The organism is Aphanothece microscopica RSMan92, from assembly GCF_046613545.2.
Taxonomy (GTDB): domain Bacteria; phylum Cyanobacteriota; class Cyanobacteriia; order PCC-6307; family Cyanobiaceae; genus NIES-981.
Genome location: NZ_JBKKKY020000023.1, coordinates 1 through 40,604 on the forward strand (window position 1 = coordinate 1; position 40,604 = coordinate 40,604).

Consider the following 40,604-nt stretch of genomic DNA (forward strand, 5'->3'; position numbering starts at 1 on the left):
GACAGGGTTAGATCGCAACACAGGTCGGATGGGGGAAGAATGATTCTGAATGGGGACACCCCACTGCGAAGGGATTCATCACAGATAAGCCGGATATTTGCTATGTTTTCAGCATGGAGCTCACGAAGCGCATGATCAGAAGCAAGAACATTCCTAAGCGGCTCGATAAACATATCTTCCTTCCCAAGGATCGGGAGAGGAGCACCAATGAAGACAATCTTGTCACCACAGGCAGTTACCAGTGATCTGATAATTGCCGAAATACGAAACATCCACGGACTAATGCCGTCGAAACGGGCGTGATCGATGAAGCACGAAAAAATAATAGAGTGAAGAACTTCGGCAGAAAGAAGTGTTGGGAACGGCCTGGGATAATAGATGGGAGCAAAGAGCTTGCATGGAGATGCGACAATGAATATCAAGTCATAGTCATGGATGAGGGGAGTCTTGTGCTCACTAAGCTCCCATATTCTCCAGTCCTTGGATAGGTTTACCTTGGTCGGGTTGTTCTTGGGGGGAACAATATCAGGAGCCTCGATCCGCCCATCTTTGCTTAGTTCCAGATAGCCAAAGCCAGTCTCCCACATACCGGCGAAATCAATACTATCAGAATGCGTGCTAGAGCCTGATAGGGAGTCGACTCCTCTCTTAAAGCCAACGAGCTGGCTCGATCCAATAGCAAGGATCCTACTCATTGCGCAAACAGCTCAATAAATTCTTCTTGGCACTGGACTGCTTCTAAGTCAATCGAACCAACAGCATTCGAGGGCTCATGAGGAGCAAGACCCAGGGTATCGACCGGCAAATGTTCTCTGAAGAAATGCTGCATGGCATTTTCTGCTGCATGGGGTCTCACTGACCTGAGGTTGTCGGAAAATGATGTGGAATGGAGCCTAGGATTAGTTACAATCTCATAGGAAGGAAAATAGTCAATGTGTGATTGCTTGTTAGACAACTGACTGGCGACTGATAACAGCACCGCCTTTGAATGCATTGTGGCAACCAGAACATGATGACCACTTGCAGTTGCTGTGAGCGGAACAGGGGAGACCGTGAGGAGTATCTTAAAAGGTCGATTATTTCTAAGCTTTCTCAAGGTATCCTGAAACTTGTTGAAGTCAGACAGGATGCTCTTGAAGCTTGCATTTTCGAAGCGGTAGATGGCTCCATCGTACTCGCCGCAAAAGACTCCCGGTGCAGTTGGGAAGACAGTCCCAGATCTTCTATGTACCCACATCTCGGTTAGGCCAAGAGTAAAAATAAAGACGTCAAGACTCATAAGGAGCTCTTGAACTTTCTCGATGTGACACTTGCGCAGCTTCTTGACCACTTCTGGTGCATCACAGCCGGATGGTTCAACCGCAGGTCGTAGGGCGTCATAGTACCTTCCATTCTTTGTCCAGATATAGTTCTTGGGCGACCACTCGTGGGCGCACTCCTGAGTGAGCTGTAACAGCTGGCGAACGGTATATATATTCCCATATCTCGCGCTATACATCGAGAATCCGTAGTTCTGATGCAGGCTCAAGGGAAGCCCAGGGGGCGGCGGCTCAACATCCATAATATTGTACCCATTTTGCTTAAGTTGGCGCGTAATATGCTGAGCGAAGCAGGAGCCCGCGGTTGCTATCTTGTCGGCCGGCAGAATGTCAAACTTCTTCTTGTAAATCCCATCAATTAGGCAAGGGTTTTCCTGAGTAACGCCAGTCTTCCAAAAAGCGCTTGCAGGAAGGGCTTCATAGGGATTTGTGCTCATGGCTCTTCAACACTGGCTTGGCATCCTACTGAGGTGGTCTGGTATTTCTGGACCGGCCCCATCGCGAATCTCTGAGGCGGGATACCGCCCCTGAAAGGGCCTCCCACCGTAGGCACCGCCTTCTCCGAGGGAGTTGAGCAAGCGCCGAGCCACAGCCCAGAGTTCAAGGCCAGGGTCGCCATGGAGGCGATCAGTGGCCGCAAGGCGATCCAGGAGAGCCAGTGGAAGAAGCAGCTGCTGGAGGGAAGCAGCGAGCTGTTCACCAGGGGTAAGAAGACAAGGACAAGGGCGAGTGTCAGGCCAAGGAGGCGGAGCTGCTTCATCAGATCGGGCGACTGCAGATGGAGCAGGAGTGGCTCAAGGAAAGTCTCAGCTCCTCTGATGCCCGTGACCAGCGCAATCTGGACGAACACGACCATCTTGAGCTCAGCGTCAGCCGCCCATATGCCCCGCTGGGCCTGCCGCGATCCACGGTCTGTTACCAACAGAAACCAGTGCGCGAATCGACCCTGCAGAGCATGGCCAGGATCAATGTCCATGACCTGGAAGCCCCCTGCAGCCGCCGCCGCCGGATGGAGGGCTAAGGGTCAGAGATGGGATCCCGATCAACCGTGACAGGGTGCGAAGCCTCGCCCCGCGGTTCCTGGTGCCCCATCCGAGCGCGTTCCCTGGCTGGTGGCTGTCAGCACGATCACAACGGTGGATCCGGTGTGGCCACCGATATCACCTACATCCAACTGCAGAAAGGTGTGCTGCATCTGGTGGCGATCATGAAGCGCTTCACCAGCCACGATCTCAACTGAAAGCTCTCCAACAGCCGTGACACGGAGTTCTGTCTGAACGCTATGGAGACGGCTCAGGAGGGTGGCCGCAAGCCACAGATCCTCCATTCTGACCAGGGATCGAGTTCACCTCTGGGGACGTCGTGTCCAGGCTGCAGGCAGAGAAGATCAAGATCAGCTGGTCTGGAAGAAGGCGCTGCTACGGCCACATCCCCCTGGGGAGGCTGGGGCGTAACGCCAAGTACGTAGCCGCAGGCTTCCCGGCGACGCCGAGTAGAGGTGTACCTGCAGGCCTACAGCGATGGCTGGGACGCTGAGATCAACCTGGTCCACCGTCTGTGGAGATAGTGCCATGCAAGAGCGCACAGTGCACTAGGAGGCAGAACTCCCCATGAGGTCTACATGGAGACCGAACCGTGAGCCTCCCGCCCAGGGTTAACGATGTCCGGGGCCAAAGATTGTCGAATCGAAGGGACCCACATCAAGGGGGGCCGCCTGGGCCCTGCACTGATGCAGGTGTGGGATCATCTCGATGAACTGGCTGCGCAGGAACAGATCCAGCCGGTCGAGCCGCAGAGTGAGCAGCTGACCAATCAGCAGAGAGGTAACGCTGGATGTGACCTGGCGAACCTCGATCGTGCCTTTACGCCGCACCCGCACCACCGGGGGGGGCCTGGGCAAAGAAGTGGATCCTCCCGGCCACCTCGTCGAGACAGTTGACTGTGGCAATGGCCTGGGGCAGCAGCTGCCGGTAGTCAGTCCTTGTCTGGGAAGCCCTGCTGGCGCTCTAGCAGCATGCGGAAAAGCGTGTGGTCGCATGTGGGGTTGGTTTGATGCTGACGTGCCTGGTCCTGTACGGGATGCTGACAACTCCCATTCTGGCGAGGCCGTTTCAGAAGACAATCCCAGGCGCAGGGTTAACTCGCCAGCCTGCGAATGCCTAGAGCCTTTCATGAGTATTAGCATGTCTTTAGCAACTCGGAGAGCGCCAGTCATTGGGCTCAACCCCTGGGGCCCCTTGGCCTAGCAGAGCCAGTGTAGAATGGCAGAGCTGTTACCAGAACAATGAAGAAAGCGCGGAGGAGCCTAGAAGAAGACGTGATTGAGAATATTGCGTCAATCATTAGTCACTGCCGCGAGACATCTATTCCCAATGGTGTAGGCAAGCCAATAGACAAGCAGGATTCCAAAGCCTCGGCACGCATGCCGACACAGCAAGAACTTATCGAAGGCCTCTACAGCTCATGCATCGCACTGGAAAAGGACAACCAGTATCTTTTTGTTCTACTGTCACGCACTGAGCACAAACTCAGATGGTACAGAGACAGAGAGAACATGCGCCAGATAGAGAGCAAGCTTACAGCGCAGACATTGCGGATGGCGGCGTCGTCAATATCACGACTTTTGAGGATCATGGCTCGCTTGGTACAGACATGAAGCCCGGGATCGAAATAATGATCACCCAAAAGGACTAATAGCAATCCGGCCATGATTCAACATCTGGACAGCCACTCATCAGTTCAAGCAAAAGAAGCATTTGACGAGGACTTCTTTCTTGAGATCAACAGCATAAGCCGCGCATCATTGAATGGGGTAAGTGGTTTCGCATATTTTCAAGTCCACTATCAACTCTGCGATCTAAAGGCACGCTATGACTATGGAGTTTACCAGAGAAGACTTCAGCGACTTATAGCCCTGGGCAAGTGTCCTTCAAAGTTTCTGACACACTGGGCAAGACTGGAATCTGCACCACATGGGAAAAAACAGTATTACTACCCGCCTGCCCAGTCTGACCTAAAGGCTCTAGGCTTGAAGGCGAAAGAAGTCGACATGTTTGCAACACCGGAGGTTTTCACTTCCATACTTATAGAGTTTCTGACGAATGCTGATGGTGTACTAGCAAAGCCGCAGCTTATTCAGATGATTCCTCGCCTGCTGCGAGTGCCTGAGATTCGGGAAGCGACTCTTTGGAATGACCAGTTAGTCAACAAACTGCTTGAGCTTCTACAGGAAAGGAGCCAAGCAAGTCTTCTATCCAATAGGTACTCATTTAGCCATGGACGGCCAAAGGATATAGATGCCGTTCAGATTGAAACGATAAGAAGCTGCTTTGACAGTGACTATTACGCTCTTAATTACAACGTTCAGAATGACGACGAAGAAGAAATAAATTCATTCGATTTCTTTGTGTCGGAAGGCAGGCATGATGGCCACTCACCATGCGAGTTTTTTGACTATCAGTACTACATTGGACGGTACTGGAGGTCGATCCCAGGCACTGAAGATGCGTACTACTACTACCTTACAAGAGGCTGGAAACTTGGACATGACCCTTCACGAAGATTTCCGCATAAGCTGCTATCAGATCTAGCCGCATCATTAGATCTCGATTCCAATGGTCCTGTCGGCAAGATCTTAAAAAATAATTATCCTTGCAGCGTATTATTGAAGAATATGGAAGGTGGCCTCAGCCCTTCCAACAGTAGATACAACAAACCGTGCGACATTGATCCAAGTGGCGCCAAGAGGGTCCAAAGTCTAATCAGCTCGACGCCAAGTGTCCATGCATATTATCTTACCCAATACCACCCAATCTCCGAGAATGATGAAAACTGGGGGAAGGGGTTTACTGAATGGACAAATGTTACCAAAGCCCTGCCATATTTCCTGGGCCACAATCAACCCAAGCTTCCTCTGGAGGGATTTTACGACCTAAGAGTTGATGAGAACCTTTCCAATCAGTCAATTTTAGCCAAAGAATATGGAGTCGACTCTTTCTGCTTTTACTTCTATTGGTTCCAAGGCAAGAGAGTCCTGGAAAAGCCTCTAGATTCACTTATCTCCAGGATCAGTAGTGATCAGAGTTTTACATTGCTGTGGGCCAATGAGAACTGGACTCGGAACTGGGATGGCCAAAATGATGATGTAATTATTTCTCAATCCTACGGCGATGAGGACTGTGAGCGCTTTTGCCGAGATATTGCACAATATCTTACTCATCCGAGCTATTATCGCATCGACAACAAGGCAGTCTTTTATATCTATAGACCCAGCAGCATCCCTGACTTTCACGAGTGGGTCAGCCGCCTGAGAGAATACTTCAGCGCCCACCATAACCTTGAGCTTCTGATCGGAATCGTTCAATATCTACCCTATGATAAGTCACCAAAGCTATATTCCGCAGATTTGATACTACAGTTTCCCCCGAATGGTTATTCGAAGATGACTATATCAAAGCCCCCACCCAAGATTCTGCGTCCAACCAGCAATGACTACATTATTCTTGACTACATGTCTATGGTAGACGAGAATCATTCAATGGACTACCCGAGTGAAGTTGTGAGAACTTCTTTCGCTGCCTGGGACAGCTCTCCAAGAAAGAAGCAAGGCTGGGCTGCATTTGTAGGGGGAACGCCAGACGAATTTCAATACTGGCTCACCAGCAATATCAGGTCAACAAGCTTAGATAATAGTTTAGGTCTTACTATGGTAAACGCCTGGAATGAATGGGCTGAAGGTGCATGCCTTGAGCCAGATAGGCATTACGGATATGAATACTTGCATGCAGTACGAGATGCTCGTCTGCACTTTGCCTTAGAAGAAGAGTCTTTTGAATGGAAGGCAACACTACCTCGGGCCATAGTTGCGCATATATATTACGATGAATCCATTGATCGGGTAGCAAAACGACTTGAGCCTTATATTGGCATATGTGACATATATGTTACGACTCATCCTAAAGGTCTTTGTGTAAGAGCAGCAAAGATTTTCGCAGTGCTTCCTGACGCTCGTCTCTTTGTCACGGAAAATCGAGGACGAGACGTTGGGCCCTTTATAAAGTTATTGAACATTTTTCATGATCTTGGCATAGAATACGATTATATCTGCAAGATTCATGGTAAAGCCTCACATCATAGATCCGATGGGATAGATTGGTTTAATGATATTACCGAAAAGCTCCTGCCGAGCAGTCTAAATGGACAAGAAGAACTTCTGCGATTCTTAGAAAGCCACAACTGTGATCACTTCGGACTTCTAGCTCCATCAGGTCATATCGTCAACCTTAAGGAGTATATTGGTGGCAATCAATATTGGGTTGATAGGTTATTAGATTTCTATTCTGGCAGCAAGTCTGGGGAGCCAACATCATTCGTTGCCGGCACAATGTTTTGGATTGGCAGGTCAGTATGTAGAAAGCTTGTAAACCATTTCACTCCCATTTTCTTCCAGGAGGAATATGGACAACTTGATGAGACTCTCGCCCATGGTTACGAGAGAATGTTCTTGTGGTTGGCAGGCCATATGAATCTGGCGTCCTATACCTCAGATTACGAAGTTCTAGACTATACCGATACAGGCGAAGTTCGATACCTGTTCTGCTAATTTTGCGCGAAAGCTATTAGCAGCCTGTTCTCTCTCAGGCCGCATATCTCCAGACTCAGACATTACCTCATTATCAAAGATGAAATGTAGCCACTCAGATTCCGTTCTACCCACTTTGTCAGATCCCTATGGAGCTCAAGGGGTAGAAATCGTCAAGTGTGCAGGGGTAAATTCGTTCTATGGCCATTCTTCCGTCATCCGTCGATATTCGGGTTATCCGGTTAATCAGCCACTCCCATACATAATCCAACATGGTACCATTGGATTATCACAAGACTTCTACGAATTAAGAGAGTGGTACGACAGAGAAGTTATACATTCGTACTGGGCATGGAACCAGAAAGCATTAGATGCTGCGAATGAACATAGCTCTAGGTTTACTGTTGATGTTCTTGGGTCTCCGTTCCTATATTTTCTCCGGCTAATCAGCAAGGTTGACAGCACTCGTGGTACGGATCCTGTCTTGCCTTCTCGCTTAAGGCTTAGTGACATAGAGCAGAGAGTTATTGACACGTTAGATTGCATTAAGGAAAGGCGTAATAACTTGACCCCGGTTATTTTCGCTCCTCACTCGCTGCCAAATCGACTAATTCCGTTAGCAGAGCACCGCGCTTTTGCTACCTACTTGATTGTACAAGAACAGCTTGAAGCTGGAATCGTATGCTTGCATCCCTATGACATATTTCTTGGCAATCATATTGCTTATCAAGACTCTGGCTTTGAGATATCATGCTGCATGCATAATGCAATCGCCCGTCATCCCTGGAATGAGAAGGAATTTTGGCGTGCATATCACAAACTTGGAATTGAGTTCATGATTAACCTATACTCATTGCTCAGGATCTCATCCTCTTGCTATTTCTGTGGTCTCTCTACCCCTCTTTTTTATGCTGGATATCTTGGCATAAGATGCAAGCTTGTGACGTTTGAAGATCACATGGAAGTGGCTGATATGAAGCAGATAGTTTCGATCGCACAAAAGAGGCCTGTCACTGCCGCAGACAATGGAGTATGTTCAAGGCTGAACCAACTTCTACATCATAATGAATGGACTAGTTCTGATCTTCTTACCTTCAAGTCTTATTGTGAAGTCGTGCTCGGCAAGCATGCACTTGTATCGCCCAAGGCTATGCTAGCCAAGCTTGAGTATGCCTATCTTCTGTTATCGCGAAGCAACTCGTGAATCCTGTCGATTTGCTTAGAGATGGTGGACATAATGTACGTCTGGCAGACCATATCGCCGAGCCGAGTGGAGGCAAAAGCCATCCGGGTATTGAGCATGGGTATTATATTCGCTAGATACAATCAAGAAGGATTCTATACAAGACAAGTACAACTACCTAGGTCTGGGCCTGCCATCAGGGTGTTCATGCCAGTAGCTAAGCCAGACGCTGCTTGGGGGTTGAGGCAACCCAGGTCCATGTGGCATCGAAGTCCCTTGTAGATCTGCAGATATCTAGGGAACACATCGTTCATGGAGGCCTCGTAGGCGAAGGGTAATGACGTGAAGCCCGAATACCGGTCCAGGCTGAATGTCAGTCCTCAGCAGTTCAGGCTGGTCCAAAGACTCCACGATGAAACGTACTGAGCACACAGCCAAGCAGATCATCTGCAAGCTCAAAACGTCTGAGCAGCTGATTGCTCAGAGCAAGACCATCGTCGATGGTTGCGACGTGATCGAGCTGATGCAGCCGCTGTACCACTGCTGGAGCAGCAATACGGCGGCATGCAGGCCGATGGAGCCCGGCGGCAGACTCAGCTGGGAAAGAAGAAAGCCAGGCTCTAAATGCTGCTGGCGGTGGCGGAGCTGAAGAAGGCCATGCTCTGGCTCCAAGCGGCTGCGAAGCAGGAGGACCCTGACGATGGAGACTGCGGATCCCGGAACGTCGGCGCTAGGCCGTCGTGATCCTTCAGAAGCATTGGCAGGGCGCAGAACGTCAGGTCTGCCGGGTGGTGGGCCAGTAGTACCGAAGCACGCAGCGCCAGGGCCGCAAGGCCGTCTCGATCAAGGAGGGCACGCTGCGGCAGTGCCTGTGTGTGGTGGCAGCTGCACACAACCATTGGAGCCGCCCCATGTCCTGGCACCAGCTGCGGCGAGAGAGCTGGATTATGCACCACAAACAGCTGTAACGGCTCTGGTGGCATGAGGATCTGCAACGGACTACTACCAGGAAGCACTAGCGGCACGACTCACAGATGGCTCAGTGCGTCATCACCAAGCCCGCTGAGCTGGTCTGCATTGCGAGGAAAGGTCCCATGGTGAACCTCTGAGGCGGGGCACTGCCGCTGAAAGGGGGACCCACCCTAGGCGCCAACTTCTCCGAAGGAGTTGAGCAAGCGCCGTACCCACACCCCTGAGTTCACGGACAGGGTCGGCATGGAGGCGATCAGTGGCCACAAGACGCAAGACGATCCAGGTGAGCCCAGGGAAGAAGCTGCTGCTGGGGGGTGCCAGCGAGCGGTTCCCCCGATGGAAATGATCCAGGCCAAGGACGAGAGTCAGGCCAAGGAGACGGTGTTGATCCAGCAGGTCGGCTGGTTGCGGATGAAGCTGAAGCGGCTCAGACAACATCTCAGCGGCTTTGATGCCCATGAACTCCGAAAGCTGGTCGAGCACGGCCACCCCGGGCTCCGTGTCAACCGTCAGTGTGCCCTGCTGGGCTTGCGTCGATCCACGGTCTGGTGACGGCGCACACCGGTGCATGAATCAACGCTGCGGATGATGGCGCGGATCGAGGCTCTCTGTCTGGAGGATCCGAAGCAGATCACGGCAGTTGATCCGATATGGGCAACCGGCATCACTTCCAGACCGCTGCAACAAGGATTTCTGGACCTGGGGGCGATCATGGATCTCCACTCCAGGCACGTGCATTACTGGAAGAGCTCCATGAGCCTTGACACGGAGTTCCGTCTGGATGCCCTGAAGATGGCCCTGGGCGTGGTCGCAAACCCGAGATCGTCCACTCCGACCCCAGGGATGATTCAAAGTTTCAGCACGGGTTCAGCAGAGGCTGGTGCTGCGCCATCGCCAACAGCGCCGTGATGTCATGCATCACCGCCTGCATTCCAGCGCGGATTGACTGAAAACCTGCGAGGCGCAAGAGGTTCATCGCTGCAATACGCAGCGCCGCCATCACTCCGGCGCCATTGCCCCGGTAGCGGTGGCCATCTTCATGGAGCTGGGTGTCCCGGACCCAGTGCCAGCCTTCAATGCTCCAGCGGTCTCACACAAGTTGCAGCAAGGCTTTTGGGGTCGTTCGCAGGCTGGTGAGAAACAGGTGGGTGGCCTGAAATGGCTTGCCGTCACGGGTGCCGGTAGCCGTCACCTCGACGACCCAACTGGTGCCGATCCAGGCCTCGAAGATGTGCTCCGGCGCCTGTTTGGCCCGCAGCGTCCAGGTGATGTCGCGACCATGGCTGATCTCCTGATTCGTTGCCACGAAAGGGATCTGGCGTTTCCCCTGAAACTGGCTACGGATCTGGCGGTGCAGCGTCTTCTGGTTGGCTTTAACGGTCAGGAGGAAGTCGGCCCCCTGCTCTGTGAGCTGCCGAAAAACGGTTTCTGGGTGTGGAGAGCGTCCGCCTGGATCAGCACACCCTCGAGATCCAGCTCACCGAGCAGTTTTTTGAGTACCGCCCGCTCGTGGTTCTGGCCGGTGGCGTAGCAGGCCTGGCTGATCGCCACGCCCAGGGCAGCCGAATACAGGGTCACCTGGGCAATGAACGCCGACCCGCCACCGGCGGTGGGCTCGATCGATCCTCTCAAGGTCTTGCCGTCGCAGATCAGCTGGTCGAGATCAGCTGCACCACCGTGGATCTGGGCGATCGTCCAGTCACGGATGGCCGCGCACAGTGCCGCCACGTCCACTTGTAGGAAGAAGTAGCGGAACGAGGAATCCGATGGCGGTCGCCTCAGCTCCAGGCCCAGTGCCTCGGTCAACACGCCGTGGTGGCGGATGGCAAAGCGCTCCAGATCCCGCAAGCTCTAGCAGCGGCTCAGGATCCCCAGCACGGCCACCAGCAGCAGATACCAGGCCGGAATCCGCACCCCACGCCGCATCCGGGCGTCCGGGATCGCCTTGAGGTAGCTGATCAGATCGAGATCGGTTGCAGCAGAGGCGCTTTCGAGCACAGGGAGGAGGCCATTCCGCCGACCTCAACCCATGGTCGCAGCCGCGACAAGAGAGCCTGTGACTGACTTTGAATCAGCCCTGACTCCGACCCAGACTGGCAGTTCACCTCCGCCGACTTTGTGGCCGTGCAAGAGGAGCAGGAGGTCAGGATCATCTGCTCAGGAAGAACGGGCTATGACGACAACATTCTGGTGGAGAGGCTTGAGCGGGGGGTTCACGCATGGAGCCGCAGGGTTTCTCGGCGAATCCGAGTAGAGGCGGCCCTGCGCGCCTACAGCGTCGGCTTGGAGGCTGAAATGTGCACAGCTCCCATCCTCTGGAGGGAACTACCCGGCAAGACCTCAAGGTGTTGGGGAGGAAGAACTCCCGACCGATCTATAGTGGAGCTTAACCCTGATCCACCCTTCCGGGTTAACGAAGCCTGGGGGCCAGGTTGTCCAGAGAAAGGCACCATTCTCAGATAGAGGGTGTACGGTCAGCCCCCCCAACAAGCTTTAAGTGAATCTCTCAATAATCAACCCGACAAGGCCACACAGCTGAAGAATGGTGATTGCTGTGAGTACACCAGCATCCGGGCACAGAATGGAAGCGACTCTGCCGAGCTTCAATGTTGGCAGTAGCAGCTGGGGACTCATGGCATAACCTGATCCGCCCGACCGTGAGCTAAGATGCATGATAAATGCCAAGCGATGATTGATCTAGGACAGTCATTGTCAAATACATTAAGGGCGGCTTTTCAGGGACACCGCAGACGGGCATATATTCGAGAAGAGGCTGTCAGCTTCTACTTGGTCATGAGCAGTACCCGCGGTCTGATAGCTTCCGATTTCACTTGCACCTTAAAACATCTACAAGGCACTAGCTTGAAAGCCTTGACTAGGCATAGAGCAGCTCCGGCACTTATTGTTATTGCAAGTTCTGAGCTAAAGAAAGTCAGAAATGGCTCAGCACACCTCAACGCCTTGATGCTTTATGGAAGCAACGGCGGGGACTGGCAGAGGAAAATACTTGTCTCTAACACAGAGGTCTGCGAGAGAATAGTTCTAGAACCTAAGGAGCAGTTGTTTAGAGACAGAAGAAGCATGGTTGCTACGATCTCCAGAGAGGAAGACATGCTGAAGCTCTCAGCGCCTGCCTTGAAGGTCTCTAGGGAATCACAAAAGGACTCACCTGCCAGAAAACTCATAACAAATATCTTTTTTCACGCCAAAGACAGCAGCTCATCTGAACTCTTCTATCTTGTATCTGTTGGACCTCAGCACATCGCTGACATCGTAATTGCGCAGTGCAGAGAAGCCCTCAATCGGCTTCATGCCAATCCGAGCTGCAATCATAATATGGACAATGCATCACCTTGTGGTCTTCATCTAAGAGAAGAGTATGAGACACATGACCCAGCCTTCCTATCAGTAGTCTACAACCGGAATAGGTGGAGACTTGGCGAAACAGCTACAGCCGTCAAACCCAATCTAGCTAACAAAGAGGAACTACTGAAAGCAGGGCCTGAATACGATTATTTATCAGCAGATGGCTGGACCAAGTCCTCTAGCCCTCAAGGCCTTACAAATACCATTGCTTATCTAAGTAGAGTTCAGGCAAAGCCATCAAAGGGCGCTGCAATTTTAGCTACAGCGCGCAATGAGGCTGTTTATCTTCCGAGTTGGTGCGCATATCATATTGCACTTGGCTTTGAAAAGATTTTCTTATACACAAACTCCAATGACGACAAGACGCTGGAGGTAGCCAAGAGACTAAATAATCTTGGCGTCAATATTAGTGTTATCGAAAATCAGATTGAAGCCCCCGGATCCCCACCCCAGATCAAAGCATACCGACATGCCCTATCAATATCGCAAGAGATTCTGGACTACAAGTGGTGTGCCGCGATCGATATTGACGAGTACATTGCAATCAGGCCAACCAAGAGGATTGCGTGCATAAATTCATGGCTCAGAAAAGTCAGCCGAAACTCAATGCTTGAGTGCGATATAATAGCCATGAACTGGATATTTGCTGGCATTGACAAGGATTTTGATGCCCATCATAGATGTCTGGTCCCCATTACTGAAAGGATCCAAAGCGTAACCGCCAAGAACTCAAGCATTAAATGCATATTCAAGCCCAGATACTTCCTGTGCTCACTGCCCCACCATCCATTGGCCACAATGCAGTACACTCCATTTGCCGTCAACTCTGAAGGTGGATTATACGGTGAATATCAAACCGCAAGAGTGCCTTCTGTCTCTGAGTTCCCTGCCTTCAACGACGCAGCCGTGATGCACTATTATCACAAGTCAGGGCCTGAATATATTTGGAAGAAATCAAGAACTGGAGGGGCCAGAAAGATTAGCAGTCCCAATCCCAACGGCGAAGCACTAAAGTCTCTTGTTGCCGCAGCGGACAGTCGGCATGACAAGTCCATTGATTGGATCAACAGTATTCAGTCATCAGAAGCCTATTGCAACTTATTGTCAGCTTTTGCTGAGGACAAGCCTCTTCAGCAGCTACTAGTCGACTCGATGAACGTAATGGCCTCAAAGTACGAAGACTGGATTGACAGCCAAGACGAGTAGCACTCAATGCCAGGGTGCAGTGCAGCAGGCCACTTTATCATGAGAGGCATATTAGTTCGATTAGAATACTGACCGGATCCCGAAAGTTGGCCATGGTGTGTACGAGTCATCAGCCGAGCAGATCATCCGCAAGCTGAAACCCGCCGAGCAACTGCTCGCCCAGGGAAAGACCATTGCCACGTCTGCCGTGTGAGCAAGGTGACACAGCCCACCTACCACCGTTGGAGACAGCAATACGGAGATGCAGGCCGAGGAAGCCAGGCGGGGGACGCAGCTGGAGAAGAAGAACGCCCGTCTCTAGTGTGCCGTCCCGGAGATTTGCAAGCAAAGTCGCTGGAGTTTCTCCAGGATTGAGTCCGCTGTGGCCGTCCAGTTGAACGGTGCCTTGGTCTTGTTGTAGGCCGCCACGAACTGCTCAATCCTGGCGATCAGCTCCTTGACGCTGGAGAAGCTGCCGCGCCGGATGGCGCGCTGGGTGATGATCCCAAACCAGCGCTCCACCTGGTTGAGCCAGGAGGCGTAGGTGGGGGTGTAGTGGACATGGAAGCGGGGCCGCTGCGCCAACCAGGACCGCACCTTGGCGTGCTTGTGGGTGCAGTAGTTGTCCACGATCAGATGGACGTCCAGATCCTCGGGCACGGACGTCTCGATCTGGCGCAGGAACCCCAGGAACTCCTGGTGCCGGTGGCGCGGTCTGCACTGGGTGATCACCTCCCCAGTGGCGACGTCCAGGGCGGCAAACAGGGTGGTGGTGCCGTGACGGATGTAGTCATGCGTCACCCCCTCCACATAGCCCAGCCCCATGGGCAGCAGCGGCTGGGTGCGGTCCAGGGCCTGGATCTGGGTCTTCTCGTCGACGCAGAGCACCATCGCCTTGTCCGGCGGGTTCAAGTACTGCCCGGTGTCAACTACGTAGGCGGGTCGCGTCAATTACGTAGGCGGGTTCCCCCGGACCTCCTCCCCCCCTGCCATGGCAGGGGGGGAGGACAGCGAAAATTGAGCCGGCGACACGAAAACTGGTCCACCCCGGCCGCTTTACCCCACGGTGCCCCAGGGTTTTTGATCGGCCCCAGGCCTCAAGCCCATTGGCCGTTGCTCCTGCCGACCCGCCTGCGCCCTGCAGCGGAGCGCACGAGCCGGCGGACCCCACGGTCCGACGGCAGCGCGGAGCCCATCACCGGCAGCTGGCGCCAGGGGGCTCGGGGCGGTTGGCGGGTAATTGACGCCTGGCCAGGGCGATGAATCAGCCTGTGCCGGAGCGGCCCAGGCGACGGGCCCGCCTGCGGCGATAGCTCTCGCCACTTATTTGAACAATGGTGCTGTGGTCCACCAGCCGGTCCACCGCCGCCACCGTCATGGCACTGGTGGAGAACACGTTCTCCCACTCGCTGAACGGCTGGTTGCTGGTCACCAGCAGGGACCTGCGCTCGTAGCGGTGCATCACCAGCTCGAACAGAACCGAGGTTTCGGCCTCGTCCTTGCGCACGTAGCCGATGTCGTCGATGACGAGCAGGGCAAAGCGATCCAGCCGGTTGAGTGCCTTGGCCAGGGCGTAGTCAGCCTTGGCCCGCTGCAGCTCCTGCACCAGCATGGTGGCGGAGTAGAAGCGCGCCGAGCGGTCCAGGGCGATCAGGCTGCGGCAGATGCCGGCCGCCAGGTGGGTCTTGCCCACCCCGCTGGGGCCAAACAGCAGCAGGTTCTCGGCCCGATCCAACCAGCCGGTGTCATGGGCCAGCTGCTCGATCTGAGCCCGGTCCAGATCGGGGATGGCCCCCCAGTCGAGATCGGCCAGGGTTTTGGGCAGCGGCAGCTGGGCCTCATGCAACAGCCGCCGCAGCCGCGCCTGGTGGCGCTGCTGGTGCTCCTGCTCCACCAGCACATACAGGTAGCTGGCGGGATCCCAGCCCTCGGCTGTGGCCTGCTGTTCGGCCGCCTGCCACTGGCTGCGGAACTGGGCCAGTTTCAACTGTTTCAACAGAGATGGCAGAGCCGTTTCCAGCGCCGGCCGGCTGGGGGGCTCCACCCAGGAGTTCGTCATAGCTGCTCAGTCGGTGTTCAGGGATGTCGAGCTGGGGCATGGCCGCCAGGCCCCTCGGGGGCCGCAGGCCGTAGTGATCGCGCAGGGAACTGAGGCTGAGTTCACCGCTGCGCAGCTGACGGCGCAGATACCGCTCCACACCGGCGAGGTCGCCTGTGCGGGCGGCGACATGGAGGGCGTCGACCATGACCTTGGCGACCTCATCCGGCGGCAGGGCTGCCAGGAGCGCTCGCCACAGTTGCCGCCAGCTCTCGCCGGGGAGGATGTCGGTCTGCAGCTGGGCGCGCAGCAGGGCTCTGGGTTTGCGGCGCAGGCTTTCGATCACATGGCGGAAATCGATCCGCCGCAGCGCCTTCTGCCCTTTCTGGCCATGGAGCCGCGGCAGGGTTTCCACGTACTGGCTGCGCAGGAACAGATCCAGCCGGTCGTGGCGCAGGTGCACCGTCAGCTGCTGACCGATCAGCCGTGACGGGACGCTGTAGGTGACCGAGCGCACCTCGATCGTGCTGGTGCTCCGCACCCGCACCACCACCGGTTCGTAGTCGGCAAAGCGCTCCACCGGCAGCGGCTGCAGGTGGAGTTGCTCGATCGCCAGGTTGCCGGCCACCTCGTGGCGATTGTTGAGCGTGGCGGTGACCTGGGCCACCAGCTGCCGGTACTCCGCTTCCGTCTCGAAATCCCTGCTGCCGCGCTGGATCAACTGCTGCTCCAGCCGGTGTTTCCAGTGCCGGTGCGGGCCCTCGATGGCGCCGTTCTCGTGGGCGATGCCGCGGTTGTTGCGGGTGGCGATCACGCCCAGGTGGGCGCAGAGTTCGCGGTAACGGCTGGTGTAATCGCCGGCGTAGCTGCCGTTCCGGTTGCGAAAGCAGGCGCTGAGGCTGTCGGTGCGGTGCTCCGCCGGCACCCCACCGCAGGCCGCCAGGGCGTTCTGCAGTGCCTCGGCGAGGGCGACAAAGCTCTCACCGCCGTGGATCACCTCCACATGACACCAGCCCGAATGGGGCAGGCGGAAGTGGAACAGCCGGTGCTCGAGCACCGCACCGGCCACGGTGATGGGCGCGCCCTTGAGCAGAGTGAAGTCGGAGATGCCCATCACGCCGGGCTGGTGGTGCTGCAGAAACATCACCTCCTGGGCCGGACCGTGCAGGGCCTTCCACTGCTCAACGCGGCGCTGCAGGGTGCGCTTGCGGCGAAACCACTCCTGGCCTGGAAACGTCTGCTCCAGATGGAGCAGCAGCGTCTGGGGTTCGAGTTGCGGTGCCTTCTCCAGCATGGGCACCAGCACGCTCTCCCAGACGTCCGCCAGCGGATCGGCACGGGTACGCCAGTGGCGGCCCCGCTGTTGTTGTTGCCCCTGGGGCTGCAGCTCACCCCTGTCGATCCGCTGGGCGCTGCGCAGCGAGATCCCCACCGCATCGGCCGCCACCTGCTGGCTGAGCCCCTCGGCCCGTCTGGCCATGTACCGCTCCTTGATCCGCAACGACAGAGGGGCGGGCATCGCTGGGACTCCAGACCGTGATCGGAGCCCTGTTGTCGCGATCTGAGACCCGCCTATGTAGTTGCGCGGTCCCGCCTATCTAATCGTCGCCGGACAAAGTACAGACCGACGATGTCGCGGACTTTCTCCACGAAGAAGGGATCGGTCGAGAGTTTGAAATGCTTCTGCCGGTGGGGCTGGACCGAGAACGTCTGCAGCCAGCGGTGCACGGTGGTTTTGGAGATTCCGGTGGCAGCGGCGAGGGAGCGGGCACTCCACTGGGTGCTTCCATCAGCTGGCTTGGTTTGGAGTGCCCGGTTGATCACCTCGGCCACCGTGTCGTCCTCATAGGTGCGCGGACGGCCAGGCCTGAGCTCATCGTGCAGTCCCTCCAGGCCCAGCTCCCGGTAGCGCTTGCGCCACTTGCCGACGGTCATGCCCGTCAGCCCCATCCGTTTGGCGATGGCTGTGTTGGTCTCCCCAGCCCCGCAGGCCAGCACGATCTGGGCGCGCTGGACGATGGAGTGCGGCAGTGAACGGGAGCTGGCGAGAGCCTGGAGTTGCTGAACCTCGTCGTCGCTGAGAACCAGCGGCGGCATCGGACGACCAAGAGCCAAGGAGCGCCCCGGGAAACACTCCGTATTCTAGATGTTATTTCCGGGACGGCACACTAGCCGAAGGCTTCTCTGAAGGAGTAGAAGCTTCTGGCGGAAGCAGAGATGGAGATGGCAGTGTTCTAGCCGCAGGCGTCTGTGAATCATTAGGATCTTGCCAAGGGACACTGCTGAGCCTGGAACCTCGCTGCGCTGCACAGCGCACCTCGGTGACTTTCAGGGAAGGTGTCACTCCTTGGCTGCCACTCAGGCGGCCGCGCTTAAGGGTATCGCGAGGATCGGATCGGGCTCTTCTGTTGGCTTGTTGATCCACACTTCTTCGGGTTGGCGCCAGCAGCGAGTGGATCGGCTCCAGCGTCTTGGATGGACCTGACGGGCCTTCTCGTAGACATGGGTTCGCTCCCGGCAGATTGCGGTGGCGGTACCGCTGTGACGCTGGTGAGGCGTGACGAATTTGATGCTGCTGTGGCGGTGTTGGTGGTTGTACCAGTCCACAAAAGCCGCCACCCATTCGCAGGCCTCCGCCTTGCTGGAGAATGGTCGGCTGGGGTAATCCGGCCGATACTTGAGCGTGCGGAACAGGGACTCCGAGTAGGGATTGTCGTTGGAGACCCTTGGCCTGGAGAAGGATCTGAGCACACCCAGCTCCTCCAGCCGTGATTCCAGTGTCGCCCCACGCATGGCATTGCCGTTGTCGGCGTGGAGGATCAGGGGCGTCTGCGGACACTGGTGGCTGCCAAAGCCGCTGGGCCGGCGGTAGCGCTCCCTTAGACAGGCCCGCTGCACCAGATCCGCCGCGATCTCAGCCGACTCCACCTCGGCCACATCCCAGGCCATCACCTTGCGGCTCCAGACGTCGACCACCAGATAGAGGTACAGCCACACACCCCGCACCGTGGTCGGCAGAAAGCTGATGTCCCACGACCAGAGCGCATTGGGGCGATCCGCTCTCAACCGCGGTACGGAGCGCGGTTCCTGCGGCAGCCGGGCACGCCCGCGGCGGTGGCACTGCCCTGCCTGGTGCAACACCCGATAAAAGCTGCCCTCTGAGCCGATGAACAACCCCTGGTCAGCCAGGGCCGGCACGATCTGTCCAGGCGGCAGCGAGGCGTACTCCGGCTGGTTGCAGGTGAGCAGGATCCGCTGGCGCTCCTCCTCACTCAGGCGGTGAACGACATGGCGGGGGCTGCCTTTACGGCGGTCCTCACCGTCCCCATCACCCAGGAAGGCACGCCGCCAGCGCTTGAGAGTGCGCAGGGAAATGCCGATCTCCCCGCAGGCAGCCCTGAGGGTGGCGCCGCTGGCATTGGCCTCACCGATCAGCTCGATCGCCTTCCGCCGGTGCGCGGCGCTGGTCAGCCTTCCGCGTCCTCCGAACAGAAGGCCTCCCACTTTTTTCGCAGCACCAGCAAGGCCGCTGCCTCCGCCAGGGCCTTCTCCTTGCGCTGCAGCTCCTTCTTGAGGGCCTTGATCTGCCGCTGGTCCTAGGCGCGGAGCTTCTCGAGCTCCTTCTGCTCGGCCATCGTCAGCACCGGCTTGGCGTTGGCATCCTGGGCCGCCTGCCGCCAGCGGCTCACCTGCTCAGGAAAGAGCCCCCGCTCGCGGCAGTAGGCGCCCAGCTCGGTGGCGTTCAACTCGGCCGTCTCCAGCACCACCGTGAACTTGTCGGCAGCGCTCCAGCCCTCTGGTTCCTTCTCGGATGCCTGCACCACCTCTCCCTGCAACCGCCACGTCTTCCTCCATTTGTAGAGGGTGATCACGTGGATGCCCAGCTCCTCTGAAATCCGGGCCACGCTCTGCCTCTGCGGCGGGCTCATCCGCCTCCTCACATCAGCCTTGACAGCCTCGCTGTAGCGACGCATTGGTCATCTCCTCAAGCCCCCGGGTGTACGGATGAGAGGGGTGACATCTTTCCTGAACCCGGGGGCCTCGGCACACTCGGTGCGACAGGGTCGTCGTGGCTCTGCGGAAGCACTACCGGGCTTCTGAACGCCATGCCCAGGCAGCAAGGTCGCCTTGATCGAGAAAGCCAAGCTCAGGCATCGCTGCGGGCAGCTCCACAGTCCCAGAGGCGCAGATCCTGGCCGATCGTTGGCCAACGCCAGGAAGAAGTACTTCCCGGCCGCCTTCAGCCCTCCAGGTGTGTATGCCCCTGGAGGCAGGTCAACAGGGAGCTGCCGCATGACCATGACCAACCGCTCACAAAGCCTGGAGCGATAAAGGGGTTAACGTCACGGCAGCGGATTCAATCCTGAAGAAGCGGCAGCGACGTTGGTCGTAAATCCCCTGAAAGGGACACTAGGTTGGCTTGGCATTCCAAAAGTTGCTTGTCGAGACTGACTAGGCTTACAAGGACTTGGATGCATTGCTCGAGGAATCCACAAACAAGCGGCCATCCAAATGCTTGATCGCTGGTGGACTCTCAAAGGAATCATAGATATATGTACCAAACAGGCCATGGGTTGCCTTGCATGCAAACTTGTTCACCAAGTGCTCAGGAGCTGTCTTGCGCCCATCAAGAAGCGGCAGAATCACCTCTTCGTAATACGTAGTTCTGCACAGATGGTTAATGTCGCTCCAGCCGAGTGTCTGCATCACATTAAAATGTGAAGCATTTGGGAGCAGGAACTGTAGTTGACTAAAAAATTCGGGGCGCTCTTGCTTTGCATCCCCTCTAGGGCCAGATGCGTCATAACCAGCCGGAATATTACGGCGCCAGTTAAAGCGCAAGTGTCGTATCCGAGGATGGGCCTCCATAGCGTCAATACATGTTCCTAGAGGAATGGCGCGGATGAACGGCAGATCATGCTGCATGATTAGAACGTATTTGCTCTTTACAAATGTCAAGGCATATTTGATTGTCCCAGAAAGGTGCCCCCACGAGGGTGCTCTCAATATCTTTGCACGGGCACGCCGAACACTTTTTGACTTTGATAGGTTGGCAAAGTAATCATCATATCGTTCTCCCACGTTGACAATATGACCCCACTTCTCTGGGTCTTCACACTCCATATCCAATGGAGGCATGGCGTCATGCGCGAGCAGAATACTGGTTCCCCGATCCAGTCCCAGATGTGACAACGAATCGATAACAGTTTCAATCAACGTAGTACTGGGATGGGATGGTATTGGACTACCCACGATGACAACTGTGACGGATCGTTTGTTCATTGTTTATATGGCAAAGATTCAGGAGGAGTGCGAGGGTTGCAGCAAGGCTGATACTAGATATGGCAGCTTGTGAGTTTTAATGTGCGGTGGCTAACCTGATTTGCAAGCCATTGGCTGTCGGGAGATCGATCTCTTCCCGTCTGTTTATCAGTGGCTTGGCTGCCCAGCCTTCTTACTTCGAGCAGACTATAAGACGCACGAAGGAGTTGTCTGAGTGTTCTTCTCGCAGCGCTTACAGATCCGAGATCTGCTGTGGCGATTAAATCGAGTCCAGCTCTGTCGGTGCCGCTTTCGATTGTCAATTCAAGTAAGACCTGGGGATGGTGGTCGATTCAAGAATTAGTTGCTGAAGGTCGAACTTGTCACCTCTGCGCGGGAACAGATATCCACCTCAGATTTAAGATGCACCCAATCCGCTTCTGCCAAATAACTGGCTGTCAATCATGTCTCCATGCAAAAGAGGGTTTCATACCGTTTACGGAGTCAGTGGCTCATGAGGCGGCTGCAGATTACCGGATAGACTCCTGTGAAAAATTGTTGAAACCGCTCCTGAGCCAAAGCCCCAATAGCAAAAACTATTCCTCCAGAGGGAAATATGACTTGCTTGGCTTGACTCCATATTTTGAGTATAAATGGTTCTTGGCAGCTTGCTCTCCTAGGACATATTGGGTATTGGCATCCTGCTGACCTCTCACTGTCTTGGTCGTGAAGCCTGCCCTATTGGCGACATATCCGTGTTTCCATTCGGGATGACTATGATGCTTAAACTTGTAGCCGTTCAGCACCATTTCCCTAAACCACCGATCTCCAGTATCCACAAAGAAGCTACTGCCAATGGGGGGGATCGTTCCATGTGGGATAACCTCTTTCCTATAAATATCTGCATCCACAAGACAGCAAAATTCATTGAGCCTGCATTCAGGCATTGGCAGAGGCTGATCTCGAGGCCAAAGGCCATTCTTGATGAGCTTAAACGATCGACCGGCCCCAAGCTTTGGGTGCCTAAGAATCATCCGCTTAACCTCAGAGTAGGCAGGCTTGCTATCAATGAACTCCTGAAAACTCAAGGGGGCGCAACGCTCCTCTTGAAAGGCCGGGCAATTCCAGCATTGTCCGATCTCTCCTATGCCAGCATAGTCTTTTAAGTGATGAAGGATTGGCAGAATTGGGCATGAGAAAAATTCTACATCGTTATGCAGTATAAGCATGGCAGCCTTGTCCGTAGACTCAAGGCCATATTGATACCGGACTGAGAGCCTGTAATCCGCATCCACGAGACAACGATCGTAATCCGTGCGATGTGCTGCAAGGAAATACTTCGGCTGATAAAATACAAGCTTTCTTCGAAGCGCGTCAGGGAGCAGAGACTCAAGCGCTGAGATAGAGAAGCCTTGGGGCTGCTGGGATTCGACTACGATGTAGATGCGATCAATAAGTTCACTGCTATGTGAAAAGAGGCTTAGCAGAGTTGCCGCAGTCTGGAAGGGCTTACCCCAAACAGTCATGCATGCATCGACCATAGTGGCTGGAGAAGCAGATGCAGTCATGGCGGGTTTTATACTGTAATGCTCATCCCGATATTAGTTGCGTTCAATCTTTGCGTCAAGCTCGGATTAGGCAGTGACTTCCTTGATTGCCTAGCCCTTAATCGATGACCTCGAACTAGGCACCTCCTTCGTCCATCCTGCAGCTGACTGGCTCTTATGGTCACAGAGATGCAACCATGATGGACTGGCTGCCTTCTCGCCAAGCAGGCGCAAAGGGGAGAAGACATATTATTATTGGTTATTGGCCTAAGGATTCTGGCGCCTCTGATGTTGCTCCAGCGGCTCGTCGCCTTGCCAACTGGTGGCCGAGTAGCAGCATTCCTCAGGATTGTTCTTGCCCTTCTTGCACAGCAATCCAGCATCGCACAGCCTGACGGCCAAGCCAGCGTCGCTGACACATTGATTCTATCCGCTTGGGCATAGGGGCTGGATTCATTGATAAATCTGCAGCAGGTCGCTTCTTCCGGTCAGTTGCACGATGTCATGAAAGAAGTCAACAACTCCATCAGACTTGTGATGAACCTCTCGCTCTTGCCGTTGGCCGTGGGGGGGGGGGGGGTGAGGACCTTTTATTCATTGCCTTCATTCGGAGTCTTCATTCGAATGGCTTTAGCATCCTACGCCTCTTGTCAGACTTGTTGAGTGAACCCTCTTGCTTTGCATCCCTCGGCGCTGAAATCCCTCGCCGTCGAGCCATGCCACTCCGCGGCTTAGGTGCTCAACTACGCCAAACAGCCTTCGCCGCGAAGATGATCTGGGAACATGGCTGACGGGTGGCCTCATCCACCGCCAGATTCAACGTCATCTGGCCCTCACCCGGTGAGCTTCCCTCCGTGGGTCATGGATCACCCGGGACAGCAGTCAAGTCTGCTCGCAGGATGCCGGCGATGGGATGGTGTACGTCGCTATCGACAACACCACATGCCCTGCATCGGTCAAGTGTTCGACAACGAGCAGATGGCCACGCCGGCTTGGTTCCTGGCCCATGCCGTCGGGTGGTCTTCAGACCTGGGCATCAACTTTCGCCTGATGCTTTCCGACATGCATCGTGGGCGTGCCCCTTCAGCCAACGGGCGCAGGACCTGACACGCATTGGGTTTCAAACCCATCAGCATCAAGGCATTGCAGCTCCGGACCACCATCAGGGACGAGCTTCCCCTCAGGACTCTCTTGGCTGGATGGGCCCACGTCATCGGCTAGCATCCACAGATGGCATGAAGGCAAGAGCTTATCTTTCCCGGATTGCAGGGTATCTATAAATGCCAGAGACGTAACAAGGCTCTCGCTTGTCCCAATTCCAGCCATGTCTTGCAGCGGTTGATTTCGCTCAATCAAATGGTGAGCAAACAGAGTCGGTTCGACGCAATCAACTCCATCTCCTGGCTGGCGGCACTTCGAGAACAGCTCGAGTCGATGAAGAGCAGTCGTCGTCGACGGCTTCGCTCTTTGGCACCCGCCGGTCTGGCCGCCTTCGCCCCATCTCTCGCTGAGCGACCACACACCCTCCTCGACCTGGCCAGCAACGACTACCTGGGGTTGAGTCGCCATCCCCAGGTCATCCTCGCCGCCCAGGCAGCTGCCGCCAGCGAGGGTGTGGGGGCAGGGGCCTCACGCCTGGTCACCGGCACCAGGCCGGTGCACAGCGCGCTGGAGAGCGCACTGGCCAGCTGGCTGGGACGGGAGCGGGCGCTGCTGTTCCCCAGCGGCTTCCAGGCCAATCTGGCCGCCGTTGCTGCCCTCGCCGATCGCCACAGCCTCGTGCTGGCCGACCGGCTGATCCACAACTCGCTCCTCACCGGCATTCGGGCCTGCGGTGCTGACCTCCGGCGCTTTCGCCACAACGATCTGGCCGACCTGGCCCGGAGGCTGGAGGCCGCCCGGCGCCGCCGCTCCGACCAGCGGTTGGTGGTGCTGAGCGAAAGCCTCTTCTCCATGGAGGGCACCAGCCCGGACGTGGCCGCCCTGGCAGAACTCTGCCACCGCCACGATGCGGCCCTTGTGCTCGATGAAGCCCATGCCCTCGGCATCCTGGGGCCGGAGGGTCGTGGGCTGGGCCACGGCCTCGACTCCATCGCGCTGATCAGCGGCACCTTCGGCAAGGCCTTCGGCAGTGGCGGGGCCTTTCTGGCCGGAGACGCCACGGTGATGGAGTGGCTGCTGCAGACCAGCGGCGCCTTCCGCTACACCACCGCCCTGGGGCCTCCCCTGGCGGCCGCGGCCCTGGCCGCCCTCGAACAGATCCAGGCCACCAACCCGGGGCCGGCCCTGCTGCAGCGGGCCCGGCGCTGGCGTGATGCCCTGGAGGCCGCAGGCTGGCCTCGGCCCCCCGGGGATGGGCCGATCCTGCCCCTGTTGATCGGAGCTGATGCCGAGGCCCTGGCCCTGCAGGAGCGGCTCGAAGCAGCGGGACTGCTCACCGTGGCGATCCGGCCGCCGACGGTGCCGGAGGGCACGGCGCGGCTGCGGCTGGTGCTGCGCCAGGATCTGCCCAGCGGCACCCTGCAGCGGTTGCTCGACGCCCTTGGAGCCGGCCCGTGCAGCTGATCGCCATGCACGGCTGGTGCGGCGATCATCGCAGCTGGGCCCCGTTCGAAGCCCAGGCCCGCGAGCGGGGCTGGGGCTGGCAGAGCCCCGATCGGGGTTATGGGCCCTGCCCGCCCCTGGCTCCCGCCTGGCCCGCTCAGGGAAGGCGGGTGGTGCTCGCCCATTCACTCGGGCCCCATCTACTCCCGGCGGAGCTGCTGCACCAGGCCGAAGCCGTGGTGCTGCTCGCCAGCTTCGGCCGCTTCGTGCCCCTGGGGCCGGGAGGCCGCCGGCTCAGGGCCGCCCTGGCCGGCATGGCGCGGGAACTCCAGGGCCCCAACCCGGAGGCGATGCTGCATGCCTTTCTCGAGAAGGCCGCCGAGCCCCAGCCGATCAGCCGGTTGCCCGCCACCATCCTCGAGGCTCCGCTGACCGCGGCCGGCCGCCAGCGCCTGCTGGAGGATCTGGCCCGGCTGGAGGCCACCAGCGGCCTGCCCTGTGGATTCCCATCCCAGGCCCCCTGCCTGATCGTGGAGGCCGAACGGGACCAGATCGTGCTGCCCCAGGCGCGGCAGCTGCTGCGTGAGGCCTTGCCGGAGGCCGATCGGCTCGAACTGCGCGGGATCGGCCATTGTCTGCTGGCGGACTCCCTGGTGGATCAGGTGATCGGGTGGATCGAACAGCTCTGAGCCAGCCCGAGCCCTTCAGCCAACGGGTGCGGCGCGGCTTTAACCGCCGTGCGGAGTCTTATGACCGGCACGCCCGGCTGCAACGGGCCATCGCCTGGCGCCTGGCCCGGCGGCTGCTGACGCTGCCCCTGCCGGTGGGGCCTGGGGCGGATCTGGGCGCCGGCACGGGCCTGGTGGGGCAGAGCCTGGTCCGGCAGGGCTGGCCCCACCACCTGCTCCAGCTGGATGCCAGCCCCGAGCTGCTGGCCCGCAATCCCCTGTCCGGCAGCCATGGCAGCCAGGTGTGGGATCTGAACCGCGGCCTACCGCCCGACCTGGCGGGTGCGGCGCTGCTCACCTCCAGCTTCGCCCTCCAGTGGCTGGAGGAGCCGCTGATGCGGCTGGAGCAGTGGTGCGGGGCCCTGGCTCCCGCCGGCTGGCTCGGGCTGGCGGTACCGACGGCGGGGAGCTTTCCGGAGTGGAGGGAGGCCGCATCCAGGGCCCAGGTGCCCTGCACCCTGCTGCCCCTGCCCGCAGCCGAGGCACTGGAGACCCGTGCCCAGACGCTGCTCGAGCTGAAGTGCTCGGAGCGGATGCGCTTCAGCCTGCCCTGCGCCGATGGCCGCACCTTCCTGGGCCAGCTCAAGGCGATCGGTGCCGGCAGCACCACCGCCGCTCCCCTCGCCCCGGGCCAGCTGCGGCGGCTGTTGCAGCATTGGCCCAGCTCCGGAGTGGCAACATGGGAGGTGATGCTGCTGGTGGGCCAGAAGCGCCCGTGAGCCCGGCGCCGGCCCTGCGGCTGGTGGTGTGCGGCACCGACACCGATGTGGGCAAGACCGTGGTGAGCGCATGGCTGGTGCAGGGTCTCGGGGCCCTGTACTGGAAACCGGTGCAGAGCGGGCTGGAGGGAGGCGGTGACCGGGGCCGGGTGCAGGCCCTGCTGGATCTGCCGGACGAGCGGCTGCTGCCCGAGGCCTACCGGTTTCAGGCCCCGGTCTCCCCCCACTGGGCGGCCGAGCAGGAGGGTGTGACGATCGAGCCCCACCGCCTGGAGATGCCGGCCGTGGCAGGTCCCCTGGTGGTGGAGACGGCCGGCGGCCTGCTGGTGCCCCTGCGCCGGGACTGGCTGCAGATCGATCAGCTGCAGCGCTGGGGGCTGCCCGTGGTGCTGGTGGCCCGCAGCGGGCTGGGAACCCTCAACCACACCCTGCTCTCCCTGGAGGCGCTGGCCCAGCGCCAGATCCCGGTGCTGGGCCTGATCCTCAACGGGCCTGCCCACGCGGACAACCCGCGGACCCTGCAGGAGCTGGGGCGCGTGCCTCTGCTGGGCCACCTGCCGCCACTCGAGCCCCTCACGGCCTCAGGGCTGGATCAGGAATGGCAGCGCCAGAACATCCTCCATAGATTGCGGAACTGAAACAGATCCCTGGTACCCGCGAGGCCACGCCATGGACCGGCGCAACACCCTGGTCAGCCTGGCCCTGGTTCTGCTCTGCGGCGGCATCCTGGTGGTGTTCACCGACGTGGAGCTCAAGGTCGTGCAGTGGGTGAACTGCGGCCCCCTGGCCAGTTCGGAGGCGCGCCGAGCACCGCTCTGTCAGTGATCGATCGGTCCGTGCGTGTGATGGTCACCCCTGCCATGGGTCAGGGGCCGGCAAGGATCGCCGCCTCCGCATCCGCTCGCGAGAGGCCGTAGGGGAACTGGCGCACACAGGCCTGGCCATCGGCGTGCCAGCTGACCCGCAGATCCTCCACCTCCAGTTCGATGCGGGCACTCCACTCCGGGCGGTGCAGATCCCAGAGACAGGGATCGGAAGGGCGCTGCACGGCGCCCAGCTGGCGCAACCAGGCCTCCAGCTCCGGCAGCGGGTGGTGGTACAGGGGCGTCTGGTCGGCCGGCAGATCAGGCATGCCCTTCAGGTTGTCAGGTCGGGTGGTCAGGTCGGTGGCCACCAACTGGGGGAACGGGCCAGCTCCATCCCCCGGGCAAGGGCCAGACCCACCCCGAGCACCAGGCTCAGGAGCAACGCCACCCCGAGCAGCAGGAGCGCCAGCCACTCCCCACCGGACAGGGCCCGCCTCACCGGCAGGGGGCGGGTGAGGGGGATCGGGCCCACCGGGCGGGGAACCGGGGCAGGGGCCACCCGGAGCAGCTCAGCGTCGTAGATCCGCCGGGCCTCCGGGTTGCTCAGCACGGCATAGGCCTGCTGGAGGCGCTGGAAGGCCTGGGCCGCTTCTGCAGCCGGCAGGGCCGTGGTATCGGGGTGGTAGCGCTTGCTGAGGCTGCGGAACGCCTGCCGCAGCTCCTCGGTGGTGGCCGAGCTGGGCAGCTGCAGCAACGCGTAATGGCTGAGGGCGGGGATGGGGGCGTCGCCAGACGGTGAGCCGGGGGGCAGCAACGGCAGAGGGGCCGGTCTGCGGGATCCTAGGAATCACATCCCCTCGATCTGCGGATGGCTGCCGCTTCCGGATCCGCGCTGCCGACCGTCGCCGATCGCGACGCCCTCTGGGAGGCGCTGGGCTGGCGGCCGGAGCCGGCCCAGGTGGAGCGCTTCGGCGCCCTGCAGCAGCAGCTGCGCGAGTGGAACGGCCGGCTGAACCTGACCCGTCTGGTGGAGGGCGATGACTACTGGATCGCCCAGGTGTTCGACAGCCTCTGGCCGCTGGTGCCGCTGCTCTCGGGGCCCCACCGCGACCAACCGCTCGAGCTGATCGACGTGGGGACCGGCTGTGGGGTGCCGGGGCTCGTGCTCGCCCTGGCCCTGCCCCAGGCCCGCCTGACCCTGGTGGACTCGGTGGGCCGCAAGGTGGAGGCCGTGCGGGCGATGGCGGCGGCCCTGGGCCTGGAGCAGCGCGTCTGCCTGCGCTGTGAACGGATCGAGCTCACCGGCCGCGCTCCGGAGTGCCGGGGCCGGTTCGACTGGGCGGTGGCCCGGGCGGTGGCCCGGGCCCCTGTGGTGGCCGAGTACCTCGTCCCGCTGCTGGCGCCCAGCGGCCGGGCCCTGCTCTACCGCGGCCAGTGGTCGGAGCAGGACCAGGCGGACCTGGAGCGGGCCTGCCACCAGCTGCGGGCGCGGATCGAGACCGTGCAGCGCCGTGAGCTCCCCGGAGAGCGGGGTCTGCGCCATGCGGTGTGTCTGGCCCCGACCGCCAGCTGTCCGGGCACCTACCCGCGGGCCGTGGGGATTCCGGCCAAAGTCCCCTTGGGCCAGGCGGTCTGATCCGCTGGGGAGAGGAGGCTCAGTCGGCGGAACTGAGGCGGCTCACGGTCTGCCCGCCCAGGCGATCCCGCAGCTGGCGCAGCACCGCCGGAATCCGCTCCCGCCAGGGACTCGCCGCCAGGGCCCCGAGCAGCTCCTGCTCACTGACCGTGTGGTCGAGGCCATCGGCGTTGGCCCCCGGGAACCAGTGGCCCCCCTGGCCCAGCAGTCCGTAGCGGGCCCTGGCAAAACTCTCGAGATCCCAGGCCTCCAGCAGGTTGTGCAACCACAGCAGCACCGGGAGGTTGATCTCCCCCGGGGCCTGGCTCCAGTCCGGCAGCCCCCGATCCCAGCTGGCCAGCCAGTCGGCGCCCAGGGCTTCGTGCCGGGCCTGCTCCAGTTGCTCCACCACGCCGGGGAGCAAGGCGTCGGCCTGATCCAGCAGGGCCACCGCCTCGAGATGGCGATCGAGATCCTGGGGCCCGGCCGCCCCCAAACTGATCGTGTGGACGCCCGGTGCGCTCAGGCAGAACAGATCGTTGAACACGATCGGGTGCAGGGGGGCGCACAGATCCAACAGCCGCTGGGATGGGCTGTGCAGGTGTCCGCCCTTGTCGGTGGGGCTGATCACGAAGACGCCCATGTCATGGGCCTGGGCCAGATCGATGGCGGGCCGGTTGTCCTGACGGATGAAATACCAGTGCAGGTTGATGTAGTCGAAGGCGTCGGTGGCGATGGCCGCCTGGATCAGCTCCAGGCTGGCGTGGGTGGAGAAGCCCACATGGCCGATCCGCCCCTCCCCCTGCCAGCGCCGCACCACCTCGAGGCAGCCCCCGGGCCGCAGGGTGTGCTCCAGGTGCTCCGGCAGGTTGATGCCATGGATGGAAAGCAGGTCAACCCGCTCCACCCCCAGGCGGCGGAAACTGCGGGCCAGCTCGGCTTCGAAGGCCTGGGCATCGGCCTGGGGGGGCACCTTGGTCTGGAGAATGCGCTGCGGATCGGGCAGCTCGGCCAGCAACCAGCCCAGCTGCCGCTCGGAACTGCCGTAGTGACGGGCCGTTTCGATGTGATGGAGGCCCGCAGCACGGGCCTTCTCGAGGGTCGCCCGCAGGTTGGCCTGGCTGGCCGCCGTGATCTGGTCAGCCGCCAGGTCGCTCCAGCTCTGCTGGAAACGCATGCCCCCCAGCGAGAGCACGGGCATGGGCAGCTCGGTGCGCCCGAAGCGGCGGGTGGGAATCATCGCCATCGCCTCAACAAGCCTCAGCCGGGATCCCGCCGGGGCAGGGTGCGCCGGATCCGGGCGGGATTGGGGAATCCCAGGGGCTGGATGTCCTGCTGGGAGAGCTGTTCGGCCAGGCCCGGCAGGTCCTCGTAGGCCACCCAGTGGATGCAGTCCACCGGACAGGTGTCGATGGCCTCCTGAATGGTGTCGGTGCTGTCGCCGTCCTGGCGGATGGCCCTGGAGCGCCCCCAGGTCTCCTCCACCAGGAAAGTGTTGCCCGCCACGTGGGCGCAGTAGCGACAGCCGATGCACACGGCCTCATCCACCCAGACCGCCTTCTGACGAAGGGCTCCACCCAGCAGGGGCTCGAGGCCGCTGGGCTGGCCCTGGGAATGGGTCGGCGCTGCCGTGAAGGCCAGGGCCGGGTCCGCGATCGGGGGCTGGGGGGGAGGCAGGCTCACCCTCAGGCCCAGCGGGTCACCACCAGCTCGATGCTGCCATCGGCATGGCTGGTCTGCTCGCTGACCTGAAAGCCCTCATCCGCCGTGGCGGCCAGGATGCTGCGCAGGGCGTAGCGCTGGTTCAGCTGGGCGAGGAAGCGCTCCACGGGCACCGGCTGCTTCCAGAGATCGAGGTCGGTGACGAGCTCGTAGCAACCGCTGGAGGGGTTGAGCCGGAAGCCGATGTCGGCACCGTTGATCTGGCTGATCGCCAGATCCGCCAGCTCCGTCTGCCCCCGATAGCCACGAACCGGCCGCTCGCCATCGGCGGGGGCATGGCCGAGGTCGATGAGAGCAGCAAGCAGAGCCTCCCGGTCGCGGAGCTCGGTCTTCAGGGTGCTGAAGTGGGACATGGTCTCGAGGAGGCTGGGACTCAGGAAAGCTGGGTGGTCTGGGCTTCGGGCTGGTGCTGGGGCGTGACCTGGTAGGCCTCAGCCGTGCTGAGACGCTGCTGGACAGCCCCAAGGCGGGCTTCGATGCCCTCGGTGAGCCGCTCGCAGCCCTGCCCCTGCACCCCCTCCACCAGCTCTTCGACCCGGCCATCGGGCCGGATGCGGAAGCGGATGGATTGCTGTGCCATCCCAGAGCGGCGCGCAGTGGGCGGATGCTAACCGCGATTGCCGATCGCTGGGATCAGGCCAGCAGGCCTTCGTCCACCAGGGTCTGGAGGCGCTCGAGCACCTCGGGCTGCTCCAGCTGCTCCAGGGCCAGCCTCGCTTCGTCCCGCACCCCCGACTCGGCGTCGTGGAGCATGGTCTGGAGCAGGGCCTCCACCACCTCCTGCTGGCGGGGCTCGACCAGGTCGGCGTAGAGTCGTCCGAGCCCCCAGGCGCTGTTGCTGCGCACCGCCGGCTCGCTGTCGATGCGCAGGCTGAGCAGCAGCTGGGCGGCGGCCGGGTCGGCCTTGGCCGGGCCCGTGCCGCCGGCATCGGCCAGGGAACTGGCGGCCCAGAGCCGCACGGCCGCGATGTCCACCTGCAGGGCCCGGATCAGGGGATTGAGCACGGGAGCCTCCGGGTAGTTGCCCAGGCTCCAGGCCACCGCCTTGCGCACATAGCCGTTGTCATCCCCGGCGAGGAGGGCCAGCAGGGGCTCCACCGCCTGGGGGCTGGGGTTGCGGCCCAGGGCATAGACCGAACTCATCCGCAGGATCGGACAGCTGGCGGCCAGCAGGGGCAGCAGCAGAGGCACGGCCCGCGGGTCCCGGTGCTCGCAGAAGATCCGCAGCCCCTGCATGCGCTGGTCGTGGTCTCCGGCCAGCAGGGTCAGCCCAAGATCACACTCCGCCGCCACGTCGGCACTGGCGGGCTCTCCGCCCTCGAGTTCATCGAGCGGGTCGCCCAGCAGCTCCTGGGCCAGCTCCTGGGCCAGCACCTCCGGGTCGAGGTAGAGCTCCTGCGGACTCTGGCTGAAGGGTCCATCGGGAGGCGCCTGCTCGGCTGGCGCCGGCTCAGGGGGCCAAGAATCGGATGGGAGGGGACTCACGGAAGCTGCTCAGCCCATCGGAGCGGGAGCCGCCATGTCTCCCGGGAGCCAGATCCGGGCACTGACTGCGAACAAGGCCAGAGCGAACAACAGCACAATCGCAGCCGGCAGCAGGAAGGAGCGGAAGAATTGCACGGGGGGAGCTGGCCGTTCGCCGCGGCCATCATCACCCCTGCGGGGTCAGGCCCAGCAGCCGTCGCAGGCCGCCCTGAATCCGGGCGCGCTGGCGCAGGGCGAGCACCCCCAGCACCGCCACCACCAGGCCGCCCCAGCCCCAGACGGGGAGCTTCAGCAGGAAGCCACCCAGCCCGAGCAGGGCACCGAACAGCACCGCACAACTGCAGATCAGCTGGCTGATCAGGTCCAGCAGGGTCTCCTCGGGCTCCACGCCCGTGCGCTGGCGCCAGTGGCGCCAGCCGGGGCCGGCGGGGCGGACCTGGCGCACGAAGTGCTCGAGCACCTCGGGAGATTCCGGGGGGGTGGCGAGCATGGCGAGGATCCAGATCAGGGCCGTGATCCCGGTGGTGATCAGCAGCCGCTCGCCGTAGTCGTCGACGCGCAGCAGGGGCACCACCGAGGTGGCCAGGCCCACCAGGAAGCCCCCCACCATCGCCGCCAGCTCGGCGGCCGCATTGATCCGCCACCAGAACCAGCGCAGCACCAGCACCACCCCGGGGCCGGTGCCGATCGCGATCACCAGGCGAAACACCGTGCCGATGCTGTTGCTCAGCAGGGCCGTGATCACCCCAAGCACCACCAGCAGCACCGAGGCCAGCTGGCCGATCAGCAGCAACTCCCGCTCGGAGGCCGACGGTCGCATGAACCGCTGGTAGAGATCCACCGTGAGGTAGCTCGCCCCCCAGTTCACCGCGGTGCTCACGGTGCTCATGAACGCGGCCACCAGCGACACCACCACCAGCCCCAGGGCCACCGGTGGCAGCAGACGGACGGCCAGCAGGGGATAGCTCTGTTCCCAGTCGGTCTGCTCGGGCAGCAGCACCACGGCGGCCAGGGCCACCAGGATCCAGGGCCAGCTGCGCAGCAGGTAGTTCACCCCGAGAAACACCCAGCTGGCCACGCGGGCCTCCCGCTCGTTGCGGGTGGCCAGCAGACGCTGGATGAATTCGCCGCCCCCGTCGCTGCGGCGGAAGCTCCACCACTGCAGGGCGATGTAGGCGCTGAAGGTCGCCACCGAGATGCCGGCCCCTTCGATCCACTGCAGGCGACCGTCCTGGAGATGCCAGGGCACCAGGGAGAGCAGTTCGGGCCGATCCAGGGCCCGCAGGCTCTCAAGCATGGCGTCCATCCCCCCGGCAGCCTGCACCGCCACCACGGCGACGGCCGTGGCGCCCATCAGGGCGAGCACCAGCTGCACCATGTCGGTCACTACCACGGCCCAGAGCCCCCCCGCCGCCGTGTACACGAGCACGAGCACGCCCACGATCGCCAGCAGCGTGAGGCGGGCCCGGGGGGTGGGGGCCAGGCCCAGGGCCTCGCTCACCTTGGCCATGGCGAGGAAGGCGTAGCCGATGCCGATGCAGTTGATCGGCAGGGCGAAGAGGAACGCCTTGATGCCCCGCAGCCAGGCCGCGGTGGCCCCGCCGTAGCGGAGCTCCGTGAAGGCGGCATCCGTGAGCACACCGCTGCGGCGCCAGAGGGGGGCGAAGACCACCGCCATGGCCACGTGGGCCACACCGAAACTCCACCACTCCCAGTTCCCCGCCAGACCGCGGACCCCCACCAGCCCGGCCACGTAGAGGGGCGTGTCGACCGAGAAGGTGGTGGCGGCCATGGAGGCGCCGGCCAGCCAGCCCTTCAGCTGGCGGCCGGCCACGAAGTAATCCGCCTGGTCCCGGTTGCGGCGGGCGAGCCAGAGACCGAGCACCAGGCTGGCCACCAGGTAGCCGATCAGGATCAGCCAGTCGATCGTCGCCAACGCCCTCGCCTCCGGTGGGCGCAGTATGAAGGCGTGGTCCGATGCCGGCCGACCAGACCTGCCCGATGCAGAACAGCTTCTTCGCCGACTCCCTCGACCAGGACACGGTGCGCCGCCGGATCCTGGGCCTGGAGCGGGGGCTGGTGGGCTTCTACAGCATCGGTCTGTACCCCGCTTCCCTGGCCTACAACAGCGCCATGCACGGCGGCGGTGATCGCCTGATGCTGGCCCCGCGGCCGGGGCGAAGCCTGTTCGGGGCCTTCTCGGCGCGGGATCTCTCCGGCATGGACCCGGCCCACGTGGCCACCATGGAGCGGATGCTGCGGCACGAGCGGAATGGGCGCCTGCAGGAGAACACCCTGCGGGACCTGATCGAGCACTGTGATCTGGTGGTGCTGAGCGCCAACAGCAACCACATCGAGCAGGACCTGCTCGAGGCCTGCGACCTGCGGCGGGAACTGGATCGCGAGCAGGTGGTGCTGGCCTGCCTGGCCGGTTCGTTCAGCCACGATCCGCTCCGGAACGATTCCTACGTGCTGTGCGAACGCCAGCCGAATCTGGCCTTCTTCTCCGGCTTCCACCGGCACGGTGCCCTGCGGGATCCGGTCGACAGCTTCACCGCCAACTTCTGCCATCCGAATGCCATCACCGCCCTGCTCGGGGCCAGGCTGCTGGATCGGCTATCGCCAAACATCCAGGTGTCGCCCGGCGTTCACAACGTGGAGGCCCAGTACATCAAGGCCGCCAAGAACATCTCCTCGATCTTTGCGGGCTTCGGCTACGGCTACCACGCCGAGAACACCGGCATCCTGCCGACCCTGCTGACGCTGCTGCTCGACCAGTGCCTGGATCAGGCGTCGTCCGTGTCGATGCGCCGCCGGGACCGGCAGCGGCTCTACGGCCGCCAGCCCTTCCCGCTCACTGAGCTGGGTTACGGCGTGCAGCGAATCGAGGCCACCCTCAGCCGCGGCGGCGACATGGAGAAGGTGCGGGACCACACTTTCACCCAGCTGACGGCGATGGTGGCCGATGTGCGCGGCAGCATGATGCTGCCGGTGTTCGGCAAGCCGACCCGCAACTTCCAGGCCGGCCAGATCCTGGCCGAGGGCATGCGCACGCTGGGGCGCTGCCCCCACGACGTGGATGAGTTCGAGCAGTGGTGTGAACAGGCGGGGGTGAAGAAGGGTGGCCTCGAAGGCCTCAAGGCGCTGCGCTTCTGGCCCCAGATCCTGATCAACTATGGCCTCCAGGTGCACGACGCCTCGATGGTGAACCTGCTGTACATGGCGATCTTCGGCAAGAGCGACACCAAGGCCATCGCCTTCCGGGTGATGACCGAGAGCCGCGAACTCTCGAACTACTGCCAGGAATCGGTGCGGCCCTCCCACAGCCGGCGCTATTCCGAGGCGCTGCAGAGCCTGGAGCGTCCAGAGTCGCTGGATCTGCTGGCCAACGCCGTGATTGCGGACAATGCCCGCCGGGCGATTCCTGATGACACCAACCAGGACGACGGTGGCGCCAGTGAAGACACGCCAGCCTATTTAAGAGCCATGAATGTGATCGAGAATGTGTGGTGAGCGGCTTGCAGAGAGAAACCAACGCCCCATTTACAGCGACCCACGCCTTCTGCCATGGTAAGATGTGACAATAAAGATTGTTACGCATGCTCCGCTGGTCCTCAGCCCAGCCCCTTCCGGCGCACCTGGAAGAACTGCTCGAGCAGATCGGGGCACTGCGCGACAACTGGTTCAGCAGGGAATCGGGATGTGTGCTGGTTTACATGCCGCCCCATTGGCTGATCAGCACGGGGCGCCTGCCCCATGCCGCCATCCTGGCGAGTTACCAGCTCACCCTGGATGCCACAGGAATCAACCAAGCGAGTGCGGTGAATGGCGAGAGGCTGCTCAGCTGCAGTGCCGATCAGTTGGCTGGCTGGCAAGGTGATGGCCCGCTGCCGGGATCCGCTCCCCTGGCCGCCCCACCACCCCTTGTGGGGGCGATGACAGCCTTGATCCTCGAGACCGAGCCAAAGCTCGCTGAGCTCTATCACAAGCTCGAACGAGCCTCCACTCATGGAATTTGCGAGGCCGATCCCCCTTACACCGCGCTCTTACGCGGTTATTCCGCCACTACTCTTGTACAGAACTGGAATCAATTGATTCGGGCCAGCGAAAGCAGCAAGCGCAAGACTGCACCCTTAGCGCAACAGGATCTCGATCGGGAGCGGGAGACGATCCAGCGCCACATACAAGTCTTAAACCATGAGCGGGTGATACTCCAACGCCGCATGGATTCACAAAGCATGAAGATCAGCTGGTTGCGCAGCATGAATGAACAGTGCCTACTTCTGCTCCGCGACCATGCCCAGCTGTCCAGGCGAATCCGGGGTCTGACGAGTCGGCTCTTGCACGCCACAGCACAGAGTGAAAGCCTGCCGGCGCAGGACGGTTGACCGCATGATCCCGTCCGAGCCTGTATCCAACAGCCTGACGATTCAACTCGTCTGCATCGGTGACGCACCGGGAGTTGCAGCCAGCCTGGAGAGTCTCATCCTGGCCCAGGCCAAGGCGGGCCTGCAGACCGAGATTCAGATCGTGGCCTGGCGGTTGAGCGCTGCGGGTGTGGCCTCCATCACGGCCTGTACGGCCGAGGTCCCGACCCTGAGCTGGTGGGAGGGCGACGCCAGCACTGAAGTGGCCGCGCTCAAGCAGGCCACTGCCAGCGCCCAGGGCAGCTGGATCTGGTGGCTGGAAGCCGGAGACCTGCTGCAACCCAAAGCGCTGCGAAAGTGGAGCCACACCGTGGCCCACCACCCCGAGGCCCTGATGGTGGTCGGCGATGGCGAACATCTCGATCGATCCGGCCGTGCACTCAAGCGCCACGGCGCCTTGGCCGCCTCGACCGGGCTTCGAACGGTGGTCGAAGCAGGCCTCTACTGCCCAGGGGCCGTGAGCTGGCGACGGGCACTCGAACTCCACAGCCCATCCCCACCTCAGCATCTGCCGCATTGTCACCGCGACGCGTGGCTGTTGGAGGTGCTGCGGCAATGTCCAGAACGTGTGGTGGTGACCCCCGAGCTTTGGGTTCGGACCCGCCAACACAGCGACTGGCAAGGTGCTGGGCGTTGTCGTCAACGAGCCCTGGAGTTCTGTTCCCAACTACGCGGGATCTGGGCAGAGGTCCCCCTGACTCCCCTGAACGAGTACGGGTTCCAGCTCTCCAACAACCTCGCCACACCACCCAGCGGGAAGACCATTTTCGAGGAGCTCGAATGGGTACTGGAGGAGACAAAGCCCCTGTTGGGCGTTGAGGGCTCAACTCGGCTGGCCCAGGACTGGAGCCTTGATGCGCTGAAACGTCCCTGGGAGGAACGGCTGGATCAGGCCTTGGTCGAAGGAGGCCTGGCTTCCGTCTGGAGCGTGACGTTGGTCCTTGACATGTTGTATCCAGACCTCAAGGAGCTCCCCCACCACGGCCTGTGGGGATTGCGACGTCTGGCGGACTTGGTCGTACGGGCCTGGTGGCCACGGCTTCGGCTGCTGCGGCAGGACACGCAGCTGGTGAGGATACTCAACAGGCCTGTGCATGGGCTGCCGCTGATCGCGGTGCTGCACTGGTTGCTTGAACCGGAGCTGCAGCATGCATTTCATCTGGCTCAGGAACTCGATTCCTTTCGTTCCTGGTGGCGGGAGCGAGCCAGGGATGTGTTGCCCCAGATGAGCTTCAACGAAGCCGGGGAGATTGAGGCCGAAGCCATGCCCGAGGACGCAAGGGTTCCGCGGCAACAGCGTCCCTTCGGGGTGAACCTGATCGGCCACGCCTTCGAGGTGTTCGGCATCGGAGAGGATATACGAATGGCCGCCCTGGCCCTGGAGAGCGCGGAGGTGCCCTTCTGCGTTGTGAACGTGCCGGCCAACAACGGCGCCCCGGCCACCGACCGCAATCTTCAGCCCTATGCCGTTGCGAAGAGGGAGCCGGGACCTTACCGGTTCAACCTGGTATGCCTGGCTGCGCCAAGCCATGCGGCCTGGATTGCCCGGGAGGGCATGGCCCAACAGCGGGGGCGAACCACCATCGTGGCCTGGCCCTGGGAAACCGAAACATGGCCGAAGGCCTGGGAGTGCGTGATTCCGCTGGCCGATGCCTTCTGGCCGTCCACCACCTTCACGGCCACGGCCCTGGAACCCTTCAGTGACCCTGATGAACGGCCGTTGCAGGTGATGCCGATGGCCGTACACATCGATCATCCGGAACAGTACCGACAACCCGGGCGCCGCCTCGGCACCCGCCAGCGCTGGGGCCTGGATCCCGAGGCGCGTCTGGTGCTGTTCGTCTTCGATGTGAAGTCCTCACTGGCCCGCAAAAATCCCAGGGCAGCGATCGCGGCCTTCCAGCGAGCCTTTCCTCCTGGGGGACCTGAGAAGGTTCAACTGGTGATCAAAGCACTACGGCCCATGACGGTGAACGAAACCTGGGAGCAGCTCCAGCAGCAAGCCTCGCTGGATCCACGGCTGAAGATCATCGAGGCCGACCTTGAGCGCTATGAGCTGTTGTCGCTGATCGGGGCCTGCGATGTGTTTCTATCGCTGCATCGCAGCGAGGGATTCGGGAGGGGGATTGCGGAAGCCGCGCTGCTGGGGCTTCAGGTGGTGGCCAGCGACTTCGGCGGGAACCGGGACTTCTGCGAAGGACCGAACTATCATCTGGTGCCCTGCAGCCCGTGGACCATTCCAGCTGGGGCCTATCCGGCTGCGGAAGGGCACCTCTGGGGGGATCCTGATGCAGGAGCTGCAGCAGAACAACTGCGCATCGCCATTCAAGCCAATCATCAGACTTTAGATAGCACGACAGCTCAATTCACTGCAAACACGACAGGACGTCGCTATCACCGTTGGCTGGCCATGGAATCTATGGGTTGCAGAAATATTAGGTGACTTCCCTTTATCTGTCCAGGCCCTATCACAGTGGGTGGTCGTGGTCATGTGGCAGCGCCGAAGGGTCTGAGAGATGAACTCCCAGCATGTGTTGCTCCGGGTGAACGCCGGTGCCGGGTAGAAGCTGGTGGGCTCCTCCAGCACTGCCACCACATCCTTGGCTTTGCTGCGCCTGCCCACCTGGATGGCCAAGCAGAGGCGGCTGTACTCGTCGATAGCCTTCAGGAACTTGGGTCTGTCGCCGTCGGCTGTGGCGTAGAAATGGAAGTCCATGGCCCATACCAAATGGGAATACTCGGCCCGGTTACGCCGCACCAAGCCATCCGCGCACCGTGCGCGCCTCTGCTTTCTCGGACCCGGCCGTTGCAGGCCATTACCCCGCCAGAGCCGCTGCACCCGCTTGTGGTTCACCATTCAGCCCTCCCGTCGCAGCAGCCGATGGGCCATTCGGCGACCCCAGCGGATTTGATCTGCGGCGATCTCCCGAAGCCGATGCAGGAGCTTGGCCTCCTCGATCGAGACAACCTTATCGTTGTTGCGTTTCGTGCTGCGGTGCTGGCCCACCACCCGGCAGACCAGGCGCTCAGAGGCCCGGTAACGCTCCTGCAGGACCTTGACAGCCTTTCGGCGCCGTTCCGGGCTCAGAAGTTTCCCTTCGTACCGAAAGGTGCACTTCTCAGCGCGACAAGGTCCTACTGCTGCGCAGAAGCCTGCGGCTAGGAGCCTGTCGCACGTTGCGCCGAGGGCAGAGCGCCAGCATTGAGCGCTGGCGATGTCGGAATGCCCGCCCACGGCCCTGGCGACATCAACCACGCCCTCAACCTGTTGCCACTGATGCCATGAACAGCTTGAGCAGGTTGTGGTTGGTGGCCATCAGGGCCCATTCCCCGTTCACCTTTACCAGGCCTCGTAACCGGAAGCGATCCAGGCGCCTGGCACCTTTGATCTGACCGAACACGGGCTCCACGATCGTCTACTCCTTCGGAGAAGCTTTCGCCTAGCGCAGGGGGTAGATCGCCTGGCCGGCCTGAGAGCGCAGTTTTCGGTCCATCCGCCCTCGGGCATCCAGATCCCGGGGCGCAGGACCCCGTGAAGGCCTGGGCCGCTGGCCGTGCTGCTGACGGCTGGTGGAGATGTAAGCGTTGAGCTGCTTGTCCTCGCAGGCTTTCAGGTTGGCGGTGCTGCAGTAACCGGCATCTGCGATCAAGGCATCCGGCCGCTGGCCGGTATTGGCCTCGATCCGCTCCAGCATGGGCAGCAGGTGCACCGCATCACTGGCCTGGTTGCTGACGCCGATGGCCACGATCACCTGGTGGTCGCCATCGACGGCGGCCTGAGCGTTGTACCCCTGGATCCAGCCGTCCGCTCCCTTGAGAATGTGGCTGTCGGGGTCGGTGAAATTCCGCTGCGCGGTGGGCTTGGGGTTTCCGATTGCATCGGTGGGGAGCGTGCGCTGCGGCATCGTCAAGGGATCGGTACCGGCAGCGGCGGCAACGGTGCTGAGATCCAGGCCCGCGGCCTCGGCCTTCTCAATCGCCAGCTTCTGGGCGTCATCCGCTCGCTTGCGCGCACCACGGCTGCGACGTGATGCCCGCTTGCTGCGCTGCTCATCGCCACTGGCCTCGGCCTCGACTGCCTCCTGCTCCGCAGCGTCGGCCTGGT

At 60.7% G+C, this 40,604-nt stretch carries 40 protein-coding genes and 2 pseudogenes; 16 read left to right on the forward strand and 26 right to left on the reverse strand.

The window, feature by feature from the left end:
• Positions 1-587, reverse strand: a 587-nt coding sequence (locus ACLD7X_RS08310; RefSeq protein ID WP_425625130.1) for a hypothetical protein, incomplete at its 3' end; no start/stop codon positions are given.
• Between the two features lie 104 nt (positions 588-691).
• Entirely contained in the window at positions 692-1,756 is a 1,065-nt protein-coding gene (locus ACLD7X_RS08315) for a GSCFA domain-containing protein (protein WP_411423088.1), read from the reverse strand.
• Positions 1,757-2,097: 341 nt separating this feature from the next.
• Between ACLD7X_RS08315 and ACLD7X_RS08320 the strand changes: the two genes are divergently transcribed.
• On the forward strand, positions 2,098-2,340 hold the full coding sequence (locus ACLD7X_RS08320; protein WP_411423089.1) for a hypothetical protein: 243 nt from the start codon (positions 2,098-2,100) through the stop codon (positions 2,338-2,340).
• 633 nt (positions 2,341-2,973) lie between these two features.
• On the opposite strand, the gene ACLD7X_RS08325 is transcribed toward ACLD7X_RS08320, so the two are convergent.
• On the reverse strand, positions 2,974-3,201 hold the full coding sequence (locus ACLD7X_RS08325) for a hypothetical protein (RefSeq protein ID WP_412007241.1): 228 nt from the start codon (positions 3,199-3,201) through the stop codon (positions 2,974-2,976).
• Positions 3,202-4,026: 825 nt separating this feature from the next.
• Between ACLD7X_RS08325 and ACLD7X_RS08330 the strand changes: the two genes are divergently transcribed.
• The 4 genes from ACLD7X_RS08330 to ACLD7X_RS08345 all read left to right on the forward strand — a co-directional run bounded on the left by ACLD7X_RS08330 (position 4,027) and on the right by ACLD7X_RS08345 (position 9,607).
• On the forward strand, positions 4,027-6,921 hold the full coding sequence (locus tag ACLD7X_RS08330) for a glycoside hydrolase family 99-like domain-containing protein (RefSeq protein WP_411423092.1): 2,895 nt from the start codon (positions 4,027-4,029) through the stop codon (positions 6,919-6,921).
• 544 nt (positions 6,922-7,465) lie between these two features.
• The gene (locus ACLD7X_RS08335) at positions 7,466-8,104 is read left to right on the forward strand and encodes a hypothetical protein (RefSeq protein WP_411423093.1); all 639 of its coding nucleotides are present in this window, start codon (positions 7,466-7,468) and stop codon (positions 8,102-8,104) included.
• 391 nt (positions 8,105-8,495) lie between these two features.
• Positions 8,496-8,732, forward strand: coding sequence for a hypothetical protein (locus ACLD7X_RS08340; protein WP_412007242.1), 237 nt, complete (start codon positions 8,496-8,498; stop codon positions 8,730-8,732).
• Between the two features lie 659 nt (positions 8,733-9,391).
• Positions 9,392-9,607, forward strand: a complete 216-nt coding sequence (locus ACLD7X_RS08345) for a hypothetical protein (RefSeq protein ID WP_412007243.1) — start codon at positions 9,392-9,394, stop codon at positions 9,605-9,607.
• 304 nt (positions 9,608-9,911) lie between these two features.
• On the opposite strand, the gene ACLD7X_RS08350 is transcribed toward ACLD7X_RS08345, so the two are convergent.
• The 4 genes from ACLD7X_RS08350 to ACLD7X_RS08365 form a co-directional block, all read right to left on the reverse strand.
• On the reverse strand, positions 9,912-10,055 hold the full coding sequence (locus ACLD7X_RS08350; RefSeq protein ID WP_411423096.1) for a hypothetical protein: 144 nt from the start codon (positions 10,053-10,055) through the stop codon (positions 9,912-9,914).
• Between the two features lie 90 nt (positions 10,056-10,145).
• Positions 10,146-10,361, reverse strand: a complete 216-nt coding sequence (locus ACLD7X_RS08355) for a hypothetical protein (RefSeq protein ID WP_411423097.1) — start codon at positions 10,359-10,361, stop codon at positions 10,146-10,148.
• Between the two features lie 74 nt (positions 10,362-10,435).
• The gene (locus tag ACLD7X_RS08360) at positions 10,436-10,903 is read right to left on the reverse strand and encodes a hypothetical protein (protein WP_411423098.1); all 468 of its coding nucleotides are present in this window, start codon (positions 10,901-10,903) and stop codon (positions 10,436-10,438) included.
• A gap of 3 nt (positions 10,904-10,906) precedes the next feature.
• A complete protein-coding gene (locus tag ACLD7X_RS08365) occupies positions 10,907-11,053 on the reverse strand; it encodes a hypothetical protein (RefSeq protein ID WP_411423099.1) in 147 nt (48 codons plus the stop codon).
• A 795-nt stretch (positions 11,054-11,848) separates the two neighbouring features.
• On the opposite strand from ACLD7X_RS08365, the gene ACLD7X_RS08370 reads away from it, so the two are divergent.
• A complete protein-coding gene (locus ACLD7X_RS08370; RefSeq protein WP_412007244.1) occupies positions 11,849-13,627 on the forward strand; it encodes a glycosyltransferase family 2 protein in 1,779 nt (592 codons plus the stop codon).
• A gap of 297 nt (positions 13,628-13,924) precedes the next feature.
• Here ACLD7X_RS08370 and ACLD7X_RS08375 read toward each other — a convergent pair.
• The 8 genes and pseudogenes from ACLD7X_RS08375 to ACLD7X_RS08410 all read right to left on the reverse strand — a co-directional run.
• Positions 13,925-14,527, reverse strand: a pseudogene (locus ACLD7X_RS08375) (IS630 family transposase); the annotation flags it as partial.
• Between the two features lie 343 nt (positions 14,528-14,870).
• Positions 14,871-15,665, reverse strand: a complete 795-nt coding sequence (gene istB, locus ACLD7X_RS08380; protein WP_412007245.1) for an IS21-like element helper ATPase IstB — start codon at positions 15,663-15,665, stop codon at positions 14,871-14,873.
• A 370-nt stretch (positions 15,666-16,035) separates the two neighbouring features.
• Positions 16,036-17,163, reverse strand: a pseudogene (gene istA / locus ACLD7X_RS08385) (IS21 family transposase); the annotation flags it as partial.
• Positions 17,164-17,216: 53 nt separating this feature from the next.
• A complete protein-coding gene (locus ACLD7X_RS08390) occupies positions 17,217-17,741 on the reverse strand; it encodes an IS630 family transposase (protein WP_411423103.1) in 525 nt (174 codons plus the stop codon).
• Between the two features lie 261 nt (positions 17,742-18,002).
• Positions 18,003-19,148, reverse strand: coding sequence for an IS3 family transposase (locus tag ACLD7X_RS08395; RefSeq protein ID WP_411423104.1), 1,146 nt, complete (start codon positions 19,146-19,148; stop codon positions 18,003-18,005).
• Positions 19,149-19,240: 92 nt separating this feature from the next.
• Positions 19,241-19,618, reverse strand: coding sequence for a transposase (locus tag ACLD7X_RS08400; protein ID WP_411423105.1), 378 nt, complete (start codon positions 19,616-19,618; stop codon positions 19,241-19,243).
• A gap of 484 nt (positions 19,619-20,102) precedes the next feature.
• On the reverse strand, positions 20,103-20,861 hold the full coding sequence (locus tag ACLD7X_RS08405; protein ID WP_411423106.1) for a hypothetical protein: 759 nt from the start codon (positions 20,859-20,861) through the stop codon (positions 20,103-20,105).
• Between the two features lie 641 nt (positions 20,862-21,502).
• Entirely contained in the window at positions 21,503-22,474 is a 972-nt protein-coding gene (locus ACLD7X_RS08410; RefSeq protein WP_411423107.1) for a hypothetical protein, read from the reverse strand.
• Positions 22,475-23,395: 921 nt separating this feature from the next.
• Between ACLD7X_RS08410 and ACLD7X_RS08415 the strand changes: the two genes are divergently transcribed.
• The 6 genes from ACLD7X_RS08415 (at position 23,396) to ACLD7X_RS08440 (ending at position 27,269) form a co-directional block, all read left to right on the forward strand.
• The gene (locus tag ACLD7X_RS08415) at positions 23,396-23,560 is read left to right on the forward strand and encodes a hypothetical protein (protein WP_425625131.1); all 165 of its coding nucleotides are present in this window, start codon (positions 23,396-23,398) and stop codon (positions 23,558-23,560) included.
• Between the two features lie 249 nt (positions 23,561-23,809).
• A complete protein-coding gene (locus ACLD7X_RS08420) occupies positions 23,810-25,018 on the forward strand; it encodes an aminotransferase class I/II-fold pyridoxal phosphate-dependent enzyme (protein WP_411423108.1) in 1,209 nt (402 codons plus the stop codon).
• Positions 25,009-25,686 carry an alpha/beta fold hydrolase gene (locus tag ACLD7X_RS08425; RefSeq protein WP_411423109.1) on the forward strand — a complete coding sequence of 226 codons (678 nt, stop codon included), beginning with the start codon at positions 25,009-25,011 and terminating at the stop codon, positions 25,684-25,686. Before ACLD7X_RS08420 ends, ACLD7X_RS08425 begins: the two co-directional genes overlap by 10 nt.
• The gene (locus tag ACLD7X_RS08430; RefSeq protein ID WP_411423110.1) at positions 25,668-26,444 is read left to right on the forward strand and encodes a methyltransferase domain-containing protein; all 777 of its coding nucleotides are present in this window, start codon (positions 25,668-25,670) and stop codon (positions 26,442-26,444) included. The genes ACLD7X_RS08425 and ACLD7X_RS08430 overlap by 19 nt, the downstream gene beginning before the upstream one ends.
• Positions 26,441-27,082 (forward strand): dethiobiotin synthase, encoded by a 642-nt coding sequence (gene bioD, locus ACLD7X_RS08435; RefSeq protein ID WP_411423111.1) that lies wholly within the window; start codon positions 26,441-26,443, stop codon positions 27,080-27,082. Before ACLD7X_RS08430 ends, bioD begins: the two co-directional genes overlap by 4 nt.
• 31 nt (positions 27,083-27,113) lie before the next feature.
• Entirely contained in the window at positions 27,114-27,269 is a 156-nt protein-coding gene (locus ACLD7X_RS08440) for a hypothetical protein (RefSeq protein WP_411423112.1), read from the forward strand.
• Between the two features lie 40 nt (positions 27,270-27,309).
• Here the strand turns inward: ACLD7X_RS08440 and ACLD7X_RS08445 are convergent, their stop codons facing one another.
• Positions 27,310-27,618: a DUF3143 domain-containing protein gene (locus tag ACLD7X_RS08445; RefSeq protein ID WP_411423113.1), complete on the reverse strand. Its 309-nt coding sequence runs from the start codon at positions 27,616-27,618 to the stop codon at positions 27,310-27,312.
• Positions 27,603-28,064 carry a J domain-containing protein gene (locus ACLD7X_RS08450; RefSeq protein ID WP_411423114.1) on the reverse strand — a complete coding sequence of 154 codons (462 nt, stop codon included), beginning with the start codon at positions 28,062-28,064 and terminating at the stop codon, positions 27,603-27,605. Before ACLD7X_RS08450 ends, ACLD7X_RS08445 begins: the two co-directional genes overlap by 16 nt.
• Positions 28,065-28,118: 54 nt before the next feature.
• Between ACLD7X_RS08450 and rsmG the strand changes: the two genes are divergently transcribed.
• Complete coding sequence (gene rsmG, locus ACLD7X_RS08455) at positions 28,119-28,886, forward strand: 16S rRNA (guanine(527)-N(7))-methyltransferase RsmG (RefSeq protein WP_411423115.1); 768 nt, start codon at positions 28,119-28,121, stop codon at positions 28,884-28,886.
• Between the two features lie 19 nt (positions 28,887-28,905).
• Here rsmG and ACLD7X_RS08460 read toward each other — a convergent pair whose 3' ends face one another.
• From ACLD7X_RS08460 to ACLD7X_RS08485, 6 genes are all read right to left on the reverse strand, one after another.
• The gene (locus tag ACLD7X_RS08460) at positions 28,906-30,102 is read right to left on the reverse strand and encodes an aldo/keto reductase (protein ID WP_425625133.1); all 1,197 of its coding nucleotides are present in this window, start codon (positions 30,100-30,102) and stop codon (positions 28,906-28,908) included.
• Positions 30,103-30,125: 23 nt separating this feature from the next.
• A complete protein-coding gene (locus ACLD7X_RS08465) occupies positions 30,126-30,521 on the reverse strand; it encodes a ferredoxin (RefSeq protein WP_425625134.1) in 396 nt (131 codons plus the stop codon).
• Positions 30,522-30,550: 29 nt separating this feature from the next.
• Complete coding sequence (locus tag ACLD7X_RS08470; RefSeq protein ID WP_411423117.1) at positions 30,551-30,940, reverse strand: DUF1257 domain-containing protein; 390 nt, start codon at positions 30,938-30,940, stop codon at positions 30,551-30,553.
• 20 nt (positions 30,941-30,960) lie between these two features.
• Positions 30,961-31,167, reverse strand: a complete 207-nt coding sequence (locus ACLD7X_RS08475; protein WP_411423118.1) for a DUF2997 domain-containing protein — start codon at positions 31,165-31,167, stop codon at positions 30,961-30,963.
• A 53-nt stretch (positions 31,168-31,220) separates the two neighbouring features.
• Positions 31,221-32,072 (reverse strand): HEAT repeat domain-containing protein, encoded by an 852-nt coding sequence (locus ACLD7X_RS08480; RefSeq protein ID WP_411423119.1) that lies wholly within the window; start codon positions 32,070-32,072, stop codon positions 31,221-31,223.
• A gap of 166 nt (positions 32,073-32,238) precedes the next feature.
• Entirely contained in the window at positions 32,239-34,008 is a 1,770-nt protein-coding gene (locus ACLD7X_RS08485; RefSeq protein ID WP_411423120.1) for a sodium:solute symporter family protein, read from the reverse strand.
• A 41-nt stretch (positions 34,009-34,049) separates the two neighbouring features.
• Here ACLD7X_RS08485 and ACLD7X_RS08490 point away from each other — a divergent pair, with 41 nt between their 5' ends.
• The 3 genes from ACLD7X_RS08490 (at position 34,050) to ACLD7X_RS08500 (ending at position 38,942) form a co-directional block, all read left to right on the forward strand.
• A complete protein-coding gene (locus ACLD7X_RS08490) occupies positions 34,050-35,585 on the forward strand; it encodes a hypothetical protein (RefSeq protein WP_411423121.1) in 1,536 nt (511 codons plus the stop codon).
• An 86-nt stretch (positions 35,586-35,671) separates the two neighbouring features.
• Positions 35,672-36,460, forward strand: coding sequence for a hypothetical protein (locus ACLD7X_RS08495; protein WP_411423122.1), 789 nt, complete (start codon positions 35,672-35,674; stop codon positions 36,458-36,460).
• 4 nt (positions 36,461-36,464) lie between these two features.
• Positions 36,465-38,942, forward strand: coding sequence for a glycosyltransferase (locus ACLD7X_RS08500; RefSeq protein ID WP_411423123.1), 2,478 nt, complete (start codon positions 36,465-36,467; stop codon positions 38,940-38,942).
• A gap of 414 nt (positions 38,943-39,356) precedes the next feature.
• Here the strand turns inward: ACLD7X_RS08500 and ACLD7X_RS08505 are convergent, their stop codons facing one another.
• The 3 genes from ACLD7X_RS08505 to ACLD7X_RS08515 form a co-directional block, all read right to left on the reverse strand.
• A complete protein-coding gene (locus ACLD7X_RS08505; protein ID WP_425625132.1) occupies positions 39,357-39,509 on the reverse strand; it encodes a hypothetical protein in 153 nt (50 codons plus the stop codon).
• 250 nt (positions 39,510-39,759) lie between these two features.
• Positions 39,760-39,909 carry a transposase gene (locus ACLD7X_RS08510; RefSeq protein WP_411423125.1) on the reverse strand — a complete coding sequence of 50 codons (150 nt, stop codon included), beginning with the start codon at positions 39,907-39,909 and terminating at the stop codon, positions 39,760-39,762.
• 30 nt (positions 39,910-39,939) lie between these two features.
• Positions 39,940-40,604: transposase (locus tag ACLD7X_RS08515; protein WP_411423126.1), on the reverse strand; the 665-nt coding region annotated here is incomplete at its 5' end.

What these genes read in the sequence shown, in the direction of transcription:
- ACLD7X_RS08315 (WP_411423088.1), bottom strand. Translation starts at nt 1,756, where the DNA reads ATGAGCACAAATCCCTATGAAGCCCTTCCTGCAAGCGCTTTTTGGAAG.
- ACLD7X_RS08320 (WP_411423089.1), top strand. Translation starts at nt 2,098, where the DNA reads ATGGAGCAGGAGTGGCTCAAGGAAAGTCTCAGCTCCTCTGATGCCCGT.
- ACLD7X_RS08330 (WP_411423092.1), top strand. Translation starts at nt 4,027, where the DNA reads ATGATTCAACATCTGGACAGCCACTCATCAGTTCAAGCAAAAGAAGCA.
- ACLD7X_RS08340 (WP_412007242.1), top strand. Translation starts at nt 8,496, where the DNA reads ATGAAACGTACTGAGCACACAGCCAAGCAGATCATCTGCAAGCTCAAA.
- ACLD7X_RS08345 (WP_412007243.1), top strand. Translation starts at nt 9,392, where the DNA reads ATGGAAATGATCCAGGCCAAGGACGAGAGTCAGGCCAAGGAGACGGTG.
- ACLD7X_RS08350 (WP_411423096.1), bottom strand. Translation starts at nt 10,055, where the DNA reads ATGGCGGCGCTGCGTATTGCAGCGATGAACCTCTTGCGCCTCGCAGGT.
- ACLD7X_RS08370 (WP_412007244.1), top strand. Translation starts at nt 11,849, where the DNA reads ATGAGCAGTACCCGCGGTCTGATAGCTTCCGATTTCACTTGCACCTTA.
- istB (WP_412007245.1), bottom strand. Translation starts at nt 15,665, where the DNA reads ATGACGAACTCCTGGGTGGAGCCCCCCAGCCGGCCGGCGCTGGAAACG.
- ACLD7X_RS08390 (WP_411423103.1), bottom strand. Translation starts at nt 17,741, where the DNA reads ATGCCGCCGCTGGTTCTCAGCGACGACGAGGTTCAGCAACTCCAGGCT.
- ACLD7X_RS08400 (WP_411423105.1), bottom strand. Translation starts at nt 19,618, where the DNA reads ATGCGTCGCTACAGCGAGGCTGTCAAGGCTGATGTGAGGAGGCGGATG.
- ACLD7X_RS08410 (WP_411423107.1), bottom strand. Translation starts at nt 22,474, where the DNA reads ATGACTGCATCTGCTTCTCCAGCCACTATGGTCGATGCATGCATGACT.
- ACLD7X_RS08415 (WP_425625131.1), top strand. Translation starts at nt 23,396, where the DNA reads ATGCCCTGCATCGGTCAAGTGTTCGACAACGAGCAGATGGCCACGCCG.
- ACLD7X_RS08420 (WP_411423108.1), top strand. Translation starts at nt 23,810, where the DNA reads ATGGTGAGCAAACAGAGTCGGTTCGACGCAATCAACTCCATCTCCTGG.
- ACLD7X_RS08440 (WP_411423112.1), top strand. Translation starts at nt 27,114, where the DNA reads ATGGACCGGCGCAACACCCTGGTCAGCCTGGCCCTGGTTCTGCTCTGC.
- rsmG (WP_411423115.1), top strand. Translation starts at nt 28,119, where the DNA reads ATGGCTGCCGCTTCCGGATCCGCGCTGCCGACCGTCGCCGATCGCGAC.
- ACLD7X_RS08470 (WP_411423117.1), bottom strand. Translation starts at nt 30,940, where the DNA reads ATGTCCCACTTCAGCACCCTGAAGACCGAGCTCCGCGACCGGGAGGCT.
- ACLD7X_RS08475 (WP_411423118.1), bottom strand. Translation starts at nt 31,167, where the DNA reads ATGGCACAGCAATCCATCCGCTTCCGCATCCGGCCCGATGGCCGGGTC.
- ACLD7X_RS08490 (WP_411423121.1), top strand. Translation starts at nt 34,050, where the DNA reads ATGCCGGCCGACCAGACCTGCCCGATGCAGAACAGCTTCTTCGCCGAC.
- ACLD7X_RS08495 (WP_411423122.1), top strand. Translation starts at nt 35,672, where the DNA reads ATGCTCCGCTGGTCCTCAGCCCAGCCCCTTCCGGCGCACCTGGAAGAA.
- ACLD7X_RS08500 (WP_411423123.1), top strand. Translation starts at nt 36,465, where the DNA reads ATGATCCCGTCCGAGCCTGTATCCAACAGCCTGACGATTCAACTCGTC.